The sequence below is a fragment of the Algoriphagus alkaliphilus genome, from assembly GCF_900103735.1.
Lineage (GTDB): Bacteria > Bacteroidota > Bacteroidia > Cytophagales > Cyclobacteriaceae > Algoriphagus > Algoriphagus alkaliphilus.
In genome coordinates this window covers 1-56,595 of the sequence record NZ_FMXE01000033.1, presented here as the reverse complement: position 1 = coordinate 56,595, position 56,595 = coordinate 1, and the positions used below count along the sequence as shown (strand labels likewise).

Here is a 56,595-nt window from a genome sequence, read left to right as displayed (position 1 = left end):
CTCGCAGATCGTCACATTAACCGGACTGGTCGGTGCGGCAGGTGCTGCAAGAATTGTCAGCGTTACAGGAGTTCTTGTCAAACTCTCGCACTCTGTCTCATTATTCACTGATGCTGCGTAGTAGGTGATTGTTCCTACTGTGCTCAGGCTTGGACTTTCTGTAGTCACATCTCCATCTGCTGTGGTGTACCATACAATGCTGAAGCCTTGTGGTACTGTAGCATTTGCAGTGATAGACTCTGCATCCCCCTCGCAGATCGTCACATTAACCGGACTGGTCGGTGCGGCAGGTGCTGGGTTGATAGTTACAGTCACTTCAGCCATCTCACTTTCACATTCCCCTTCTTTGAATTGGGTGATGTAAAAACTTTCATTACCAGCTGAGGAGGTTGAAACCGTCGGAGCTCCCTGAAGCGGATTCATTTCAGAATCATACCAAGTGATAGTATAATCCCCTGTTGGGGTCACTAGTAATGGCTGATCGCCAGAACCCTCGCAGAAATCAAAAGTCTGCGGATTGGGGGTAGGTGATTGTTGAGGTTGAATTATTATTACTGATGTTGTAGCAGTACATTCTCTAGCATCCGTAACTAAGACTGTATATGTGCCTGCAGACAAACCAGTTTGATCCTCTGCTTCGACGACTAATCCATTACCATCAAGGGTACTCCATAAAAAAGTATAGTCTCCATCTCCACCTAAAACAGTTATATCAATGGAACCAGTCGAGTTAATTGAACAATCATCATCCTCTGTATTTGATATAGTCAATGACAATTGATCATTAACAATAACTTCTTTGGAAAATGATTTTACCACTCCTGATTTGGTGGATGTTAACGTAACTGTGTAAGTCCCTGCTGAAGCATACGTATGGGTAGGATTCATCTGAGTTGAAGTATTTCCATTACCAAAACTCCATAAATAAGTTGCCGAAACTGCTGGGTCACCACCTGTAGTCAAATTAGTAAAAGCAACATTTCTGTTTTGGCAAAAAGTCTGGAAACTAAAATTGCTAACAAGCGGTGTGTTAACAACGAGGCCTGTTGGATTGTAATAACACTGAGAATTCTGCAGTCTTGGAGTACAATTGCCAGTTCCGGCATTTCCAGTGGTCCAAGTCATGTAAATATTTTTTATTTCTAACTTATCACCATATTCCCAGGTAAAGTCATCAATGTAATAAAACAAACCGTCCTGAGTGGGAACTTTAACTCCCCCAAATAAGCAAAGTGTTCGAGTACTCCCGTCTTTTACTCCATTGATAAACACATCAAATTGAGCATACAAATTGTATGCGTTAGAGGTGCTACCTCCAAATTTTACCCATATCTCTCCAGGAATCTCGTCTCCAATTTCTAAATTATTAGGGTTAAACGGACTTGGAAAAGGAATCCCGCCTTCATCTCGAAATTGAATTTCTGAAATAGTAACGTTGTTTTGAGGACAGCCTGGTGGATTAGCTGGATTAATTACAATTGGAACTGTCCCTACAATTTGCCCTTGGGAATAACCCGAAGAGGGGAAAAGGAAACTGCCTCCCAAAATTAAAAGAAAAACTAAAAGCAACTTGAAAAGCGCATTATTTGAATTTCCTTCAAAAAATCCACTTTGGGGCGGCAGAATATTTGTCTGACAATTGAATGGCTTGTCCATATAATTAAAGTTTAAAATTTTCGAGTTTGTAGACGTTTTGCGATAATTTGTCTTTTTACTTTTCTTAAAAATCTGATTTCCAGTACTATATTTCTTGAAATCGATTTTAACCAATTTTATTTTCTCTTTTTGAACTTCAAAAACTCCCGATTTTACATCCTTATTTAAAGAGCTGAAATTCTTGAAATCATTTTTATGCCATAAAAATACACTTTAATGTTTTTCATATCCAAATTATTTTGCAAAAAAAATTATTTGTAATGCATTTTTTTTTATTTGAAATATTTTTTGTCGTCAAAATCACACAGGATTTATCTAGCGCTTTCTTGGTTTTATTCAATTTTTTAAAGTTTAAAGTTAATTTGTATTGAGATTTTAGGACGATTCCGTGAAACCCAAAACTTTACCCAACAATTGAAAAAAATTTATTCTAAAAAATTATTTTGAACATTCGAATTATTATTAGACTTTCCCTGTGAGCGGATAATCAGATTAATCATCCCAATCCCGACCTTTAGGCTTACAATTATCTTCGAAAAAATAGCCCCTAATTCCAATGCTGAACCCAATCCCAAACCAAATTGATCGTTTGGATTTCCAAAAAACTTTTTCCGATCATCAAGAGACTGCTGTCAGATGGAGATCATCAACTTTGGAGGAAAGATCAGCTCGACTCGTAAAACTCCGAAACTGGATCAAAGAAAATCAAAACCTTATCCGCAAGGCACTATGGGAGGATTTCAGGAAACCGGAGCCTGAGGTAGATCTCAGCGAAATCTTTCCCGTCACCTCAGAAATCAATCATACCTTAAGGAATTTAAAGGACTGGATGAAGCCTAAGAGTGTGAGTACTCCACTTTCAATGATCGGGACTAGTGGAAAAATACACTTCGAACCCAAAGGAACGGCTTTGATAATTTCCCCTTGGAATTTTCCATTCAATCTGACGGTCGGTCCACTTGTTTCAGCACTTGCTGCGGGTTGTACTGCCATCATCAAACCCTCTGAACTTTCACCTGCTACCTCTTTTTTGATCCAAAAAATGGTCAAAGCAGTATTTCCAACCAATGAAGTTGAAGTATTTCTCGGGGAAGTGGAAGAGTCACAGGCCCTACTTAGGTTGCCTTTCGATCATATCTTTTTCACTGGAAGCCCTGCAGTGGGCAAAATCGTAATGAAAGCTGCGGCTGAGCACCTTAGCTCAGTCACTTTAGAATTGGGAGGAAAATCTCCTGCCATAATTGACGCTTCGGCTGACCTGAATGATGCCGCGGGGAAACTGATCTGGGGGAAATTTGTGAATTGTGGGCAAACTTGCATTGCGCCGGATTACATCCTGGTACATGAATCCCAAAAGGAGCGACTGCTCATGGAACTCAAAGTTTTTCTTCAGAAATTCTATGATCCAGCTTTTAAAGGAATCGAAAACTCAAGGGATTATGCGAGAATTATTGGACCCAAGCATTTTGAAAGGTTAAGTGATCACCTGGAAGACGCAATTTCAAAAGGTGCTACCCTGGATTTTGGAGGGAAAACAGACAAGTCTTCATTTTATTTCGAACCCACTATTCTTACTTCTATCAGTGAAGACATGAGTGTATTTCAAGGAGAAATATTCGGACCGATTTTACCTATCCTAACCTTTTCCACAATTGAAGAAGCAATTGGAATGGTCAATTCTAAACCAAAACCACTGGCCCTTTATTATTTCGGAAAGGAATCTGAGAATTCGGAGAAAGTAGTTCGTGAGACAAGTTCAGGAAATGTAGTTCTAAATGACTGCGTAATCCATTTTTTGCATAACAACTTACCCTTTGGCGGCGTGAATAACAGCGGAATAGGCAAAGCACATGGACATGAGGGTTTCCTTGCATTCAGTAATGAAAAAGGCGTTCTAACACAACGAATAGGCCTCAACAATGTCACTTTATTAAGGCCTCCATATGGTGTGAAAGCCAAACAAATCATTTCCACTTTAATCAAATGGTTTTAAGCGATGAAACATTATATTTTTAAATCCTTTTTATATTTCAGCGTTGCGGCTTTTCTGGTTTTCTCGGCATGTACGCCTGATTCTGAACCAGATTTTCTAATCGCAAAAGAACTGCTAAATGAATCTTATGGTGCTGATGTCAAACAAAATATGGACGTCTACTTACCTGCAGGCAGGACTCAAGCTGAAACCCCACTCCTTATATATATCCATGGAGGAGGCTGGATAGACGGAGACAAAAGTGAATTCCTACAGGTAAAACCCATTTTGGAAAGTCAATTTCCCGGTTATGCTTTTGCTTCATTAAACTATAGGCTCTACGATTTCGCTACCGGAAACAATGGAATAATAGAGCAAGAGAAGGATATAATCCGAGCCTTTGAGTACATCGAAAGTAAACTCGTAGAATGGAATATTTCTGATGATTTTATTATTTCCGGAGCCAGTGCCGGCGGTCATCTGGCACTTTTACATGCTTACAAGAATAACACTTCAGACCTCAAGGCTGCAGTCGTATTCTTCCCACCTACAGAGCTGTCAGAACTTTATAAATTCAATAATTTTACTGCCTTGGGTTTAACGGCACTGTTGGGAGGCACTCCAGCTACGGCGAGTAAAAACTATCAAGATACCAGCCCGATTAGCCATATTGATTCCAAAGACGTTCCTACGATTTTTTTCCATGGGGATCGGGATACAGTAGTCCCCATTAGCCAAAGTCAACTCTTGGAACAAAAGTTGAAAAGTGAAAAGGTAAGGCATCAATTCACTGTGGTTCAAGGGCAGGGCCATGGATTTACCCCTGCCACCAACGTCGCGCTACTCAAAGAAGCAAAAGAATTTATAGGAGAGTTTTAAAGAAAAAAACCCCGGCAAATGCCGGGGTTACCAATGCTTTTTCAGACTCTTTGAAGTCCCGTAGAATGTGCCATCGATTTAATGGCGTTTACTACTTTTTCCGATGGCTGCAGGCGAACCTGGTCCAATTGCTCTATCGTGCTCAGCATCTCCACGTATTCTTGCATCAGGGATTGGTCGCTATGCAAGGCTTGCATCAAGAGTTCTTGTTCTACCTCGGGCATTTCCTGATAGATGTATCGTACCAGGTCATTTGGGGTAAAAGATTTTATCATAGGCAAAGTTTAGTTGTTTCATTTTCTTCCTGAGGTGGATCAGCGCGTATCGCATTCTTCCCAAGGCTGTGTTAATACTCACTCCGGTCTGATCAGCAATCTCCTGAAAACTCATATCCAGGTAATGACGCATGACCAAAACTTCTTTTTGAGCTTCAGGAAGCTCTTCAATCAATTTTTTTACCATCTCCAAAGTCTCCTCCCTTACGCGAAGATCCTCAATCGAGGATTCCGCAAACTGGAGAGAATTGAAAATATTTGATCCATCTTCCATCAAGATGGTCGGGTATCGTTTGGCCTTTCGGAAATAATCAATGGCCAGATTATGTGCAATACGCATCAACCAAGGCTGAAACTTCCCCTCCTCACTGTACCGGTCTGAATGGATTGTCTGGACGACTTTCACAAACACATCCTGGAGCAAATCCTCCGCAACAGCCTGATCCTTGACGATCAGATATATTGTGGTAAAAACTTTACTTTGGTATCGATCTACCAAATGATCAAAGGCTGCCTCGCTGCCATTTCGATACTGAGCTATCAACTCGCTGTCCTGTGGACCTATTCGCTTACTCATTTTAAGTTGGTTTATAAACAACGTAGAAGTCTAAGCCATAGTATCTGTTAAGAGTGAGCGATATAAAAAACTGAAATTTTACTGAGGATTATATTCAAGCAGACCAATCTAAGTCGTTTTTTGAATACTTGTCAAGTGAGTACTTAAATTCAAGCGAAAGTTTGGAAAAAAATTGTTTCACAAACTTTTATTTTAAATAAAACCCGGTTTTATCAATCAAATTGCAATTGTCAATGCCAAAAAAATTACGGCAAATACTATTTGTAAACTCTTTTACCTGCTTGAAAACCCTAAAAATCCCCTTCAATCCTTATCTTCGTAATCGGATCAAGAAATAGAAATTACAATGGATTTAAGCGGAAAAATAATCAACCAACTACCGGAAGTAGGAGGAAATTCAAAAACTGGAAATGCCTGGAGAAAGCAGGAGTTTATACTCGAAACCGGTGGACAATACCCGAAAAAAGTATGTGTATCTCTATGGGGGGATAAAATTGATCAATTTGGATTGAAAGTGGGTGAGCAAGTTACGCTAGGAATCGATGTGGAAAGTAGGGAATATAATGGGCGTTGGTATACAGAAGTAAAAGCCTACAAAGTGGATCGAACTTCCGGAGGAGGCGCAGCAGCCCCTATGCCGGAGATGGACACATTTTATTCCGAAAGCGAAGAGGACAAACTTCCTTTTTAAGGAAAATAATTCTCGGCTTTTTTAAACTTGACTTTTCGATGTGGGACGATTTTGAAGAAAATGAAGAGGATGATGATGAGAGTGAATTTGATCCGAAGACACATCGGGACCAAATTTACTCCCATCCTCTAATGAAAAAAGGTAAAGAAATTGTATCCCTTACGCATGCGCTAGTCGGAAGTCTGGATGAGGCGCGAAGGGAACTTTATGGAGGCATGATGTTGGAAGATGCTATGGTGATGTGTGCCAAATTTGCCGGTGCAGAGGGAGTCAAAGACTACATCCTCAAAATGGAAAATGCCACCGTCATGAAAGTTCACGCCAGACATCTCAACTCCATGACATACCAGCTCGCTATGGAGGAAACCCATGCAGAGGAACATCTGGACTTATTGAGAGAAGCCATTGAAGAATTTAAAAACCTCTTTGTAGTATGGGTAAAGGGCTTCGATTCTACGGATAAATTTGATGACGGCTGGGGTTTGTTCCTATAGACTGGTAGTTTGACTAATTCATTTTTTTTCTTTCTTGGAGAAAAAACTATGAGAAGATTCCCTTTTCTGGGGTTTGCCTTTGCAATTTTGGCGTGTTCAAAAAGCCAACAGCTATTCAATACTTTGAGCTTACGGATTTAATTACAGATACGCTTTATCTTGAAAAGGACACTTTAACCAAGGAATTGGGTAGTACTTTCGCCTACTTTGAAACTGACTCCGGTCAGGTATTACTGACTTTTCGGGATAATAGATTGCTTTTTTTAAATACGAAAGTCTCGACATCGATACTCATTCTAAAAAAATCTTGAGAACTGTAAGGATCAAAGGACCAACTATTGAAAATCCTGATCAGAAGAAACATCGCTTATTAGTATTTGACTATGCCCTTTCGCCTGAAGCTGAATTGGAATTCAATACTGATCAAATAGGATTTTATGGATTCAATACCCCGAAAGGTTATGCCGTTCTCCTCCGCACAAAAACAACCGACGATCTAGTTGCCTTTGCAATATTAGATTTTTCCAAAATTAACCCATAAAAAAAAGCGAGACTTACTCAGTCTCGCTTTTTACCAGTTGTAATTCGATTTCTTCACCAGATTCATCTAGAAATCTGTATTCCGTCACGGGTAGAGAAGAATCTCTGATCAGTTTTATCCATTTGTAATACTTGAAAAACCACCTCATCCTCTGGCTAATCAGGCCTTGGGTGAAGTATGCGTGCAGATAGGGATGCAGCCCAATTTGAATTTTAGCCACGTTTTGGATGGTGGCAATATGCTCTAGGTCATGCTCCAACTTATCGGCGATCAGGATCGAAGCCTGAATCTTGCCGGTTCCGTTGCAAGCCGGGCAAGTTTCCTTAGTCACAATGTTGACTTCCGGTCTTACCCGCTGTCGGGTGATCTGCATGAGCCCAAATTTGCTCAGTGGCAATACAGTATGCTTGGACCTATCTAACTTCATCTCCAGCATCATCACTTCATAGATGGCTTTTTTATTGTCAGCCTTCTTCATGTCAATGAAGTCTACGACGATGATTCCACCCATATCCCGGAGGCGGAGCTGTCTGGCAATTTCTTTAGCGGCGGCCATATTGGTTTTCAACGCTGTTGATTCCTGGTCGCTTTCTTGGTTGGATTTGTTGCCGCTGTTGACGTCTATGACGTGCAGTGCTTCGGTGTGTTCAATGATGACATAGCCGCCTTGAGGCAAGCTCACCGTCTGTCCAAACAAGCTTTTGATTTGCTTTTCGATTCCAAAACTTTCAAATAGCTTGACTTTACCGTTGTAAAGCTTTACAATTTTTTCTTTTTCAGGGACAATTGACCTGATGTAGGATCTGATCTGATCGTAAGTTGACTCTTCTTCTACGGTGATTGCGTCGAATGATTCGTTGAGTAGGTCCCTGATTAATGAGGAAGCCATACTCATCTCTCCGATGATTTTGTCCCGGCTCTTGGCTTTCAGCAATTTTTTCATCCCCTCTTCCCAAGTATCGAGAAGATTTCGAAGGTCTTTATCGAGTTCCGTCACGGACTGTCCTTCGGCCACAGTACGGATGATTACTCCGAAGTTGGCGGGTTTAATTGAATTGATGAGTCTAAGAAGCCTTTTGCGCTCATCGTTGCTGCGGATTTTCTTGGATACATTGACTGTATCGGAGAAGGGTACCAGCACGAGAAAGCGACCGGGCAGAGAGAGCTCGCAAGAAAGTCGGGGGCCTTTGGTTGAAATTGGCTCTTTGACGACCTGAACCAACACTTGATTGGTCTTAGATAGAACTTTCTCGATTTTGCCGATTTTGTCTATTTCAGGTTCGTTTTCGAAGCCTTTTAGCAGATAATTGTTGTAGTTGTTGTTGCGTACCATTTTGGTAAACTTCAACATCGAGTTGACATTTGGCCCGAGGTCTTGGTAATGAAGAAAGGCGTCTTTCTCATAGCCTACATCGATAAATGCAGCATTGAGACCATTGACGATCTTCCGTACCGTTCCCAGATAAATGTCACCTACTTTGAACTGATTGTTCATCCCTTCGGAATGAAGCTCCACCAGTTGTTTATCATGCAGCAGGGCGATCCGACTTCCGTTTTGAGCTGAATCGATTAACAATTCCGTACTCAAAATTTGGTCTTATAATATGTAAATGAACGTGTTGTGTTAATTAAACAGGAAAAGAAGAAGTGGATTACTTCTTCTTATGTCTGTTTTTTCTAAGTCTCTTCTTACGCTTGTGCGTAGCGATCTTATGTCTCTTTCTTTTCTTACCGCAAGGCATAGTTTTTAGATTTTATGGTTTATACTATTAATTTACAGCCGGTCGAGGTAGGTCTGAACACTTTCCAAAATCATCGGATCTTGGGTCATTTTCTTTACTGCCTCAAACTGAGCTTTCGCTTTATTCTTTTCTTTAGACTCAAAATAGCTAACAGCCAAGTAAAATTGACCCTGAAGATTGTCGGGGTGATATTTAATCAACTCCTCAAATCGCTCAGCTGCACGCTTATATTGACCAGATTGCATGGATAGAATTCCCATGTTAAACAAGCCATCTTCATTTTGGGGATCAGCTTCGAGGATTTCCCTCATCATGGTGATACCCTGCATTGGATTGGCCGAAGATACATAAGTCATCGCCACTTTGGTTTTCAAATCCAGTCGATTTGGATCTTTTTCCAAAACCTGATTTAAATACCCCCTCGTCTTTTCAGCTAGATTTTCCACTTTAGTTTTATCCAAGGCAAAGGAAAATGCCTCATAATATGCTTTACCGGCGTCTTCTTTCAAGGCTAAATCTGAAGGATTTAGATAAGCCGCTTCACCAAGAAAATAGGCTGCGCTGTCAAACATTCCTTCATTTTGATAAATTGAAGCAAGTGCTTTTGCCGCTTCGATTTTTTCAGGTGATCCTTCTGCTGAGGCTAAAGTTGATTTTAATTGATCAGCTTGGGAGCGATTGTCAGAAGAAAGCTCATTCTCATGCATTTTAGATACCTCCATTTTGGAAGTCTCCGGGGCATTTGGATCCTCAACAGCCGTGGTACCTGCCTTATTGTCGACAACGACCTTAGGCAAAGCGTACAGTCCTATTACGGCACCTACCGCTAAAATAATGAGAATGAGCTGAGTTTTTTTCATGGTAATATCGCCTCAGACTTAGTCTTGGGGAGCCAATTCCTTGATTTTCTTACTGTTTTTGATTTTCTCGATAAACACTTTAGATGGCTTAAAAGCCGGAATATAGTGCTCATCAATAACGATAGCCGTATTTTTGGAGATATTACGGGCGATTTTCTTAGCTCTTTTCTTATTGATAAAGCTGCCAAAACCTCTTACGTAAATGTTTTCTCCATCAGCCATGGAATCCTTCACTACTTTGAAGAACGCCTCAATGGCTTGTGTTACATCGTCCTTCTGGATTCCTGTTTTGTCTGAAATCTTGGTGATTACTTCTGCTTTTGTCACAGTGTTTTTAATTTAGAAATTACGAAATAAGCTTAACAACCTATTAACCAAGTGTTTTTGGGACTGCAAATGTACGAGAACCAACTCAATTAAAAAACATATTCAAAAAAATTACCTTGGTTTATACTTGAAATATTTTCCACAAATGAATCATAAAACTACTGAAAATCAAGCCTTTTCTTTCCAAATAATTTCTTGGTATAGAGCAAATCCAAGGGAACTTCCATGGAGAGGGATGGATAATCCTTACAAAATCTGGCTATCAGAAATCATTCTTCAGCAGACTCGTGTTGCCCAGGGCATACCTTATTATTATGCTTTTTCGGAAGCTTATCCTACCGTTAAAGACCTTGCAATGGCTCCTGAATCGGAAGTACTCAGACTTTGGCAGGGATTAGGCTATTATAGCCGAGCCAGAAACCTCCATAATTGTGCTAAATATATCTGTGATAAACTTGACGGGAGATTTCCGGACAACTACAAGGATCTACTCTTATTAAAGGGTGTTGGGAGCTACACCGCGGCTGCAATCGCCAGTTTTGCTTATAATGAAGCCAAGGCGGTGGTCGATGGGAATGTGTTTAGAGTATTAGCGAGGTATTATGGAATCGAAACTGACATTGCTACGGGTAAGGCAAAAAAACAATTTGAGGCGCTTGCGGACGAATTGATTCCACAACAAAATCCTGGAGAATTCAATCAGGCAATGATGGATTTTGGTGCAAGGCTTTGTGTCCCTAAAAATCCTGACTGTGCAAATTGCCCGTTAATTTCAACTTGCTTTGCTTTTCAAAAGGGCTTAGTGAAAGATTTACCGGTAAAAATCAATAAGACAAAAGTAAAAGAGCGGAGTCTTCATTATTTCGTGATTCGGTGCGGAAAAAATTGGGTTTGGAAAAAACGGGCTTCCGGAGACATCTGGGAAGGACTGCATGATTTTCCTTTGGAAGAAAAAACCAGCACTGAGTTCGCCAAACTTGCATTCCCCACTTCGGAAATTCCGGAATCCATCCCAAAGAAATACCGACATATTTTGTCACACCAAAAACTTAATGCTAGTTTTTCTAAACTTGAAATTCCTGTCAACAAATACCCCGAATTGTCTGATTGGTGCGAAAATGAAGGATATTTCTTGGTTTCCGAAAATGAAATTGAGGCCTTGGCTAAACCCAAATTGATTGTAAACTTTTTGAACGATCAAGGGATTTGAGTAACTTCAATTCTTTTAATTTTTCAACCTAAACAAATAAAATTATGGCAGGAGTAAACAAAGTGATTCTAGTGGGTAACCTTGGGGCAGATCCCGAGGTAAAATATCTCGAAGGTGACAAAGCGGTGGCTAAACTTCGGTTGGCTACGACTGAATCTTACAAAGACCGAAACGGCAACCGAGTAGATCAGACGGAATGGCATGATCTTGAAATGTGGGATGGTCAGGCCAAAATAGCTGAACAATACCTTAAAAAAGGCTCGCAGCTCTACGTCGAGGGAAAAATCAAAACAGATTCTTGGCAGGATGAACAAGGACAAAACAGGTATAGGACAAAAATCCGGGTTTTGAGTTTCACAATGCTGGGAGGAAAACCTGAGGGAATGGGCGGAGGCCAAGCCCCTACTGCCGCCCCTGCTGCAAATCCAAAACCTGCCGCTACTAGTGGAGGGGACTCAAATTCGAACCCAGATTTAGTGCTGGACGATGCTGATGATGATTTGCCATTTTAAATGATACTTAATTCCCCTGAAGTTGATTTTCAGGGGAATTGCTTAATTTTGCCACGAACATCTTTTCGCCTACATGGACGACCCCTATCCGAGTTACTACCTGATTGCACAGATTATCGAGCCTTCATTTAGTTATTTCTTTATCAATGGATTGATTTTGGTTCTTCTATTGATAGGGTCAGCCCTCGCCTCTGGTTCGGAAGTGGCATTTTTCTCCCTGACCAATGATGAAATCGCCTCACTCCAAGATTCGGAAAATAAAAGGGGGAGACGGGTTGCCAACCTTTTGGCAAATCCCAAAAAATTATTAAGTACCATTCTGATACTTAATAATCTAATTAACATTGGCATTGTCACCCTGACCACTTTTGTTTCGTGGTCACTTTTTGGGATGAACGCTACCGGCATTATTGTGATTTTGATCCAGACTGTAGGGATTACTTTTGCCATCGTATTCTTTGGTGAAATCGTACCAAAAGTTTACGCAAATCAGTCAAGAATCCCTTTTGCACTCACTTTAGCACCAATCCTTAGTCTTTTCTCTTCGATTCTTCAGCCCCTTTCCTGGTTTTTGATGGCTTTTAGCAACCTGGTTGAAAAACGCGTGGAGTTAAAGGGCTTCTCTCTATCTGTTGATGAACTCCACCAGGCCCTTGAATTGACCACCGAGGATACGCCCAATGAAGAAAAAGACATTCTCAGAGGAATTGTAAATTTTGGAACACTCTCGGTAAAACAAGTGATGCGAAGCCGCCTGGACATCACCGCTATTGATGTTGAAATGGATTTCCATGAGTTGATGGACAAAATCAACAAGAGTGGCTATTCCAGAATTCCGGTTTTTGAGGAGACCATTGACAATATATTGGGTGTATTATATATCAAAGACCTTCTCCCCTTTATCGAAAAAGATGAGGATTTTGCATGGAAGGACTTGATTCGCAAAAGCTTCTTTGTGCCGGAGACCAAAAAAGTGGATGTGCTTCTCAAAGATTTCCAAAAGATGCGTGTTCACATGGCCATAGTGGTGGACGAATATGGCGGCACTTCAGGCCTGGTTACTTTGGAAGATTTGATCGAAGAAATCATCGGAGAGATCAATGATGAATTCGACGATACCAATGATATATTCTTTCAGGAACTTGACAATGACACCTTTATTTTTGAAGGAAAGGTATCATTGAATGACTTTTGTAAGAAGTTGGATTTAGATTCTCAAATATTTGAAGAAGTAAAAGGTGAAAGCGAATCTCTCGGGGGATTACTTCTTGAATTAAACTCAAAGCTCCCTAAGAATGGGACTAAAATCAAATTTGAGGATTTTGAATTTACAGTGCTGGCAGTGGACGCTCGCAAAATCAAAAAAGTCAAAGTACATCTCAGCAATGGCGAAAAGGACAGTTCGGCTCCTTTTACTGACTAACCATGAATTTTTATAATATTTGGATTTACTTTTATTATTCAGAATATTATACTGTATTTAAAAATTTCATATCGAAAGCTCACTATCAGCTAATTTTTTCTGGAATAAAAATTTAAAAAAAAATCAATTTTTTTTAAAAAACCGATTCCTTAACTTTTTACATCTAAATGTCTTAAAGTGGCTTGATTTTTTACAACAAAAGCTGCAATGGTCATTTGTAACTGTCAATAATCGAAACTTTTTGGGTCAAAATCGGTTTTGCTAAAAATCTAATAAAGCCGGATATTATCAATAATACTTCATAATTAAGCCATTTTTATTGCCTAAATTTTAACAAAAGAATTTTTTTTTGTACTTTTTGGAAATTTTGAACCTATTAAATTAACAAAGAATGCAAGAAGGTTTGTATCGATCGGAGTTTGAGCATGACTCCTGCGGTATTGGTGCGGTAGTCGACTTGAGTAATATACCGTCTCATGAGACAATCAGCGATGCCTTATATATGCTAAGTAATATGGAGCACCGTGGCGGAAGGGGATCAGACCCGAAAACCGGCGACGGTGCCGGTATTTCTATACAAGTCCCGCATCAATTTCTCAATGACGTCACAGCACGAACGGAAATTAATCTCCCTGAGCCTGGATTTTATGGCGTAGGTATGACCTTTTTTCCCAAGAATAAGCAGCTTTATCATCGCTCCAAAGAATTACTCAATCAACTGATTGAAGAAATGGACTTCAATCTGATTGGGTATCGACAGGTACCTGTTGATGAAACGATTCCGGGATCCGGGGCTTTGGAAGTCATGCCAAATATTGAGCAGCTTTTTGTAAGCCACAAACAAGGCCTGACTGGTCTTGAACTTGAGCGAAAACTCTATGTATTACGGAACTTTGCAACCTCTGAGATAAACACGAAGATCCCCGGTGTAAATCATGCCTTTTATTTTGCAAGTCTCAGCAGTCTGACCCTTGTATATAAAGGTCAATTGAGAACAGATCAAGTTTTGCCTTTCTACAAAGATCTTCAAAACCCAAGAATAGAATCGGCTTTTGCCATTGTTCACTCTAGATTCTCGACCAATACCTTTCCAAATTGGAGACTCGCTCAGCCCTTCAGATTTCTGTCCCATAACGGTGAGATAAATACAATCCGGGGAAACCTGAATAAAATGAAGTCCAAAGAAGCCTTGATGAAGTCCAAGTTCTTCACAGATGAAGAGCTCGCCAAGCTGATGCCTATCACAAATAAGCTCAACTCGGACTCTGCCAATTTGGATGCCATGGTAGAATTGCTGACGCTCAGTGGCCGATCATTGCCGCATGCCATGATGATGCTTGTGCCCGAAGCTTGGCAAGACAATGAGGTGATGGACCGGGATAGAAAGGCATTTTATAAATTTCACGCCTCACTGGTAGAGCCTTGGGATGGGCCTGCGGCTTTGCTTTTCACAGACGGAAAGTCAGTAGGGGCTACTTTGGACCGAAACGGTCTACGTCCACTTCGCTACTTCATCACAAGAGACAATCGGCTGGTGCTTTCTTCAGAGGCTGGTGCTTTGCCTATTCGCGAAGCTACAATTACTGAAAAGGGAAGAATAAGCCCGGGAAGAATGCTTTGGGCTGATCTTGAAAAAGGGCGTGTACTATTCGATGAGGAAGTAAAAGGAGAAATCTGCCGTCGTCAACCCTACGAAAAGTGGGTAAACGAACAGCGAACCAAACTTCGGTTTGTTCCAGATCCTGAGGAATTATCACATCCTTACTCCACGGAAAATATCAAAAAGCGTCAAACTGTCTTTGGTTACACTTCTGAAGAGCAAAAAGTGATACTTGGCCCCATGGGCGACACTGGATATGAAGCCATTGGTTCGATGGGAGCAGATACGCCTTTAGCAGTCTTATCAAAGCAAAGTCAACATATTTCCAACTACTTTAAGCAGCTTTTCGCGCAAGTCAGCAATCCTCCTATCGATCCTATTCGGGAGCGATTGGTTATGTCATTGTTCACCCGAATCGGAGAGGGGCACAACATCTTGGATGAAAGTCCAATCCATACCAAGCAGATTCACATTTCACAGCCGGTTTTGCTCAATGAGGATCTGGAAAAAATCACCCGAATGGAGCACTTGGGCTATCGCACAAAAAAACTCTACGGACACTTCATCGCTGATCACAAGCCCGGAAGACTTCTTGAAGCATTAGATAAACTCTGTCGGGAGGCAGAAGAAGCTATTCATGCTGGTAAAAATGTCCTGATTCTTTCTGACAGAAACAGTTCGGAAGAATTAGCTCCGATTCCTTCACTGCTTGCAATTGGAGCAGTTCACCAACATTTGGTGATAAAGAAAATCCGAACACGTGCGGGAATTGTCCTTGAGTCAGCTGATATCCGAGAAGTTCATCACTTTGCCACTGCCATTGGATATGGTGTTTCAGCGATCAACCCCTATCTCGCTTTGGAGTCCTTATTGGATATGTTCGAAAAAGGCCAATTGAAGAAGGTAAAAGATCAAAGCACGTTGTTCGCGAATTACCAGGATGCAATTGGAAAGGGACTTTTGAAAGTTCTTTCAAAAATGGGTATCTCCACGCTTCAATCGTACCAAGGATCTCAAATTTTTGAGGCATTGGGCCTAGGTCCAGAGGTCATAGATCGTTGTTTCAAGGGCACAATTTCCCGAATCAGCGGTATTTCATTCGATGATCTGGCTGAAGAAGTGTTAATCCGTCATCATGCAGCACACGAAACTCACAGTCCGATTTTGGAGACTGGTGGAGTCTATCAATGGAAAAGAAGAGGGGAAAAACATATGTTCAACCCGGAAACTATCCATTTACTTCAAAAATCTACCCGACTTGGAGATTTCGAACTCTATAAAAAGTTCGCCACCAAAATCAACGAGCAGACAAAGGATGCTTTAACGCTCAGGGGCTTATTTGAATTCAAGAAAAGGATCAGTGTGTCCATCGAGGAGGTAGAACCCGCAGAAAACATCATGAGGCGTTTTGCTACTGGTGCGATGTCATTTGGCTCTATTTCCCATGAAGCGCATGCCACTTTGGCTATCGCCATGAACCGAATCGGAGCGAAGAGTAACTCCGGCGAAGGGGGAGAAGATGAAATACGATACAATATAAAGCCGAATGGGGATTGGGAACGCTCTGCTATTAAGCAGGTGGCTTCAGGACGCTTCGGAGTCACCAGTCACTACCTGACTAATGCAGCCGAACTTCAAATCAAAATGGCTCAAGGTGCCAAGCCTGGAGAAGGTGGACAACTTCCTGGTCATAAAGTGGATGAATGGATCGGAAGAGTAAGACATTCCACGCCTGGAGTAGGCTTGATTTCACCTCCTCCACACCACGATATTTATTCTATTGAAGACTTAGCACAGCTGATTTTCGATTTGAAAAATGCAAATCGAAAGGCTCGAATCAATGTGAAATTGGTGTCTCAGGCTGGAGTGGGGACAGTAGCAGCAGGTGTTGCAAAAGCGGCTGCTGATGTGATTCTCATTTCAGGTGCCGATGGCGGTACGGGAGCATCTCCTTTAAGCTCAATCCGACATGCTGGATTGCCTTGGGAACTTGGACTGTCTGAAGCACATCAAACTTTAGTAAAAAACAACCTCAGAAGCCGTGTTGTCCTTCAGACGGACGGACAGCTTCGCACAGGACGTGACTTGGCAATAGCCACACTGCTGGGCGCTGAAGAATGGGGAATTGCCACCGGTGCACTGGTCGTCGAAGGCTGTATCATGATGCGAAAATGTCATCTTAACACTTGTCCAGTGGGCATAGCTACTCAAGATCCTGAACTGCGGAAGCTCTTCACCGGAGATCCCGACCATGTGGTTAACTATTTCAAATTCCTAATCCAGGATTTGAGAGAGATCATGGCTTCACTTGGATTCCGTACAGTGGATGAAATGGTAGGACAAAGTCAGGTACTTCAGTCTACAGGACATTTGAATCACTGGAAGTGGGATAAAGTCGATCTTTCTCCAATTTTCCATAAAGTGGAGGTACCGGATCACGTGGGTATCCACAAGCAGATCGATCAGGAATTTGAACTAAAAAAGGTTCTTGACCGCCAATTGATCAAAACCGCAACTGCAGCTTTGGAACAGGCGATTCCTGTCACCGGCAATTTTCAAATCAAGAACATCGACAGATCGGTAGGAGCGATGCTTTCCAACGAGATTTCCAAAATCTACGGAGGTGCAGGATTACCCGAAGATACTGTTCACTTCAAATTCACTGGGTCTGCGGGCCAAACTTTCGGTGGATTCCTTGCAAAGGGTGTGAACTTCGAATTGGAAGGTGAGGCTAACGACTACTTTGGAAAAGGGCTTTCGGGCGGCAAACTGATCGTCTACCCAAGTAGAAATGCACGCTTTGCCCCTGAAGAAAACATTATCATCGGAAATGTGGCCTTCTATGGTGCCACCTCCGGAGAGGCTTATATTAATGGAAAAGGCGGCGAACGCTTTTGTGTAAGAAACTCAGGTGTAAAAACTGTAATTGAAGGGATCGGAGATCACGGCTGTGAATACATGACCGGAGGATTAATGATTAATCTCGGTGAAATCGGCCGAAATTTCGCGGCCGGTATGAGTGGTGGCATTGCCTATATACTCAAGGACTACATCACTGAAATAAACAGTGAAATGGTGGACATTGACATCCTTGAAGAAGAAGACTTTGCCACAATCAAAGCCTATATCAAGCGCCACGTCAAACTGACCAACAGCGGACTGGGTCAGCGATTCTTGGAAAACTGGGGCAAAACAAAAGAGCAGTTCATCAAGGTAATTCCGAGAGATTATAAGGCGGTTTTACAAAAAAGATCACAAGAACAAGTTAAATCACTGGTGTAAGATGGGAGCGAAAGAAGGATTTATCCAATTTAAAAGAGAAACACCTGTCAGTCGGGATCCAAAAGAGCGAATCGGCGACTATAAGGAAATATATGAGCCGTTTTCCGGCGAAAAACTGAATCAGCAAGCTGCACGATGCATGGACTGCGGTGTACCGTTTTGCCATAACGGATGTCCGCTTGGTAATGTAATTCCGGAGTTCAATGATGCCGTTTACAACCAGGAATGGGGACAAGCGATCAGCATTTTACACAGCACAAACAACTTCCCGGAGTTTACAGGTAGAATTTGCCCTGCTCCCTGCGAGGCCAGCTGCGTGTTGGGAATCAATAAAGATCCGGTTGCCATCGAGTTGATAGAGAAAAATATCGCCGAAAAGGCCTATAAACTTGGTTTAATCAAGGCAAATCCTCCAGAAAAACGAAGCGGTAAAAAAGTGGCTGTAATCGGATCGGGTCCTGCAGGACTGGCGGCCTCTGATCAGCTAAACCAAGCAGGCCATGAGGTGACATTGTTTGAAAAAGACGCAAAGGTAGGTGGCTTGCTTCGGTACGGAATTCCTGATTTCAAACTCGAAAAGTGGGTAATTGACCGTAGGGTAGCACTTATGCAGGAGGAAGGAGTGATTTTCACTACCAATACAGAAATCGGAAATACCAATCAGGCAGAAGAAATTCTGAAGGCTTTCGATGCGGTAGTTCTTTCCACAGGTGCAGCACATCCAAGGTCTTTAAATATTAAAGGAGAAAACTACAAAGGCGTTCATTTTGCAATGGAATTTCTTGGCAAACAAAATCAGGTAATCGGTGGTGAAATCACAGAAAATCCGATTTCTGCCAAAGGCAAACATGTTATTGTCATAGGAGGAGGCGATACGGGAAGCGATTGCATAGGTACTTCCAACCGACATGGCGCAGCCTCCATTACCCAACTCGAGCTTTTACCCAAGCCTCCCAAGCAACGAAATAATCTCAACCCATGGCCAGAATGGCCGATGACCTTAAAAACTTCCAGTTCGCATGAAGAAGGGGCTGAACGAATCTTCTCCATCCTGACCAAAGAATTCACTGGAAATGAAGCTGGGGAAGTCACCGGACTGACTTTGGTCGATATCGAATGGGTAGAAAAAGGAGGACGAATGACTTTCGAAGAGATTCCCGGAAGCGAACGAACTGTACCTTGTGACCTTGCCTTTATCGCTATAGGTTATATGGGGCCAGCTCAAAATGGACTTTTGGAGGCTTTTGGTGCAGAAACTTTGGAAAACAGTCTGCCAAAATCAAAAAATTATCAAAGTACAAATCCTAAAGTTTTCCTTGCCGGGGACATGAGACGCGGCCAATCCTTGGTTGTCTGGGCGATATCTGAAGGAAGGGAAACGGCTGTAAAAGTGGACGAATACCTTATGGGTACATCGTCACTTCCGCAGAAAGATGTGTCTTTTTTCCAAGTTGAAGAGCAAATCGCAGGATAATGTCAAGGATATCCCCTATGGGTTTGCCCTGACACATCAATAGTACCCTGTTTAGTTGAACCACCTGCGATATAGAAAGCCACCTTTTGGGTGGCTTTCTTCATTTGGTTTAGTTTCCTCTTTTGTGCCTTGGCATATCCCTACGCTGATGTACTTCTCCTCCGGGTTTTCGGCCTTTCCGCTGATCAAGTTTCATTTCTTCCCACTTAGTCCGTTGCTCTTCCGTAAGCACTTCTTTGATTTTCTCCTGATGTACCTTCATTTCTTGTGATTTGACTTTTCTTTCAGCCATGTCCTGCTCCATTTCTATCTGCCGCTTTTTAGCTTGTTCTAAATTCAATTCAAGAATTTGCGCTTTCTGCTGATCCGAAAGTTTAAGTTCGGTTGCCATTTTTTCAGTGACTTTTTTGGCCCGTTCCTCAGGATTGATCTCAGCTCTTTTTTGTTGTTGAGCAGCTACTTGCAAACTGGTAAATACCAATAAGGCCGCACCAATGATCCAATTTTTCATCGTTTTTGTAGTTTAGTTTCGAAGATTAGACCCATCAAACTTTAATCCGTTTAATCCCCTCTTCACTCGGGACGTTAGGGAATCTTAATTAGGAGCTTTTTTCTTCAATCAACTCCTTCCGCTCAGAAGCTCTGACATACTTAGGTTTGATCAAAAGCCGCAAACTGGGATCAAAGCTGAGATAATTCCAGCTCCAGTCCAGAAAAATGAATACCTTATTCTTCACACCAAGAATGGCCATTAAGTGAACAAAAAGCCATGTCATCCAAGCCAATAGCCCCTGAAACTTAAGAAAAGGTAAATCTACCACTGCTAATTTTCTCCCTACCGTTGCCATCGAACCTAAGTCTTTGTACTTGAAAGAAATTGGAGTTTGGCTATTTACGATACGAACCAGGTTCTTGGATAGATTTTTGGCTTGTTGGATGGCGACTTGGGCAACTTGAGGATGACCTTTTGGAAAATTACCCTGGGGCAATAAACATTGGTCACCCAACACATAAACCCCTTCAGATCCAATCAGCTGATTAAATTCATTCACCAGCATTCTTCCATTTCCTGCATATTGCTCCGGCTCAAACCCTTCAATCCAATTTGGCTTAATCCCAGCCGCCCATAGCAAGGTTTGGGTTTCAATCGATTCTCTTCCCTCCAATAAAACCTTTTTTCCATCATAATCCTGAACTTTGGTACTGAGGAAAACCTCGACTCCAAGCTGTTGAAGGTACTTTAACACATGATCTTGCGATTCCGATGACATAGAAGAAAGGAGCTTAGGTCCGGCCTCGATCAACACCACTTTCATGTTTTTGAAGCTGAGCTCAGGATAGTCTTTGGGAAAAACGTTGTTTCTCAGTTCGGCCATAGCTCCGGCCAGCTCAACTCCTGTGGGCCCTCCGCCCACGATCACCATATTCATCAGGGATTTTCTGTTTTCGACCTCTGCGATGGAAATTGCCCGCTCATAGTTGGATATGATTTTATTTCGGATGTAAAGTGCTTCGGAAACTGTTTTCATCGGAGATGAGTAATACTCAATATTTTTTGCTCCGAAATAATTGGTGTCTGCACCCATTGCCAACACCAAAAAGTCAAAGTCAATATACCCAATATCGGTATAGAGCCTCTTGGCTTTTGAATCCACTTTCTCTGCCTCAGCCATTCTGAAACTCACGTTGGGTGTACCATGGAAAATTTTTCGAAGCGGAAAAGAAATCGCACTCGGTCCAAGTCCGGCAGTGGCCACCTGATAAAACAGCGGCTGAAATTGGTGATAGTTATTTTTATCCAACAGAATGACCTGAAATGCTGCATTTCGAAGATCTCGGGCGAGTTTCAATCCCGCAAACCCTGCACCTACAACGATAACTTTGGGGTGATTTAGTTTGGGGAGATTCGGGATTGGCTGATAAGTAGAAAAGTCCATAAGAATAACGGGTTTCCTCTTTAACGGGGCCAATAGGAAATAAAGTTGAAGATTTTGGAATAAATAACCATTTTGATAAAAGGACTCGAGGTTCGGCTAAGTAAAAAGATTTGCTATTTTTGCCCACCTATACTTAAGCAAATCCATGGGAAGAGCATTTGAATTCCGAAAAGAGCGAAAATTTAAGCGTTGGGACAAAATGTCTAAGGTCTTTACCCGGCTGGGAAAAGAAATAGTGATGGCTGTCAAGGCCGCCGGACCTGATCCAAACAGTAATGCAAAACTCCGAACGGTCATTCAGAACGCCAAAGGAGCCCAAATGCCTAAGGACCGGATAGAAGCCGCAATCAAACGTGCTTCAAATAAGGATGAAAAAGACTATGAAGAAGTCGTCTATGAAGGGTATGGTCCTTTTGGGATTGCCTTCATCGTGGAGACTTCCACGGATAATACCAACCGTACGGTAGCTAATGTCCGTTCCTATTTTTCGAAAGCAGGCGGGGCTATGGGAACCTCAGGCTCTGTGAGCTTCATGTTTGACCGAAAGGCTGTTTTTCGTTTCGCCAAAGGGGATCATGATTTGGATGAACTTGAATTGGAGTTGATTGACTTTGGACTGACTGAGATTGCTGAAAATGAAGGTGAATTCTTTGCTTACACCGAATTTGAGGACTTTGGCTCGATGCAAAAAGCATTGGAAGACCAGGGTATCGAAGTGATTTCTGCGGATTTTCAACGTTTTCCAACTACCTTGACTGAACTCACAGAAGAGCAGGAAGAAATCATTCACAAACTCATCGATCGTCTGGAAGAGGACGATGATATTAACCAAGTATTTACTAACATGGCCTAGGTTCTGCCTGGCCTTTTTGTATGAATTTCAAAAGAAGACAAAATTTCCAGCCCTCCGACAAACTTCTGGTTTTGGTTGGAAGCAAAAATCCTGTAAAAATTTCATGTACGGAAGATGCCTTTACCCGGGCCTTCAACAAAAGCTTCTTGGTAGAAGGCATTAATGCTGCTTCCGGCGTAAGTGATCAACCTATGGGAGATCAGGAAACACTCCAAGGAGCGATAAATAGAGCAAAAAACTCCAGAGACGTATTCCCTGAGGCCCATTATTGGGTTGGAATTGAAGGAGGGTTGGACGAGGACGAAGCGGGTATGTTTGCTTTTGCCTGGATTTTTATTCTGGATACAACCGGTAAAACAAGCCAATCCAAAACGGGTACTTTTTACTTACCCACAGCAGTCTCAAAACTTGTAAAGGAAGGCATGGAACTTGGAATGGCTGATGATACTGTTTTCAACCAGGAAAACTCCAAACAACAAGGCGGCTCCGTCGGGATATTGACTCATGGAATTGTAGACAGAAACGAGTATTATAGACAAGCAATAATTTTGGCTCTAATTCCATTTTTGAATGAAAATCTTTTCTAAAAGAAAGGAATTCATTGAAAAATTCAATAAACCAAAATCTTTTTCAAAATTTTTTAGGTGAAATTGGATTTGCCAAATATTATTTCTTCTTTTATTAAAATATGGATTTGATCCCTAAAAATTAGCACCTCATCTTCTCTTATAGTAAAAGTTGCATTAAGCACCCTCAGCCTTAATTCGTGTATAAAACCTCTCTAGGGAGGTTTTATTTTTTCAGGTTATTCAGAAAATTACTCAGGGCTACTTTCCAATCTGAGTCAGCATCCCAAACAGGTCCGAGATATAATTCATCTCTCACGATCAATTTGATGTAATATTTAACCACTGTTTTGGATCCCTCTTCTCCAAGTATTGGCTCTAATCCCATACTTTTCATCAGATCAGCCTGCCTACCCTCCACTTTTACCAAAAGAAACTGTATACGGTCTCTAACCAATTGATCATTTGTCTTGGCCTCGGTCAGCCACTCGATTTGGTGCGGATATAAATTTTCAAAAATTCCCTGAATCTGAGTTTTTTGGGCTGTCTGCTCGGCTAAAATTACTTCTTGGGATTTGCCCAGCAAATCATACCTGAAATAGCTCAGCGCGCCAGTCTCAGCAGAAGAACCTTCAAGGGGAATTCCCAGTTTGAACACCTCCAAATTCAGGGGATTTCTCGCAAAGAATTTTCTTTCAGATTGGGCCGTCTCCTGATTGCTAATTTGAGGAAATTCCGCAACATCGATTACGAGCAAGTTTTTTGATCGGGTGGACTTCCCTGATTCTGCCAGTTGAGATCCGGCTTCATTCCAATTCTTACCTACGACTCCAAATAAGGCTGTTGAATTAACTATTTTCCCGTCGCCACTAAATGCTCCAACATGAATGCTCAGACTTTCCTTTTTTCTAGTGACCAAAATGACGTTTTTCACCTGTCGTTGCAAAAAGGCCTTTGCAAAATCAGCTTGTCTTGCCTCTGAAAGGATTACCTGCTCCAATTCGAAATAGGCTATGGGATCAGCTCCAGCCTCAATTAAATGAATATGTACACTGTCTGCCAGCTCCTGCCAACTCAAGGCAGGCCTTGAGCCAGGATCGGTAGAAACCAATACTACAGATTTCCCATCAAAAAAACTGGTTGGGAGTCCTCCTTGAGCAACAACACGGATAAAAGCACTAAAAAAAAGGAGTGCGGTGCAGATATATTTCATCTATTTCAAGTGTGGTGACGGTAAGCCTAGTATTTTTACGAATATACATAACGATTTATGGATCAGCAGATACAATTCCAATTCAAAAATATCCTCTTTTTTATCCTTTTTTATTTTTCTTCAAATATTTCAAATGGTCAAAGTGTTGATGCAAATAAGCTTATAAAACACATTGAGTACCTTTCTTCAGATGAACTTGCCGGGAGAAAACCACTCAGTGAGGGGAGTCTTGCTGCCAGGAAATACATTCTGGATGAAGTTACCGCATATCAAAATGTGCAGGCATTATATCCGGATTTTATTCAGCGTTTTTCATTCACTGGACGTGATCTAAAGAAGTATGAAGAAGCTGCAAATCTCGTGGCTTTTATTCCGGGCAGCAATTCCAGAAAGGTCATCGTGATTACGGCCCACTATGACCATGTGGGAACCGGTCGGCCTAATGCTGACGGAGATTCGATATTCAACGGGGCAGATGACAATGCTTCAGGAACCGCCGCCATGATGACTCTGGCGGAATATTTTTCCAAAAACCGACCTTTACACAGTATGATGTTTGTGGCATTGGATGCGGAAGAATTGGGTCTTAAAGGAGCGAAGGCCTTGGTAGACGACTTCCCCTTTCCCCTGGAACAAATAGTACTAAACGTCAACCTGGACATGCTTTCCAGAAGTGATAAAAATGAACTTTACGCTTCAGGCACCTACCACAACCCCCAATTCAAACCAATTCTTGAAAAAGCAGCTGCGGGATCCAATCCCAAGTTAGTCCTCGGACATGACACTCCGGGGTCAGGGAGAGAGGACTGGACAAAATCCTCTGACCATGGGGCTTTTTTCGACAAGAAGATTCCACATCTGTATTTTGGAGTAGAAGATCACAAAGATTACCATAAGCCATCCGATGAATTCAAAAATATCCATCAGGAATTTTACATCAAGGCCGTGAATCTTGTATTAAAATGTATTCTTGCCCTTGACAAGGAATAATTTACTGAAAATGAGATGTAACTTGAAATCAATTCCTAATTGACCTGATTATAAATATCACATGTTTTGGCAAAAAATGATCTGATAACAAAACTTTTAATATGGAGGCTCCGACACCTCAGCAATCAGGCTTTTATCCTCATTCTAAGCGGTTTGATCGGTGTTTTTTCGGGATTGGCAGCTGTCATTCTTATCAGTTCGGTTCATGCAATCCAAAAATTTCTAACAGAGGACTTTTATACCGAATATGCCAACTTCATGTATATCATTTATCCGCTTATCGGGATTTCGGCGGCATATCTGATCGGTCGGTTTATTTTGAAAGACATCGGAGGTCATGGTATCCCGGATGTCCTGTTTAATATTTCGAAAAATTCCAGCATCATCCCGAAAGTCAAAATTTATAGCCGTGTAATCACTTCTGCCCTGACGGTTGGATTCGGTGGATCAGTAGGATTAGAGGCCCCCATGGTGGTAACTGGCTCGGCAATTGGCTCCAACTTGGGCATATTAATGCACCTCAATCCAAAGAAACGTACGCTTTTGATCGGTTGTGGAGCAGCAGGGGCGATTTCGGCAATTTTTGGAGCGCCGATCGGAGCTGTAATTTTTGCAATAGAAGTAATCTTGCTTGAAATCAGTACGGCAAGCTTTATTCCGCTCCTGATCGCCTCCGTAATGGGGTCAATTACCTCCATGATCCTGATTGGGGATGAGTCTTTGTTCAACTTCGATTTGAAAGAGACTTTTATTGCCGCGCACATGCCCTATTATCTTTTGTTGGGTATCATTTGCGGGATGGTTTCGCTCTATTTCAGTAAAATGGTAAGGGCAACGGAAAGACTTATGAACGACATAGGAGATCAGTGGATGCGAACCATGTATGGGGGCGCTTTTTTGGGATTTGTCGTTTTCCTTTTTCCTCCGATTTACGGAGAAGGGTATGATATGCTGAATACCCTTATCGATGGAAATTCAAGTCAAATACTTGATAAAAGCCCATTCTTTTCTTCTATCGAAAACCCGGTTATGATCATGGTATTCCTCTTTTTGATTGTATTGGTAAAACCCATCGCATCAGCAGTGACGATCGGATCCGGAGGCAGTGGTGGGATCTTTGCGCCTTCCTTATATGTAGGAGGAATCGTAGGATTTCTATTTGCCTACTCTAAAAATATGCTTGGTTTCCATATCCCGCTACCGATGGCACATTTTACATTGGTGGCAATGTGTGGATTGATGGCAGGAGTTCAGCACTCACCGCTGTCTGCTATATTCTTGATAGCCGAAATCACCGGTGGCTATGACCTTTTTGTGCCTTTAATGTTTGTATCCGCGATAGCCTATACCACCACTACTTATTTTCAAAAAGACAGCCTTTATAAACTCCAACTCAAAGACCAAGGGAAGCTTCTTCCTGAGTCAAAAGATCAGGAGCTATTGGACACCATTGATATTTCCCATGTCATTGAGCGGGACTTGCTTCCGATTCATCCCAATGCACAGCTAAAAAACCTGATTGACCTAGTGAAAATCTCCAAACGAAATATTTTCCCCGTGGTGGATGAGAATCAAATACTTCGGGGGATCATCACGCTCGATGACTTCCGAGACATTATGTTTGACATTGAAAAACAGGAAAGTGTATTAGTCAGACAATTGATGCACAGTCCTCCGGAAATTCTATTGGTTACTGAAAATATGCAATCCGCCATGGAAAAATTTGAAAGGTCAGGTGCTTGGAATCTTCCGGTGGTAGAGGAGGGAAGGTATCTCGGGTTCGTTTCAAAGTCAAGAATATTCAACACCTACCGGAAAAGATTAATCCGTCAAAAGCAAGATTAACCACGATTTAGAAGAAAATTTGGCTTTTGGAATTATCCACTGACTTGAAGATTTTTTCTCCTGTTTTTCTTGCAGTTACCTATTATTATCCACAAATTCCACTTTCTGACTTGATGTCCAACATGCTGATATTCAAGATTTTGTGATTTTTTTATTTGGATCTGTGGATAAATAAATGAAAATGTGGATAAATTTTTCTTGCGTTTTTTAATCCCCAATTTCAGCCTCTAAAGGGCATTTTTGATTAGAAATAGTAAAAAAAATGAAACAAAATTCCCAGTAGAACTTTTCAGAATTTTAAAACAAAATTTGGAATCTTGTTGCCTTATTTTTTCGATCATAAATCCAATTGAGCAACACCATTCCTTACAGAAAGGTAAAGGACGAAATTATTATATTTTAACCTTTAAAACACAAGTTTCAAACTCCGAAACCAACAGGCTCAAGATTGTTCATTTGTCTCATAATCCAAGACTGCCTACCTCTTATATAAGCGGTTGGTTTAGATGGTTTCCACCTTCGGGGATTTGGCAATACCGCGGCTATCATTGCAGCTTCGCTCCTATTGAGTTTGGCTGCGGGTTTTTTGTAAAAAGTTTGAGAAGCTGCTTCAATCCCGTAAATCCCATCTCCCATTTCGATCACATTCAGATAAACCTCTATGACCCGCTCTTTGGACCAAAGAAATTCAACCAATACCGTAAAGTATGCTTCGAGACCCTTTCTGACGTAACTCCTACTTGGCCAAAGGAAAACATTCTTAACCGTCTGTTGAGTGATTGTACTGGCGCCTTTGATCCGTTTTCCCTTTTTATTGTTTTCCCAAGCTTTCTCCATTGCTTCAATATCAAAGCCCCTGTGGTTGAGAAATTTTTGATCTTCTGCAGCTATTACCGCTTGGGGTGCATTTTTAGAGATTTTTGAAATAGAAACCCAGTCTTTGTATAGACGCACGTCCTTATCAGGATCAAAAGCCTGCTCAAAAACGCGGATGACCATCAGCGGAGTAATAGGGACCGGCACAAAGCGATAAATAATCACTAAACCAATCGAAATTCCGAAAAACCAGAGGGCTGATTTCCATATCCATCTCCAAATCAAGCGAACTGTCTTCATAAGGTTTTATACCGTTGCTTTTGCCTGCACAAATTGGTAGAAAAAAACTGCATTTTCATCAGCCGTGACTCGATCCAGATCATTTTCCATTTGAGCTATGTCTTCCTGTGTGACCATACCAGCTTCCAGCAAACCATCAGCTCCACTTTTCATTAAAATTTTCCAAAAGTCAATGAACCGCTTCAGTTCCGCCGGATTGCTTTGATCCAAGTGAAATCCATTGTGCAAGAGCGAAATCTTGCTGAATCCTGCCTGAAACAGCAAATTTCCCAATTGGCTCCCGACATCGGGATTGCCTCCGAACCTAAGTTGCTGTTCGTTGTACTTTTGATAATAGTAATCCATTGCGGGTGACTTTGGATAACAGTAGAAGGTGGAGTTAAAGACCTCTGTAATGTGAATCTTTGAACCCGGAAGCAAGTGAGTCCGCAGCTGCTGAAGTGCCGCAATAGGACTGGTTATATGCTCCAACGCCCAGCAGATGAAAGCAGAATCAAACTTATCGTGGAGAAGCAGCCGTTCTGCATCTTGATTCACAAAAGTAATTCGGGACTCGAAGTCCTTCAGATTCTCTTTCGCCTTATCCAGTTGAGCGGATGAAAAATCCACCGATGTGATCTGCAAGTGGGGAAAAAGCCCCAACAATACCCGCGTCTGAGCTCCCACACCACTACCAATCTCGAGGAGTTTTTTACACCCCGAGAAATCAACCGTGGGATAAATCAAGGGGGCCAAAAAACCTGCCTGATCTTTGAGGCGTTGCTGTTCTTGGGAATTGAATCCATGAAGGTATTTGACCATTTGTGTTTTTAATTTTGGGATTTAAGAGATGGATTTGAAAGTATTTCAATCATTAAAACACTTAATAAAACAATCCACAGAGAAATATCAGGCTTATTTCTGATTTGGAAATCCTTATCCGTGGAAAAATATTCTCTTTCTCTTTTGGCTTAGTTAGAACCCCTTTTATAAACCAAAAAATTTAGGGTTAATTGAATCAAGACCTTGATTAGCATTTTGGATATCAAAAATAATCTCTGCTATTTTGATTTTTTCCAAATCCAATTTCCATGAACCCTACAGTTATCGGCAGTTTTGAAGCGTTTGAAAAGCACAATGGTCAAGAGCTAGGGGCTTCTGAATATTTCAAAATCACTCAATCGCAAATCAACCTTTTTGCTGATGCAACGCACGATCACCAATGGATCCATACCAATCCTGAGCGTGCTAAAGCGGAAGGAGCATTTGGAAATACAATTGCTCACGGTTATCTGACGCTCAGCATTGTGCCTCACCTATGGGAGCAGATCGTCCGGGTGGAAAATCTCAAAATGATGATCAATTACGGCATCGAAAACCTGCGATTTGCCCAGGCGGTAACTGTGGAAAGTGAAGTAAGACTTGTCGCCAAACTGAAAAATGTCGCAAATCTACGCGGCACGGTAAAAGCAGAAGTGGAGGTCAAATTGGAAATCAAGAACCAAAAAAAACCGGCTTTCATCGGTGTTTTGATTTTCCTGTACCATTTCCATTGAGGTTAATCCTCAATTTAATCAATCCCGCTAAAGAATTAAACTTATCGGATTCTTAGTAGGTTGGATGTCTGGTTAACTATTGCCTTTTAAAGACAAAGCTTTGGCCACCTTGCTTCAGTGTCACCTGATTTTTCTCGGGGTCAAAAAGGAAGACCGCATTTACAGGCTTAAACTCGAAGGTGTGTTCCTTCGTAGCTTCCAATGCTGTAGCCGGCTGACCTGTAGGTTTAGCTACAAGTTTATTCCCCTCTCTTACGAAAGTCAATTTCAGCGGAATCTGATCTGAGGCATAATCACCCACATACCGCTCCAAATCCTCCGTAGTCAGTGAAACTTGCTGAAAGCTGGGTAGGACTATGTCTTTTCCAAAATACGAATCCAGTAATGCAATCAGGATGTCATTGTTATTGTAATTCAATCCATTGGAGAGAACTGTCACTGTTACTTTTTCCTCCGGAAAGTATCCGAGGAAAGACCTGAATCCATCGATTCCTCCAGTGTGGCCATAGCTTCTTTTTTCAGAATAAGGAAAAGAAAACATCCCTCTTCCAAAATTTTCTTTGATCTCCATCATAAGTTTTAGGCTTTCCTGAGAAATCAACTTGCCCTCAAAAAGTGCATAAATAAAGGAGTTTAAATCATTGACGTCTGAAGTGATCGCCCCTGCACCCAAAGGAATACTTGGGTCTGTTTCGACATCTCTCATCCATTTTCCATCGAAATTGTAGGAATATCCCTCCCCTTTGGAAGGATCAATCCCTGTAAATACATAAGTACTCTTTAAATTCAAGGGATTTGAAATTTGCGTTTTTAAAAGCTGCGAAAAGGGCATTTCATTGATTTTTTCCAGAATAAAAGTCAGCAACACAAAATTAGAATTGCTGTAGTCACTCTTAGCATCAGGCTCAAAATCACTTCCTCCTGCCACTATGATCTCCACTAATTCAGCTTCCGAAAGTGGCTTGGTATGATAGCTTAGGTAATCAGCATTGTTGGTGAAATTGTGAATTCCAGTTCGATGCTGGAGCAGCATACTCATCGTGATCTTTTCGGCATGGGGGATTTGGGGATAAAAATCAGCCAGCTTTTGATCTAAGCTGAGGATCCCATCCTCCACGGCTTGCAAAACCAAAACAGCAGTAAACATTTTGGAAATAGAACCGATTCGATAATGTGTTTCGGTATTTGCTTTTAATCCTTTATCCCAATCCGCATATCCTATGGCTCTTTGGAATACAGGCTTTCCTTCAGATGCTAAAAGCACTGTCCCCATAAACTTGTCATGAATCTCCAGCGAATCAAGAAACTGATTCAGACTTGTAAAATTTTGTGCCTGTGAAAAGGAAGTATGGAAGGCAAGTCCAAAGAAAAGGATTGTCGAAATAAAAGCTGACTTCATGATTATTGAAATTTAGAAATGTAAAAAACCCCTCCAAAATGGAGAGGTTTCTATATTAATCCAATCTATTGCGCTCTTCGGTACTTCCCGTATTGGATCGTACTCGGAAGCTTTCTCCCTTGGCGAAGTTGTATCTCAGCGTAAATCTCATGCCCTGATTACTTCGATATTGACGAAAATTAGTGTCAATCTCCGCAAACTGAATATTCGCTCTGATGACTTGTGTTCTAAACAAGTCCGTTCCATTGACAGAGAGAGAAAGTTTGTCTTTCATCACAGACTTAGTGACACCGGCATCTACCCATCCAAAACCTCCTATGCTTCCTTGGCCCCAAATCTGGGGTCCAAGATACATCCCCATTACTTCAACCTTGAATCCTTTAGGCAGGGTGAAGTTTTGTTGCGATCTCACCATAAAAGAAACCTGCTCCACATCCAGAAAATCGCCCCCAATCGGAGTTTTAAATTGATTGTAATTCACCTGGAGCATGTTTGAGGTTGTCCACCATTTTTTTATTTCAACAGGCACTATTGCACGGAAATTGGCATTTCGGGTCTGGTCAAAATTATCGGTAAAGGTAGTAGTGGTCCGTTCTGCCTGATCTTGTTCAAAGACCTGCATAAATGCATCTTCGGTAACACTATATCCAAACGTAAACTGATAGGATCCTTTCACCACATGATTCATCTCAAAATTGGTGGAGTACTGTGGTGTTAAATGCGGGTTACCCCGCTCCGAAGTCAGTGGATCGATGTAGTAGACAAATGGATTTAGTAATCTGTAATTTGGTCGTGTGATTCGTCTGTTTGCATTGTAGACGATCTGATAGTTATCACTTACCTTATGCTGAACAAAGACGCTTGGAAACAGATTAAAATAACTTTGTTTGTTCACCTGATTCAGGGTCACCGAGTTTCCAACGATATCGGAATATTCACCTCTTAATCCTGCCTGATAGCTTAATTTCGTGTTAAACGAGCCTTTCAAAGCAGCATAAGCGGCCAGGACATTTTCGTTATAGACGAAGCGGTTAGAGTTTGGATCTTGCTCAAAGGGGCCTTCGCTTTCTGCTCTACTCAAATCAAGATTATTATCGGACTCAACCCAGCTTCCTTTTACTCCCGTTTCAACTGTTTTCCCACCCTTCAATGCCTTGGTAAAATCTACTTTAGCAGTAAAAATGGTATAATACATGTCGTTTAATGTCTGGATTTTATTGGAATTTGCAGAACCTGTCGGATCATTTTCTGGCCAAAAGCTATTATCCAAAAGCGAGGAGCTTTCGCTGTCCATGATGGTAAAATCGACATCTGCTGAAATTTTGCTCCCTAAAGTATCAAGCTTTGCATCATAGTGGAGATTGGTAAACAAACGGTTTCTTTCTCCTTTTGCATCATTGAAAGACTCGATATAGCTGTTAAAATCCTGTCCAGGGTTGGATATGACTGTACCCGATGAACTTGTATTGACATCCGAGGAATTAGATGCCTGTACGTTCAGCCCAAGATTTTGATTTTTATTGATTTCGTAGTTGGCACTTCCGTTAAATGATGGCGTCTTGTATCGGGAAGCTATTCTTGAATCCTGATTGAAATTGGATTGGCCTTCGGCTAGTCTGAAGTTTCTGATGATGTCTATATCATTGTAGACTGCATATTCATTGTAGTTGAGTGTTCCGTTTGTAGACCATTTCCCTTTTTTCACATTCAGTGTCATTCCTGCATTGGGCGCAAACTGACCGTTGTATTGTCCTCCTACTTGAATATTCCCGAAGACACCATCCACATTGTTCTTTTTCAATTGGATGTTGATCACACCCGCTGCACCCTCTGCGTCAAACCTGGAGGTAGGATTATTGATCACTTCGATACTTTTTATATTATCTGCAGGCATCGATCGGAGAAAATTGGCGAGGTCTGTCGCGCTCATGTAAGTTGGGCGATCGTTGATCATCACCGTGACCCCAGTCCGTCCATTCAGGTTGATCGTTCCATCCTGATCCACGTAGATTCCCGGAGATCTGCCGATGACATCCAGGGCATTTGAACCCTCAGCCATGATCGTCCCTTCTACATTGATTATGGTTTTGTCCGGCTGGATGATAATTTCCGGCCTCGAGGCTTTGACAGTCACCTCATCCAAACCCATCATTTCATCGGAGATGGATATGGAACCGAAGTCTTTATTGATCCCCGGAGAAAGATCAAAAGCCTCTGAACTAAAGGAAACATACCCAATCGAAGAAATTACAAGTTTCACTTTAGCGGATTTGGTAGACTCGATCAGGAAGTTCCCATTTTCATCGGAAACAGCCCCATCTACCAATGCGCCGTCCAATTGTACGAGAGCAACATTGGCGTAAGGGACCGCTTCTCCCTTTTGGTTGGCAATTTTTCCGGTAATTTTTGCCACTTCTTTTGGAGTGGCTGCCAGATTACTTATTCCCAGAAAATAAATAAGCATGGATAGAAAAAGGAAGTTGGTAGTTTTCATTTGAATAATAGATTGGCTTAGTCAATTCGATATGCCAACTCTATAGGGAAATGAAGTGCCAAAGCTACTAATAAGCTTAAACAAGCCATTAAGGCACTTTTATACTATACTCTGTACTATACATGTCTCAAATCCGTACAGGATATTATTCGGTTTAGGACATAAAAAATCCCCGAACAAGTCCGGGGATCTGTATTTCCAGGCAGCTTTACCTTAGTTGGCAGCGGCAAAACGCTTGCTTACTTCATCCCAATTGACTAGGTTCCAAAACGCAGCTACATAATCAAGTCTCCTGTTTTGGTAATGCAGATAGTAGGCGTGTTCCCATACATCAAGCCCCAAGATTGGTGTCCCAGGGCAATCAGATACGTCCATCAATGGATTATCCTGATTTGGAGAAGAGCAAACGCAAAGCTCTTTTTTTGTATCTACACATAGCCAAGCCCATCCTGACCCAAATCGAGTGGCGGCAGCCTTGTTGAATGTTTCTTTGAAGGCATCAAATGATCCAAATTTGGCATCAATTGCAGCAGCAAGTCCACCGGAAGGTGATCCTCCTCCGTTTGGGGAAATTACTTGCCAAAAAAGACTGTGATTCCAATGTCCTCCTCCATTATTTCTGACAGCTGCATTTGAGCCGGCAACTTTCATCAGTTCCTCAAGAGATTTACCTTCCAAGTCAGTGCCAGCAATGGCATTGTTTAGATTGGTTACATAGGCGTTGTGGTGCTTTCCGTGGTGGATCTCCATGGTTTTTGCATCGATGTGTGGCTCTAGCGCATTAAAAGCATAAGGTAGAGCGGGAAGTGTAAAAGCCATATTATTTTTAGGTTTTGAGTTAAAGAATTTTGATTAAATAAGTCTTTAGACTGTTGCTTGTCAACCCCCCTAAACAAAAAAAGGTTCTTTAACCCCAAAAAAAGGCTTACTCTCTCAATTTTCTGAAAAATTCCAAAACCAGTTTTTCGGCTTCCTCCTTCAGAACTCCTGAGAAAACCTGAGTTTTAGGATGAAGCATGGAAGGATTACTCTGTCTAAAACCCCGCTTTGGGTCTGATGCACCAAAATACACCTCCCCAATCTGCGACCAATACAAGGCACCGGCGCACATCGGGCAAGGCTCTAAAGTCACATAGAGTCTGCAATCAATCAGGTATTTGGCTCCTAGAGAATTTGCAGCAGCTGTTATGGCCAGCATCTCTGCATGCGCAGTAACATCATTGAGCCTTTCAGTCTGATTATAAGCTCTTCCTATGATTCTGTTTTTTGAAACGACTACAGCTCCCACAGGTATTTCTCCTTCATCAAAGGCGATTTTGGCTTGTTTCAAAGCCTCATTCATGAAATACTCGTGGGTGTAAAGTTCCAAATTTTCAGTTACTGAAAGAATGCCCAAATCTCCTCCCGTACGCCTTTGTTGATGATAATGGCCAAGATCAAAGAGACTACAAGTCCGATCAGGGCTTTAAAAATATCTTTTCTTCCCAATCGGAAAGCTCTTACCAGCCAGACATTTCGCTTTTTAGCCTTACCATGTTTCCCCAAAGCAATGGCCAATTCCCTTCCTGCCAACAAGCCAATAAACACCCAAGTGGTACTCATAGGAACATTGTTGTACAATTTGAAGTAAAACAAGATCACGGCATAAACCAAGTCCACGATGGTTGCTGCACGGACATCCGTGACATTTGATTTTTCATTGACAATCTCCTGGATTTTGTCTCCTTTCATGTAGAAGAGAAATCCAAGTCCGAGAAACACAAAACCTGTATACACGGAGAATTCAACAGCATCGAGCTGCCGTGGCAGGAACACTGCGATATTTGCGGCATCCTGCATGATCCATACAGACCAGAGTACTCCGGATGTAATCCACTGTAAATAAATCCAATAGGATGCAGCCTGACCCTTAAGGTAATTTTTTACAAACCGCTCCAGGAGGAACCAAACCACCATTGCCAGACCAAAGGCCAAAAGATACCCGACGAAGCTTTTGAACATGACATCTACAATGGTGCCTGCTTTATAGGTAAAGACATTCAGCAAGAGGAAGGTAGTGGACACCGGCATGCGGAGTCGGGTCATTACCAAAAGAACGATCGGCGCAGCGAGCTGTAAAAACACAAAACTTTCCGGTGCCTTTTCCAGACCAGGCACATTGAGACGCTGATAGGTCACATCCCCAGCATAAAAAACCCAGCTATAACTCACCGTCCCGACCCAAATCAGGCCCATAAATAGCCACAACAAATACCAAGGCTTCTTGCTGTTGGAGGCGATGAACGTTCCGATGGTCTGAATACTGTCATTTGCAATCGCAGAATAGGCGGCTAAAGCAAAGCCAAACCACATGGCAGCATAAGTGTAGGGAGTAATCAACCCTGCTATGGATACCAGTATACAAACAGTTATCAGAAAAGGGCGCTCACTTTTGGTAAAATCAAAAAGGGAATAGGTTTTCCTAGAAAGCTTTTCCTGATTGATGTTTTGATCTATTGCTGTTTTCTTGGCCATGTTGAGGCATGTGGGAGATTGGGCACAAAATTAAATAAGTTATCTGCATCCAATGTTAATAAATTGTTAACTAGGTGAAAATCCTTCACTTTCAGGACGAACCAGACTTGCAAATCATGAAAAAACTTCAACTTTGACCTGAATTTCTAAGTTAAATTTGAATTTCTTCAGAGATCAATGAAATAAAAAAATTGATCTGATTTGAATTCTCCGCCTCAAGTAGGCATATTCTGTTAAAATAAATGGAAGAACTGTTAGAAGAGAAAACAACCAAGAGCAAGATCAGAAACTATCTGATTGTATTCCTCTCCCTATTGCTTTTCATTTTTGCCATTGACTTGCTCACGGTGGCGATGGGGAAGTTGAATAACGATGTCGCTACAGAAATTATTCAGGCCACCCGAAATCCATTTATCAGCTTATTTGTCGGACTGTTGGTGACTGCTTTGATTCAAAGCAGCTCTACGGTGACGGCAAGTATTGTGGCAATTGTGGCCTCCGGTAATATGACCTTGCAGCAGGCCGTCCCGATGGTTCTTGGGGCAAATATTGGAACCACGCTGACTTCGACACTTGTTTCTTTCACTTTTATCACCAGAAAGAAAGAATTTAAGCGGGCACTTTCTTCAGGAATTTCTCATGACGTGTTTAATATTTTCAACGTGATAATTCTGTTCCCCCTGGAATTATACTTCAATTTTTTGTCCAATACGGCAGAAAAATTGGCAAAACTCTTTGTGTCTGATAAAGAGTTCACCGGTGCTTTTGAATATAATCGAACCTTCACACGGGGAACCACTGAGTGGATCGTTGAACACATCAACATCCCATTTGTGTCCACTTTATTGGCAATTTTCCTGGTGTTTTTTTCTATTAAAGTCATGTCTACGTCTGTATACAAAACTTTTGTTTTGGATACTTTTGAAGACATCAGCAAAATTATTTTTAAAAACACAGCAGTATCTTTTATCTACGGAATATTTTTTACGGCCGCAGTACAATCCAGTACAGTGACGACTTGTCTGGTTGTCCCTTTAGTTGCCAATCGTAAGGTAAGCTTGGCCAAATCCTTCCCTTTTATCATCGGAGCCAACATTGGAACAACCATCACCGCAGTAATTGCAGCAATGTATAAAACCGAGGCTGCCATCGCCTTGGCCTTCGTTCATGTGCTGTTCAATTTGATCGGAGCTTTGATCTTTTTACCTTTCCCAGAAGTCAGAAATATTCCGGTAAAACTGGCTGAGTGGATGGGAAAAACCTCCGTGACGCATCGAATTTTCGGATTTGCCTACATCCTGCTGACCTTCTTCATTATTCCTTTCCTGCTGATTTATTTCAGTAGGGATTAGGCTTGAGAGGCGATCCGATAGGCTTCCATAATTGCTTTTGCAGAGCTTGTGCCTATCCGGTCTGCCCCGGCTTTGATCAGCTCAAGGGCAAACTCCAATGTTTTAATCCCTCCACTCGCCTTGATTCCAATTGCGGAGGAAAGGGTCTCCCGCATAAGCTTGATATCCTCCACTTTGGCTCCTGATGGGGCATATCCTGTAGAGGTTTTGACAAAATCAACTCCGGCATCCTGGCAGATCATGCAAGCTTCCCGAAGCTGTTCAGGATCCAAATAGGCAGTCTCAATGATCACCTTCAGGATTCGCTCTTCGGCATGACAAATTTTGGCTATCTGTGCGATTTCAATTTTGGGCCAGTTCATCCCCGAGTGAAAGGCGGTCTGTGACCACACCAAATCCAATTCGTCAGCACCCTGTCTGATTGCCTCGTTCGTTTCGGCTACTTTAGTGGCAGTGTCTTCAAATCCAAAGGGAAACCCGATCACTGTCACCACTTGAATATCCTGATCCCGGAGTTCCCGCTTTACCTTTTTTACCCAAAAGGAGGGAACACAGACTCCAATAAACTGCTCCTCAACGGCATCTTGGATTAATTGGTCCACCTCATGGCCCGTCATGGTCGGCCGCAGCAGTGTGGATTCCAAAAAACGATTCAAATTGTTCATGCTTATTTCATTCAATGTTATCCACAAAATCCCGGAGGTACATAAACTCCAAAGTTAAATCTCCATCCCGTGCAACTGTGGCCCGCTCCAAAATAGGGGAATTTTCTTCGAGCAAAGCCGGGACTACCCATTGTTCGAGCTGCTTGCCAAACTCAAGCGAGGATTCCCTCGGAAGTTCGCATGGTAGATTATCAATCGCCATGACCGAAATACTGGTTTGACTTCCGAATGCCGGAATTTCGGTTCCGCTTGCCCGATCCACGTCATAGATAGGTTCCAAGATAGTCGAAGCCCGAAGTGTGGTCGGTATCGAACCCCCAATGTCACAGGTCACATCTGCTATCACCGAAAGGGCAAAATCCGGAGAATTGATGTCTTCCAATTTGAATAACCTCGGCGCATCAGGGTCCCAATATGCTGCAGCAATCAACATTTCGCCTGCTTCTGCAAACTTTAAAAAATGGCTTTCATACAACTCAGGTGATGAATAAAACTCCTCTCGATCAAATCCCCCATCAGCTTTTCTTCTGTTGTAATCCGACGAACTCAAGACTGTGAATACAGGCTCTTCGAAGTATAAATGCAAAAACTCATGCGTTTCGACTTCCGGTATATTCAATACCTCAAGTATTTCTTTCACTCCTTTACCTACCCGACCGGAACCAGTAACTACAATTTTGATAGGGGGGAGCTGTACCTTTTTCAATTCAAGCTTCAATTCGGAAAGATCCAAACATTCCGAAGCCCGCTTGATATCGTATAGGGCGGTTTTCTTTCCATAAGCCCAGAAGGCATTGTATGCCCCGACAATTCCAGCCCAGCGCCCAAAAGCCACTACCCGGTTTCCTTGATCGTCCTTGAGCACTTCATAATCAATGAGCCGGATATTTTTTTCCAAAATCTCCCGAAGAAGATTTTTGTTGTAGCGCTGTTTCTTGATGGTGTGGGAAAAAAAGAAATACGTTTTATCAGGATTCAACTTTTCAATCGGAACTTCCTTAACGCCAAAGAACACATCTGCATCGGAGATATCATCAGCTACTTCAATTCCCGAAGTCCTGTATTCATCATCAGAATAACAGCGAAAAGAACTGGATTCAACGATAAAAGTAAAATGATCTCCAAAGCGCTCATTTAGCCTTTTTAGTTGTTCTGGAGGAAAAGGTGTTCTTTTGTCCGGTGGGTTTTTCCCTTCACGGATTATTCCGATTTTCATCTGTTTATAATTTGTTTTTCAGTGGCCACGCAGCCTATTACGAACCTGAACGTATGTAACAGACAGGTTCGATTTCATAAAAATTCTTATCTATCGGGTTTAATTTTCGCAAATGTCAAATCTACTCATGGTCCTTAGCTGGGGACTGTTTTACTTTCTTCACACTGCCCTTGCAGCTTCCAAGTTAAAAAGAATTTTGAAGGCGAAATGGCCCGAGGGCTACAAATGGTACAGATTGTTCTATTCTATTTTATCTACCCTTCTTTTTCTTGCAATTCTTGTACAGGCAATTTTTTTGCCTGTAGAACTGGTCTATCCCGCAACGCAGTTTGGACAATATGCCGGATACATGATCGCTACAGCCGGTGTGATCATTCTGATGCGATCACTCAAGCAAGTATCAATGAAATCATTTCCGGGAATTCTCCCCGAGAAGATTTCGAAATCAAAACCGGAATTAATCACCTCAGGGATGTATTCACAGGTCAGACATCCGCTTTATTTTGGACTTCTACTGGTATTTGCGGGGTATTTTTTGGTTTCTGGGACAATGGGTGCTTTAATCCACTTGGGCTGTCTGATCTTGTATTTACCCCTCGGAATTTATTTTGAGGAAAAAAATCTGATTTCTCATTACGGAGAACGCTATCGGGAGTATCAAAAAGAAGTGCCCCCCTTTTTTCCTAAAATCCATAAAAAAAGGGGCTGAGCCCCTTCATTTTAATCTATTCCCAGAAAATCAATTTTAAAAATTAAAACTGAATTTGCCGGAATTCGGTTTTGCTCTTTATCTCGATATCCCCAAGGAGAAGGTATTATAAAGACTGCTTTAGAACCAGGTCTCAGCTTTCGGAATGCGATATCCCAACCCTGAATTACAGTTCCGGTGTTGAATACAAATTGAAATGGAGCATAGATCACTTTATCATTAAAAATATCTGCTTCCCGCGCCACATTTTCAATGCTTGTTTCAAATATCTTCTTGTCAAAAAGATACCCTGTATAATCGGTATAGATGACCGTGTTGGTAGTAGGCCTTGTTCCCACTCCCTCCTTTTGCAGAATGATCACCACCCCACTTGGGTCATGAATCCGATACAAGCTGTCGATACGTGCTGTATCTAGGTATCCAGCAATTTTGACGTTGTCAATTTTTAGATTTGCTTCAACATCGTAGGCAGGAACTGTATTGAATGGATTGTTCGGCTCGCATGCCATCATGGAAAACATGCCCAGCATAACCAAAATGGGAATCAGTCTTTTAATCATGGTTTAGTTTTGTGGTGCCTTTTTTACTCTTGTCAAGTCCAATTCGAATATCAGGGGAGAATTTGCCGGAACAGGACCGCTTGGCTGAGAGCCATATCCGAGCTTTGAGGGGAAAATTACAGTAGCTTTCTCACCCTCTTTCATCAGCGATATTGCAAATTCAAAGCCTACAATTGCAAAGTTGAACCCCGGGCGGAATTTTAGAGGCTGGTAAGTTCGGTTAGTTGCAAAAATACCATTATCTCTAGCAACCTGTTCGATGGAGGTGTCAAAGACCTGCTTGTTGAGCAATTTACCGGTGTAATTCACAAAGACTGTATCTCCTCTTACGACACTTGCTCCAGATTCATTGGCAACCTCCCAGAACATATAAAAACCTTCCGCTTCCTCTTTGTACTCCTTTACAGATGTGAAGGGGTTTTCTGAAATGTATTTTTCAATTGCCAATTTGTCTTTTTCAAGAATCACTTCTTGAGTCTGATCAGGGTCAATACAAGATACAACAGAAATGGCACCCAAAAGCAAAGCTGCAAAAGCGATCAGTCGGTAGTTCATATGTTCTGGTTTAGTTTAATTTTTTCTTCTTCTTTAGAAATATTATTTCTGCACGTCGGTCACTTCTACGTCGAAAATAAGGATGGAGTTGGCAGGGATCATTGCTCCGGCACCGGCTTCACCGTATGCCAAAGGCGAAGGAATCAAGAATTTCGCCTTGGATCCTTTTTTCAACAACATCAGTCCCTCATCCCATCCTGGGATCACCTGACCCATTCCCACATTCACTGAAAGTGGCTCGTATGGCCTGCCTTCGCTGAAAATATTATTTGCTTTGGCGATTTCTGACCAAGAAGTATCAAACAATGTCCCGTTCAACAGGTATCCTGCATAGTTAACATACATGGTAGTCCCCGGAGTAGTAACTTCACCTGTTCCTTCTTTTTCAATGACATAATACAGGCCATTTTCGGTCTTTTGCACCTTAAGTCCCTTTTCTGAAGCATAGGCCTCGATAGTTTTACCTTCTTCTACCAAAAGTGTTTTGGCTCTTTCCACACTTTTCGTCTGCTCGGCCATCATGACTTCCTGATAAAATGCCTGCATTGCAGAGTCCGTTTTGATATCAAATGCCCCCAATTTGACTTTAACCACATCACCTTCTTTCAAAAATGGAGGTTGATTGCCACTGAAGATAATTTTGGCAGTGGATTCAAAATAAATGGAGTCACCTTTTCTCAAAGCCAGGAATATTTCATCCATTCCATTCTGAGGAGTCAAGGTATCATTTGCCATTAAGTAACCTGGAAAAGGTTGGTCAATAGTACTGTAAATCACCGAGTCACTGGCTGTGGTGATTTCCAAGTTGTAAAGGAGAAAATCTCCGTTGGGAGCTTTTTCAGATCCTTGCTTGATGTATTTATACTCGATTGCGTCTTTTTCAGTGACTTTTGTTTTCTGACAGGAAGACATAGTGCTCGCTCCAAACATCAGAACGAGGATTGCCAACTGGCTTTTTCTATTTTTCATAAAGGTTAGGGGAATTTTCTGTGTTTTATTTCTGTGCCTGTTTTATCCGGCAGTTAATGTTTCGGAATGAAACAATTCATCTTGGCATTTTTCAACGAGTGATTCAAATAGATCAACGGTTTCCTTCAGGCTCAAATCAGACTTTCCTCCGGCGGCATTCTTATGTCCGCCTCCGTTGAAATAGGACGCAGCAAATTTATTTACTGCTACATCACTGCTGGATCTAAACGATATTTTTATCCCATCTTCCCGCTCTGAAAATAAGGCAGCAACCTTGATCCCATCCAAAGATAAGGCATAATTGACCAATCCTTCTGTGTCCCCGGTTTGGCTTTGATATTTTTTAAGATCTTTTTTACTGATCACAAAGTAAGCAGTATGTAAATCCTCGCGAACGACCAATCTCCGTGTTATGGCAAAACCGATAAATTTGAGTCGGTTGACCGAGTTGGAATCATAGATCCAATTGGAAATTTGAGCGCAATCAGCTCCTTTTTCAATAAGCTCCGCCACGACGAGATGAACATTTTTGGTGGTATTGGGATGGCGAAATCCTCCTGTATCTGTCATTATTCCGGCATAAAGACAATCCGAGATGTCTTTATCGATTAAATCTTTGTCGCCCAATTCCACAATCAATTCATACACCAACTCGCATGTCGCAGCGGCTTTGGTACTCCAATATCTGAAATCCGCAAAATCCTCCGGGTCTTGGTGATGGTCGATATTGACAACAAAAGCATTGGATTTTCTGATCATCTCCCCCAATTCATTGACTCTTCCCAGGACTGAAAAGTCAAGGCAAAAGATCATATTGGCTTCTTCCAAACGAAGTGAGGCCAATGGCTTGTACTCCGGGTTGCTAAAGTCCAGGACCGTTTCATTGCCTTTCATCCAGCAAAGAAAAGAAGGATAATCTGTCGGGGTTACCACTGTCACTTCGTGCCCTTTCTTGATAAGGTAATTCGCCAAACCCAAAGATGAACCCAGGGCATCTGCATCCGGCTTCACATGGGTGGTGATGAATATTTTCTTGGGTGAGGAAAGTTCTTTTTTAAACGAATCTAAAGCTTCCATTAATATCATTTCAGCAGCACTTCTGGCTCTAGTGGCCTGCAAATGTCTGCAATTTTTCCAGAAATCCCAAAGACCTCATTGGGCTGAAAATTAGAGGGATAAAACAGAATAAAATTACATAGGCAGAAAAATGAAGGGAAAAGCCCTACTTTTGCGACCGAATTAAACCAAGATAAAAACATCCCATGGCAAATAACAGAACTTTCACAATGATTAAGCCGGACGCATTCGAGGCTGGAAACTCAGGAGCTATTCTGAAAATGATCGAAGAGGCAGGTTTCAAAATTGTGGCAATGAAAGCTACCCAATTAACGCCTGTATTGGCAGGCAAATTTTACGAGGTGCATAAGGAAAGACCCTTCTACGCAGATCTGTGCAAGTATATGTCCTCCGGGCCGATCATTGCGGCCATTTTGGAAAAGGACAATGCAGTGGAAGATTTTCGTGCGTTGATCGGAGCTACCAATCCTGCCAATGCAGCAGAAGGAACGATCAGAAAGATCTTTGCAAAATCAATTGAAGCCAATGCGGTGCACGGTTCAGACTCTGACGAGAACGCCGCTATCGAAGGAAACTTCTACTTTTCGCAGACTGAGCGGGTACTTTAAAAAATCCAAGATTCAGCAAAAGCTAAAAAGCGCTCAAATGAGCGCTTTTTTTATGCCTAAGTCATGAATTTTTTGTCTTTTGCCAAAAAGGAACGACGGCTTACCAGCTTCCACCTGCTCCGCCGCCGCCGAAAGATCCACCGCCAAAGCCACCAAATCCACCGCCTCCACCGAAGCCGCCTCCACCAAATGATCCCCTGCCTGAAGAGAAATCACCAAATTTTCCTCCACCGCCGCCTTTGAGCATATTGGCCAGCATGATAGTCGTCCAGAGGTCTATTCCGCCTCCTCTTCCACCCATGTGATTGTCGTTGTCCTTTCGGTTTTTGATCAGCGGAAGAATCACAAATATGACAATGAAAAGTAGCAAGAGAAAAACTGCTCCTCCATGATTCCCCTCTGATTCTACATCTTCGGCTTTGTACTCTCCTGATGCCAATTTGAAAATCATGTCTGTCGCCTGATCCAACCCTTGATAATAGGCTTCCATTTTGAAATTGGGCGTGATCAGATTAGTCACAATCCGCTTGGCAAGTGCATCGGGTATGGCCCCTTCCATCCCCCGGCCGGTGGCAATGAAAACCTTTCGGTCATTCATTGCCGCCAAGATCAAAATACCGTTATCCTTGGAGCTGCCTATCCCCCAGTTTTCACCCAGGCGTTGCGCATAGTCTGCAATTTCATAATCCCCCGTCGAGTGCATCAGCACGATGGCGATTTGGGTAGAGGTGGTATCTGTGTATCCAACCAACTTCTGCTCCAGTCGTGCCAACTCATCGGAGGAGAGTGTCCCGGTAAAGTCGTTGACCAAACGCGGTGGATTGGGTAATGGAGGGAAATCCTGAGCCCTGATTTGTCCGAAGAAGAGGACAAAAAACAGCAGGAATAGCGCCTTTTTAGTCAAAAGATAGTTCATCCGAGAGTTCGTTTTTGTCGCCGGCTTGATCGTATGGGAAATGTGTGCCCAACTGTTCTCCGGCTTGATGAATGCCTGCGATGAGGCCTTGGGTAAACTTTCCCTGACGGAAATTGACTGCCATCAATTCCTTGGTGCTTTCCCAAAAATCTTTGGGTACCACTGAATTGATCCCTGCATCTCCCAGTATCGCAAATTTGTGATCTACCACTGCCAAGTAAAACAAGACCCCGTTACGGTCTTTGGTTTGATACATCTTGAGTGTCTCAAATACTTCCGCAGCCCGATCCAGCACATTGCCTTTGCAGTGATTTTCGATATGCACTTGAATTTCTCCGGAGGTTCGGGTCTCAGCATCCTTTATCGAAGCTGTGATCTGAGCTTTTTCCTCCGGAGAAAATAATTTTTCAGCCATGATTAAAATTGAACAGTTGGTGCATTTTCAGCGCCTTCAGAAGCTTTGAATGTTCCCTTGGTCTCAAAACCATACCATCCGGCAAAAATATTGTTCGGGAAAGTTCTGATGTTAGCATTATAAGCGACGACCGATTCATTAAAATTTCTGCGGGCTACTGCGATTCTGTTTTCTGTACCCTCCAGCTGAGCCTGTAGTTCCAGGAAGTTTTGATTGGCTTTCAGGTCAGGATAGCGCTCCACAGTAACGAGCAACCGGCTCAATGCCCCTGAAAGTTGATCCTGAGCTTGCTGAAATTGCGCGAGATTTTCCGGAGTAAGGTTAGTCGGATCAATAGTCATGGAAGTGGCCTTTGAGCGCGCTTCAATCACCCCTGTGAGCGTCTCCTGTTCAAAATCCGCATATCCCTTTACCGTGTTCACTAAATTGGGAATCAAGTCGGCCCGACGCTGGTATTGGGTTTCCACTTCAGCCCATTGTCCATTGACTTGTTCTTCCGCTTGGACAAATTGATTGTAACTTCCAACAGCCTTAGTATATAGGTATATACCCAAGACGGCAATAATTGCAACAGGGATAAGAAATTTTTTCATAGTTTCCAGGATGTGTTTTTTAAAGGTTTTTACACGGATTCCAAATCTTGTTGTTTAAAACCCGAGTCAAAGTTATCCAAATAATCCCTCCATGTGGAATATTTAAATTTGCTTTTTGAGAAAAATACTCACTTTGTAATCATCAAATTCGGTTAAATCATCACCTTGATAGCGCCTCATTTCCAATTGGATTTCCTTTCCTTCCTCTGATCTAAGCAGTTTGAAAAGCTCCGAAAGTTCCCAAAGAAAGGTAGGAATCTTATTGACGGAGAGGAGTTCATCATAGGGCAAAATCCCCGTTTTGTAGGCTGGGGAACCTAATCGAACATCACTCACGTAGTAGCGGTTTTCATCATTCGGGATTTTTCTCAAAATCAAACCGCTCATATCATATTCAAATGGTGAATAGAAATTTTCTCCTTTTCGGATCAAAGCTCTTTTTCGCTGATAATCCAAAATCATTCTAGTCCTGCCCAACACCTCAGAACCTAGACTACCTTGTCTTCCCGTAGCCACAATGATGTCACTGAATTTGTTTTTATCAGGATAAGAGGTGAGCACCTCCTTCATTTTCAGCCCATTCAGATTGAGCGAGTTCACCCGTCCGATGTATCCGTAAAGTACGCCGCCGAGCGATTGACCCAGTTGGGATTCAATGAACAGCGGGGGCATTTTAATTTCATCTGACGTCTCCTGATTGAGTAATAGGCCATGATTGGCACCCGTATCAATCAACAGTTTAGCATTGATTTTCGGGCCGCTTTTTTGATTGATTTTGGCCTCGATATATGCCTTACTATCCTCAATAGCCATATCAAATTTTCGATAAAAGGGAGGTTTCCACTTGATCGAATTTTCTCTATAGAACTCCAAAAATCCTTCATCATAATTAATCTTGACCGGATTAAATTTGAAAAATTCATACCCAATAATCCCATAAACCGGCACTCCAATCACTGATTCCAATTCGAAAAAATCTTGTTCGAGTACCAATAAACTCTGCATTCTTCCCAAAATAGGTCCAAGATCCAAGGTGTTGATCGGTGAGACTTGCGCCATAATTACCGTAGATCCATCCGCGCCTGCAATACTAAGCCGCCGGGTGTAATCCAAACCTAATGCATCACCCAAAGTTTTGCTGAACAATATGTTTGAGCGTACTCCAGTGTCGACAAGAAAATTGATCGACTCGCGGCCATTAATCGAGACCGGCAGTATAATCAGGCTATTGGAATTATAAAATGGAATTCTGACTTTTCGTGCTTCCTCTTTCATGAAAAATCCAGGCACCTGAGCCCCCGTAAAGGCTATAAAATTGAAAGATAAAAGGACAAGGAGGAAAATTTTTCTTGAAATCATTTGGGCTGGGGTGATCTCCGACAGAAGATAAAGAGATTTCTTTTAAGGTTATACTCCATAAACTCAAATTGCCTACCCAAAAGTTGGAATAAGATTGAAAATTCTTTTCACTAATTTAGACTGAAATCAAATTACCCAGAAACCGCAGGGTGATTTGCCAAAAAAACAGGAATGCCTCATCTTTAATTTTCAATCATCAATTTAAAAATGGCGGATACAGTTCTAATTGATAAAGCGAAAAAGATTTTCGAAAACTTCCTGATTAAACAGGGCAACAGAAAAACCCCGGAGCGATTTTCAGTCATTGATGAACTGTACATTTTACCCGAAGACGAACACATTGACGTGGAAGGCCTTTTCTTGAAAATGAGAAACAAAGGTTATACAATCAGTCGTGCCACTATTTACAATACCTTGGATCTTCTGGTCGAAAGCGGATTGGCGGTCAAGCATCAGTTCAAAGATAAAGTGGCACTCTACGAGCAGGCACTGACTTACAAGCACCACGACCATCATGTCTGCAATCAATGCCAAAAAATCCGTGAATTTTCCGATCCGAAAATCAATGAAATCAAGGATTCCACAGGCCGGGATTTCAAATCCCAAATCACCAGCCATTCTTTGGTTCTCTATGGCGATTGTAAAATTGAAAACTGCGAAAATCTCAGTGCGCTCCAGGCCTTTTGAAAATCTTTTTGTAAATCGGCTTCCGAAAAGCAAACTGAAGCCATAAGGCTGGATAAAGTGCGTAGGTCAATAAACGAAAAGGTGCTTCATACTCAATCTCATCGCGAATAACCGAACCGATCCCCGATGAAATTATCCGATGCTTGTGTTTCCATTTTTTAAGGAAGAAAGGTAATTCTACGCCTTTGTCTACAAAGAAAAACTCCAGCGGGGTGGCACTTTCTTCTGTGATTTCACTGGTCCACTTTTGTTTAAAAAAAATAAAATTAAGTTCCAGAGTAACCAGATCACCCTTTCGTGACCCATCAAATCGCAACAGCTTTACCGGCGGAAATGGCGGACTGAGCTTTTTGAAAAGCGACTCATTGAATCCGGCTTTCACATCAAGATAGCCTTGCTCGACAGGAGATTCTATTTGTATTTGCATCAGAAGCTAAGGATAAACAGGAAAAATAAAATCAACCAAATCGCATCCATAAAATGCCAGTAAACGGTAAATAACCGAATTCTCATTTTTTCAAACGGGTTAGTCACCAAGATCAATTTTCGGATCCCATCTTCTTGGGTCTTGCGAAGCTGTACCAATAAGATTAGTGCAAAGATCATTGCCCCCAACAAGTGGAAGATGTGAATCCCGGAAAGTAAATATAAAAAACTGCCACTGGGAAGCCCCGTAAAGTTTATACCCATGTCAGTTAATTCCTTCCACCCTGCAAACTGAAGGATAGTGAAAGTCACTCCCAGAAGAAAGGTGTTCCGCAATGAGCCTTCCAATTTGGGAAGGTTTTCTTCCTGGTAATGCAGTCTCATTTTGGTGGCGGTATAGCCCGAAAGGATCAACATGAAGGTCGAAATCAGAAACGCTACAGGGATCTTGTGATTCAAGCCTTCTAACTGATTAATTCCGGAGGAGATGAAAGCTACGACTAAGAATAAAAAAATCAGCCCGCTGCCAAACATCCCCAAATAAAGCAAAGACTCATAGGGATGGAGATTTTCCACCCGTTGAAGCCAGGTTTGGGGTTCTTTTGTTCGATTCATCTGATAAAAAACATTTTAAAGGGTGCTTGGTTCAGAAAATTATCAAATACTCGACCGCTAACCTTAAAAAGGTCAAAATACCCTAAATTTGGCACTTCCAATATTCCTCTAACATTTCCAGCCTTGGATCGTCAGTCCTTTATCAGCATTTACCAGTCAGACCCTATTTTTCAGACGCTTGCCCATCAGCTAGCGTCTACCGAAACGATTAAGCTCCAACTTCGGGGACTATCAGGAAGCTTGGACATGGTTCTTTTGGCTTCTTATTTTGAAAAAAGCGGTGGTTTTCACCTCATCATCGCTCAAGATAAAGAGGAGGCGGCCTATCTGAATTCAGATTTGCAAAACCTCCTTCACACGGAGATCCACATGATTTTCCCCGGCAGTTTTAAACGCCCCTATCAATACGATGAAGTAGACAATGCCAATGTCCTGATGCGGGCCGAAATCCTGAACCATATTTTGGAGACAAAAGGAGAATCTCGCATAATTATCACTTATCCAGAGGCACTCTACGAAAAAGTGATCAATAAGCGGTCACTCGTAGAAAACACCTTCTCGGTCAGAGTCGGTGAATCGGTCGATATGGAGTTTGTGTCAGAACTTTTGGCCAGCTATGATTTTGAGCGAACCGACTTCGTCTATGAACCCGGTCAATTCGCGATACGGGGTGGAATACTGGACGTGTTTTCTTTCAGCAACGAGCATCCCTATCGCCTCGAACTTTTCGGCAAAGAAGTGGAAAGTATCCGAACCTTTGATCCGGAAACCCAACTTTCAATTGCAAGTGTGGAGTTGATTTCCCTGATCCCAAATGTACAGACGAAGCTGCTTCAGGAGGTAAGGCAATCATTTCTGAGCTTTCTGCCTGAAAACGCGACTATTTGGATCAAGGATTATCAGCTGACAGTGGACGTGATGGATGAATCCTTTCACAAAGCTGAACAGGCATTTACCCAAATTGTATCCAAATCTCACACCGAAAATTTATTGCTGAAGCCTACGGATTTGTTTGATCGGGGAGCGGACTTTTCAGCCATCATCAGCAGATTTTCAAGTGTTGAATTTGGCAGGCAATTTTATTTGAAAACAGAAAATAAAATAAACTGGGGAAGTCAGCCTCAGCCCTCTTTCAATAAGAATTTCGACCTGCTCGTCGCCAATCTTTCAGACAACGAAAAACAGGGGTTCACCAATTTAATTACGGCTGAGAACGAAAAGCAAATCGACCGGCTACTTGGAATTTTTCATGAATTGGATCCTACTCTTCATGTTCAAAGCATGCTTTTGGGGCTAAGGGAGGGATTTGTAGACAAGCAGGGAAAAATCGTTTGCTACACCGATCACCAGTTATTTGAACGTTTTCACAGATATAAATCAAGGGCAAAAGCCAGTAAATCCAAAGCCCTCACCATCAAAGAGCTGAAAGCCCTCCACCCCGGCGATTACATTGTTCACGTTGATTATGGCGTTGGACGCTTTGCGGGTTTGGAAAAGGTCGATGTCAACGGCAAGAAGCAAGAAGCTGTCCGCCTGATCTTTCGGGATGATGACCTTTTGTACGTCAACATCCACTCCCTCCACAAAATCTCAAAGTATTCCGGTCAGGAGGGGCAAGTACCTTCCATGTCGAAATTGGGTTCTCCCGAGTGGGAAAACAAAAAATCCCGCGCCAAAAAGCAGGTAAAAGACATTGCAAAGGATTTGATCGCACTCTATGCCAAGCGAAGGTCTGCACAGGGGTTTGCTTTCTCGAGAGATTCTGTTTTACAGGTAGAATTGGAATCTTCCTTCATCTATGAAGATACGCCTGACCAGGCTTTGGCCACTTCAGATGTCAAATCTGATATGGAAAAAACATATCCAATGGACCGATTGGTATGTGGAGACGTAGGATTCGGAAAAACTGAAGTCGCCATCCGTGCGGCCTTTAAAGCAGTCAATGACCGCAAGCAAGTGGCCATATTGGTCCCAACCACCATTTTGGCAATGCAGCATTTTCACACCTTCATCGAAAGATTGGAAAATCTTCCTGTCAAGGTGGAATACATCAACCGTTTTCGCTCTGCTAAAGAAATCAAAGAAATCATTGCTCAGGTGAAAACCGGCGAGATCGACATTCTGGTTGGCACACATAAAATCGTCAATAAAGACATCGTTTTTAGAGATCTCGGTCTGTTGATCATAGATGAGGAGCAGAAGTTTGGTGTCAAAGTCAAAGACCAACTCAAAAATTTGCGAGTCAATGTGGATGTCCTAACCCTGACCGCTACACCGATTCCGCGAACACTGCACTTTTCGCTGATGGGCGCACGGGATCTTTCTGTGATCGCCACTCCCCCTCCCAATCGCCAACCTGTCACGACCGAAGTTCAGACCTTCCAAGAGCCTGTGATCCGTGATGCAGTTGCTTATGAGCTGAGAAGAGGAGGGCAGGTTTTCTTTGTGCACAATCGTGTCGGGGAGATTGAAAGCATTGCCAACCTGATCATGAAGCTGGTGCCGGATGCCCGCGTTATCAGTGCTCATGGTCAAATGGATGGCAAAAAGCTTGAAAAAGTAATGGTAGATTTCATCAATCATGAATATGACGTATTGGTCTCTACCAATATCATCGAGTCAGGACTGGATATTCCGAACGCCAATACAATCATCATCAACCGGGCTCACATGTTTGGATTGAGCGACTTGCATCAGATGCGTGGCCGGGTAGGGCGAAGCAATAAAAAAGCATTCTGCTACCTATTGACCAGTCCGATGTCAGGTTTGACTGCGGAGGCCAGAAAAAGGCTTCAAACCTTAGAGGAGTTTTCGGATTTAGGTGACGGATTCAAAGTAGCGATGAAAGATCTGGACATTCGGGGGGCGGGAAATTTACTGGGTGCCGAGCAAAGCGGATTTATCACCGATCTGGGATTTGAGATGTATCATAAAATCCTCGATGAAGCTGTACAGGAATTGAAGGAAAATGAATTTGCCGCACTTTTTGAGACAGATTTGAGCGGAAGAGTGAGGGTATTGGTTCAGGATTGTACCATAGAAACCGACTTGGAACTGTTAATTCCTGAATCATACGTGACCAATATCAGTGAACGTTTGGGGCTTTATTCCAAACTCGATGCAATCAAAAATGAAGAAGATCTCACAAAATTTTCGCTAATGCTTCAGGATCGTTTTGGTCCATTCCCACAGGCAGTCAGTGACTTAATGGAGACAGTTCGTTTACGTTGGGTAGCAGAAAAGCTTGGAATTGAGAAGCTTGTCTTGAAAGGAAGGCAAATGAAGTGTTACCTTTTGCCTTCGAATCGGGATGACTTCTATTCTTCCGCTGTTTTTGGCAAGATTATGAAGTTTGCACAGGTACAGACTAAGCAGTGTAAAATAAAAGAACACAAAAACCGTTTGATTCTTACCATTGAAGGAGTCCCGACCATTCAAAAGGCCCAAAAGGTTCTTTTGGAAATGAGTTTTTAAGAAATTTATCAAAATTTAACTGGCATAAATATTGCATTTTCGATTATGAATTTTGTTGAATTTGCCTCAAATGATTCAATTGGGGCCATTTTGAATAAACCTGAAAATTGAAAAGCGTTGGAAGTAGGTTCCAATGCATCTATATTAGCATTCTGAAATAGACCAAAACATCAATATATGCGTCTGAATAACAAATCATGGGGAATGTGGACAACAGCTTTTTTGCTGGTTTCCGCTACTGTATTATCCTCCTGCAACAAAACTCCAGGGTATGGCCGAAGAACCGCCGACAAACCTGGTAAGAAAAGTGCTACTACCGGAGCGGCATTTTCTTTTGAGGAAAATGATTCTACAAACTTTTTTGTTTCCAAAAGAGCAGAGCAAATTCCCGGTCCAAACTTGAAGTTTGTTCAGGGCGGCCGGACTGTATTGGGTTCACAGGAAGAGGACATAATGGCTTTTAGAGATAACTTGGAGAGAACTGTATCGATTGCCAATTTTTACATGGATGAAACCGAAATCACCAATAATGATTACCGGGAATTTTTGTTTGACATGAAGAAAAAAGTGAGTGCTGATTCGCTTTTGAAACTCGAACCTTCTGAAGCAGTCTGGGCGAGCGCGATGTCCTTCAATGACTTGTATCAATCATACTATTTTAGATTCCCTGGCTTCAATTTCTACCCTGTGGCAGGAGTATCTTGGAAACAAGCAAGCGTATATTCAAAATGGAGAACTGATTTCGTTCAGGATTTAGTCCGAAAGGAAAGAGGAATTGACTCATCCTTCACTAAGGTTCAATTAATCGAACGAGGAGTAGCTATGGCAGATTTTAGACTTCCAAACGAAGCTGAGTGGGAATATGCCGCCAAAGCGATGATCGGAACTCAATATTTGGATGAAAATCAGGAATATGGCCGAATCTATCCTTGGGATGGTCGTGGTGTCCGTAATCCCTACAACGTTAAGCGAAAAGGTAAGCAGGGAGACTTCCTTGCTAACTTTAAGCGGGGACGAGGTGACTATGCTGGTATCTCAGGTAATCAAAGAAACGATGGAGATATTCTTCCAACCAACGTGTACGATATGGCACCAAATGATTTTGGACTCTACCACATGGCAGGTAATATGAACGAATGGGTTTATGACATCTACAGGCCAATGACTTTTCAAGATTCAGATGATCTTAACCCTATGAGAAAAGATGGGGTGCATGACGAAGAGGAAAATTACGAGACTTCTTTATTCACGGACCAAATCAGGGTATATAAAGGTGGCTCTTGGAAGGACGTGGCCTATTGGTTGGCACCCGGTACACGTAGATTTATGCACCAAGATTCTGCCACCAATCACATCGGATTCCGTTGTGCAATGATCTCCATCGGTGAAAAAGGAAAATAAAAATTAAATTTAATAAAAGAGAGCCTGGCCCAAAATGCCGGGCTTTTTTGTTTTAAAGGCATAATTAGTCAAAACATCAGGAAACTCCACTTTCCCTCCAATTTTTACCATTGGCGTATTTCAATCCTTGACTTCTAAAATTCAAGAGTATTTTCATGCAGAATTAACCCAAATCAATATGTACAGACTCTTAACTAAATCAATTTTGGCGCTCACTTTATTCGGAGCGTATCTTGGGTCCAATTTTGCACAGACTACTTATCAGACTCCACCCAAAGCTATAGCCGATTTGGTCAATGCACCAAGTACCCCTTCGGTTGTTTTTAGCAAAAATGGAAATTGGATGATGTTAATTGAACGGGCTGGGAATCCTTCCATCGAAGATCTGTCACAGCCTGAGCTTCGGATCGCCGGTCTGCGCATAAATCCAGCAACTTCCGGACCAAGTAGAACTGGAAGCGTGGAAAATCTGAAAATTAAAATGACCAAGGGAGGAGAAGAAGTCCAAATCAAAGGACTCCCAACAAATTCAAAAATGAACGGTTTTTCGCTTTCCAGAGATGATAATTATGTGGCTTTTACGCAAACTGAAGCTAATGGAATCAGTCTTTGGGTGATAGATATAGCCACCTTCGAAGCTCGTAAACTCACTGAGAACATTTTAAATGAAATCGTGGGAGGAAGCTTTGCCTGGACTCCGGACAATCAAATTTTAATTAAAGCCGTCAATCCCGTACGGGGAGAAATTCCAAAAGCTCCCCTGGCTCCGGCCGGACCAATAATTCAGGAGACTTCAGGCAATGCAGCTCCAAGCAGAACCTATCAGGATTTGCTTACTAACCCACATGACGAAGCACTGTTTGCCTATTTCATGAGCTCCCAGCTAATGATGGTTAATTTGGATGGTACTAAAAAGCCAATCGGCCCGGTAGGTATGATCAAGTCAATGGATCTATCTCCTGACGGATCCCATCTAATCGTCGAAACTGTCAAAAAACCTTTTTCATATCTGGTACCTGCAAACCGCTTTCCTTATGATGTGGAAATTTGGACCAAAGCAGGACAAAAAGTAAAAACTTTGGCACAAATTCCATTGGATGAAAATCGTCCCACAGGTTTTGATGCCACTGTAGCAGGCCCCCGCAATATCAATTGGAGAGCAGATCAACCTGCCACATTATATTGGGTGGAAGCTCAAGATGGTGGGGATCCCAAAGTTGAAATTGCAGAGCGAGAAATTATTTACACACTAAAAGCCCCATTTACGGGAGTTAAACAAAAGCTGGCGAGTACTCCCTACCGATTTGGCGGCATCGCCTGGTCGGACGATAACTTTGCTATCCTTTCGGAAAGCTGGTCTAAAACAAGAATGGATCGGAAATCCGTGATTAATCCATCCAATGCAGGGCAATCTCCAAAAGTAATTATTGATCGTTCATCGGATGATATTTACAATGATCCGGGAAATCCTGTCTACACCGTGAACAAATTTGGTCAGCGTGTCCTTCTTCGTAAAGGTGATCTGGTCTATATGACAAGCGAGGGTGGTTCACCGGATGGTAGCATGCCATATCTTTCTGCTTTTGACACCAAGAATAAAACAGAGAACATCCTCTGGAGATCACAGGCTCCGTACTACGAGCGGGTAGTCAAAGTACTGGATGAAGATGCATCAGAGTTTATTACACTAAAAGAAAGTACAGATCTTCAGCCTAATTATTGGCTGATCAATACCAAAAAAAGAATCGCCCCGCTTCAGGTGACCAACTTTGCTCATCCCTACGAATCCATCAAAGGAATAAAGAAGCAATTGGTTACTTACAAGAGAAAAGACGGACTGAGCCTTTCGGCTGTAGTCTACACGCCTGCGGGATACGATGCCACAAAAGACGGAACACTTCCCGTCTTAATGTGGGCCTATCCCCGTGAGTATAAATCAGCCGAAATCGCCGCGCAAGTCAGAGGCTCCAAATATGCCTTTACCAGATTAAGCTGGGGTTCGCCGATCTACTGGGTGACGCGTGGCTATGCGATCATGGATCAGACCGAAATGCCGATTGTGGGCGAAGGTGAGGAAGAACCCAACGATTATTTCATCGAACAGTTAGTGGCCAATGCCGAAGCTGCCATAGATCAGATCGTTGGAATGGGCATCGGGGATCGAATGAGAATCGGAGTTGGTGGACACTCCTATGGCGCATTTATGACGGCAAACCTGCTTTCTCATACCAACTTGTTTGCCGCAGGAATTGCACGAAGTGGCGCGTATAACAGAACTTTGACTCCCTTTGGATTTCAATATGAGCAGCGAACGTATTGGGAAGCTCCGGAAGTGTATTTCAATATGTCCCCATTCTCCTATGCCCATAAAGTGGAAACGCCAATCTTGTTGATTCACGGCGAAGCGGACAACAACTCCGGAACGTTTCCAATTCAATCCGAGCGGTACTATAATGCCTTGAAAGGCCATGGGGTTACCGCTCGTTTGGTATTCCTCCCACACGAAAGTCATGGCTATGCGGCCAAAGAATCCATCCTTCATACGCTTTGGGAAATGGATACCTGGTTAGAGAAGTTTGTGAAGAATAAAAATCAATTGGATTCGAAGAAGTGATTGTAAAAATTAAAGCCCTGTTTGATTTCAATTTTCAGACAGGGCTTTGTTATAAAGTAGATTCCAAAATTGCAATATCTGGAGCTGCTACATTTGATTGGACAGTAAGTTAAGCCCCTTAACTTAGAATCAATGAAAGAAGGAACAAGAAGAAGTTTTGACAAGGAATTCAAGAAAATGGTTGTCGAGCTTCACAAGAATGGTAAAACATCCAATGAGATCGGTAGAGAGCTGGGAATACCCGGAGATATGGTTCGCCGCTGGAGCAGAGAGTTTGAATCCCATGGTGATCAAAGCTTTGCAGGAAAGGGTAAAGCTATCCTAAGTCCCGAACAGCGAGAAATAGCGGAGTTGAAGAAAGCCTTGAAAGAGGCTCAGATCGAGCGGGACATCCTAAAAAAGGCCGT

At 42.2% G+C, this 56,595-nt stretch carries 51 protein-coding genes; 23 read left to right on the top strand and 28 right to left on the bottom strand.

What is annotated here, in order from left to right:
- A partial coding sequence (locus BLQ81_RS23035; protein WP_317042035.1) for an Ig-like domain-containing protein occupies window positions 1-1,770 on the bottom strand: 1,770 nt, incomplete at its 3' end.
- A gap of 442 nt (window positions 1,771-2,212) precedes the next feature.
- On the opposite strand from BLQ81_RS23035, the gene BLQ81_RS18145 reads away from it, so the two are divergent.
- Window positions 2,213-3,649, top strand: coding sequence for an aldehyde dehydrogenase family protein (locus BLQ81_RS18145; RefSeq protein WP_092733216.1), 1,437 nt, complete (start codon window positions 2,213-2,215; stop codon window positions 3,647-3,649).
- A 3-nt stretch (window positions 3,650-3,652) separates the two neighbouring features.
- Window positions 3,653-4,507 carry an alpha/beta hydrolase gene (locus tag BLQ81_RS18140; protein WP_092733213.1) on the top strand — a complete coding sequence of 285 codons (855 nt, stop codon included), beginning with the start codon at window positions 3,653-3,655 and terminating at the stop codon, window positions 4,505-4,507.
- Window positions 4,508-4,548: 41 nt separating this feature from the next.
- Here the strand turns inward: BLQ81_RS18140 and BLQ81_RS18135 are convergent, their stop codons facing one another.
- Both BLQ81_RS18135 and BLQ81_RS18130 read right to left on the bottom strand, forming a co-directional pair.
- Window positions 4,549-4,782, bottom strand: coding sequence for a hypothetical protein (locus BLQ81_RS18135; protein ID WP_092733210.1), 234 nt, complete (start codon window positions 4,780-4,782; stop codon window positions 4,549-4,551).
- Window positions 4,757-5,359, bottom strand: a complete 603-nt coding sequence (locus BLQ81_RS18130) for an RNA polymerase sigma factor (RefSeq protein ID WP_092733207.1) — start codon at window positions 5,357-5,359, stop codon at window positions 4,757-4,759. Before BLQ81_RS18130 ends, BLQ81_RS18135 begins: the two co-directional genes overlap by 26 nt.
- 346 nt (window positions 5,360-5,705) lie before the next feature.
- Between BLQ81_RS18130 and BLQ81_RS18125 the strand changes: the two genes are divergently transcribed.
- The 3 genes from BLQ81_RS18125 to BLQ81_RS18110 all read left to right on the top strand — a co-directional run bounded on the left by BLQ81_RS18125 (window position 5,706) and on the right by BLQ81_RS18110 (window position 7,085).
- The gene (locus tag BLQ81_RS18125; protein WP_092733204.1) at window positions 5,706-6,050 is read left to right on the top strand and encodes a DUF3127 domain-containing protein; all 345 of its coding nucleotides are present in this window, start codon (window positions 5,706-5,708) and stop codon (window positions 6,048-6,050) included.
- 38 nt (window positions 6,051-6,088) lie between these two features.
- Window positions 6,089-6,544, top strand: coding sequence for a hypothetical protein (locus BLQ81_RS18120; RefSeq protein ID WP_092733201.1), 456 nt, complete (start codon window positions 6,089-6,091; stop codon window positions 6,542-6,544).
- Window positions 6,545-6,851: 307 nt separating this feature from the next.
- Window positions 6,852-7,085, top strand: a complete 234-nt coding sequence (locus tag BLQ81_RS18110; protein ID WP_092733194.1) for a hypothetical protein — start codon at window positions 6,852-6,854, stop codon at window positions 7,083-7,085.
- 13 nt (window positions 7,086-7,098) lie between these two features.
- Here the strand turns inward: BLQ81_RS18110 and BLQ81_RS18105 are convergent, their stop codons facing one another.
- The 3 genes from BLQ81_RS18105 to BLQ81_RS18095 form a co-directional block, all read right to left on the bottom strand.
- Window positions 7,099-8,673: an Rne/Rng family ribonuclease gene (locus BLQ81_RS18105; RefSeq protein ID WP_092733191.1), complete on the bottom strand. Its 1,575-nt coding sequence runs from the start codon at window positions 8,671-8,673 to the stop codon at window positions 7,099-7,101.
- A gap of 186 nt (window positions 8,674-8,859) precedes the next feature.
- A complete protein-coding gene (locus BLQ81_RS18100; protein ID WP_092733188.1) occupies window positions 8,860-9,687 on the bottom strand; it encodes a tetratricopeptide repeat protein in 828 nt (275 codons plus the stop codon).
- An 18-nt stretch (window positions 9,688-9,705) separates the two neighbouring features.
- Window positions 9,706-10,014, bottom strand: a complete 309-nt coding sequence (locus BLQ81_RS18095) for an HU family DNA-binding protein (RefSeq protein ID WP_092733185.1) — start codon at window positions 10,012-10,014, stop codon at window positions 9,706-9,708.
- A 145-nt stretch (window positions 10,015-10,159) separates the two neighbouring features.
- On the opposite strand from BLQ81_RS18095, the gene mutY reads away from it, so the two are divergent.
- From mutY to BLQ81_RS18070, 5 genes are all read left to right on the top strand, one after another.
- Window positions 10,160-11,224 carry an A/G-specific adenine glycosylase gene (gene mutY, locus BLQ81_RS18090; protein ID WP_092733182.1) on the top strand — a complete coding sequence of 355 codons (1,065 nt, stop codon included), beginning with the start codon at window positions 10,160-10,162 and terminating at the stop codon, window positions 11,222-11,224.
- Between the two features lie 44 nt (window positions 11,225-11,268).
- Window positions 11,269-11,736, top strand: a complete 468-nt coding sequence (locus tag BLQ81_RS18085; protein WP_092733179.1) for a single-stranded DNA-binding protein — start codon at window positions 11,269-11,271, stop codon at window positions 11,734-11,736.
- 73 nt (window positions 11,737-11,809) lie between these two features.
- Window positions 11,810-13,159 (top strand): gliding motility-associated protein GldE, encoded by a 1,350-nt coding sequence (gene gldE / locus BLQ81_RS18080; RefSeq protein ID WP_092733175.1) that lies wholly within the window; start codon window positions 11,810-11,812, stop codon window positions 13,157-13,159.
- A gap of 391 nt (window positions 13,160-13,550) precedes the next feature.
- The gene (gene gltB, locus BLQ81_RS18075; protein ID WP_092733172.1) at window positions 13,551-18,041 is read left to right on the top strand and encodes a glutamate synthase large subunit; all 4,491 of its coding nucleotides are present in this window, start codon (window positions 13,551-13,553) and stop codon (window positions 18,039-18,041) included.
- Window position 18,042: 1 nt separating this feature from the next.
- Window positions 18,043-19,515 carry a glutamate synthase subunit beta gene (locus tag BLQ81_RS18070; RefSeq protein ID WP_092733169.1) on the top strand — a complete coding sequence of 491 codons (1,473 nt, stop codon included), beginning with the start codon at window positions 18,043-18,045 and terminating at the stop codon, window positions 19,513-19,515.
- 109 nt (window positions 19,516-19,624) lie between these two features.
- On the opposite strand, the gene BLQ81_RS18065 is transcribed toward BLQ81_RS18070, so the two are convergent.
- Together BLQ81_RS18065 and BLQ81_RS18060 are read right to left on the bottom strand one after the other, a co-directional pair.
- Window positions 19,625-20,026, bottom strand: coding sequence for a DUF4890 domain-containing protein (locus tag BLQ81_RS18065; protein ID WP_092733165.1), 402 nt, complete (start codon window positions 20,024-20,026; stop codon window positions 19,625-19,627).
- Between the two features lie 88 nt (window positions 20,027-20,114).
- Window positions 20,115-21,452, bottom strand: a complete 1,338-nt coding sequence (locus BLQ81_RS18060; RefSeq protein WP_092733162.1) for an NAD(P)/FAD-dependent oxidoreductase — start codon at window positions 21,450-21,452, stop codon at window positions 20,115-20,117.
- Between the two features lie 145 nt (window positions 21,453-21,597).
- On the opposite strand from BLQ81_RS18060, the gene BLQ81_RS18055 reads away from it, so the two are divergent.
- Together BLQ81_RS18055 and yjjX are read left to right on the top strand one after the other, a co-directional pair.
- Window positions 21,598-22,305, top strand: a complete 708-nt coding sequence (locus BLQ81_RS18055) for a YebC/PmpR family DNA-binding transcriptional regulator (protein WP_092733159.1) — start codon at window positions 21,598-21,600, stop codon at window positions 22,303-22,305.
- A 20-nt stretch (window positions 22,306-22,325) separates the two neighbouring features.
- Complete coding sequence (yjjX, locus tag BLQ81_RS18050; RefSeq protein ID WP_092733156.1) at window positions 22,326-22,892, top strand: inosine/xanthosine triphosphatase; 567 nt, start codon at window positions 22,326-22,328, stop codon at window positions 22,890-22,892.
- Window positions 22,893-23,097: 205 nt separating this feature from the next.
- Here yjjX and BLQ81_RS18045 read toward each other — a convergent pair whose 3' ends face one another.
- Complete coding sequence (locus BLQ81_RS18045) at window positions 23,098-24,084, bottom strand: NTPase (protein ID WP_092733153.1); 987 nt, start codon at window positions 24,082-24,084, stop codon at window positions 23,098-23,100.
- Between the two features lie 57 nt (window positions 24,085-24,141).
- Between BLQ81_RS18045 and BLQ81_RS18040 the strand changes: the two genes are divergently transcribed.
- On the top strand, window positions 24,142-25,074 hold the full coding sequence (locus BLQ81_RS18040) for a M28 family peptidase (RefSeq protein ID WP_092733150.1): 933 nt from the start codon (window positions 24,142-24,144) through the stop codon (window positions 25,072-25,074).
- 66 nt (window positions 25,075-25,140) lie between these two features.
- Window positions 25,141-26,919 carry a chloride channel protein gene (locus BLQ81_RS18035; RefSeq protein ID WP_092733147.1) on the top strand — a complete coding sequence of 593 codons (1,779 nt, stop codon included), beginning with the start codon at window positions 25,141-25,143 and terminating at the stop codon, window positions 26,917-26,919.
- Between the two features lie 420 nt (window positions 26,920-27,339).
- Here the strand turns inward: BLQ81_RS18035 and mtgA are convergent, their stop codons facing one another.
- Complete coding sequence (mtgA, locus tag BLQ81_RS18030) at window positions 27,340-28,035, bottom strand: monofunctional biosynthetic peptidoglycan transglycosylase (RefSeq protein WP_092733144.1); 696 nt, start codon at window positions 28,033-28,035, stop codon at window positions 27,340-27,342.
- A 6-nt stretch (window positions 28,036-28,041) separates the two neighbouring features.
- The gene (locus tag BLQ81_RS18025) at window positions 28,042-28,836 is read right to left on the bottom strand and encodes a class I SAM-dependent methyltransferase (RefSeq protein WP_092733141.1); all 795 of its coding nucleotides are present in this window, start codon (window positions 28,834-28,836) and stop codon (window positions 28,042-28,044) included.
- A 269-nt stretch (window positions 28,837-29,105) separates the two neighbouring features.
- On the opposite strand from BLQ81_RS18025, the gene BLQ81_RS18020 reads away from it, so the two are divergent.
- Window positions 29,106-29,570, top strand: coding sequence for a MaoC family dehydratase (locus BLQ81_RS18020; protein ID WP_092733138.1), 465 nt, complete (start codon window positions 29,106-29,108; stop codon window positions 29,568-29,570).
- A gap of 76 nt (window positions 29,571-29,646) precedes the next feature.
- Here the strand turns inward: BLQ81_RS18020 and BLQ81_RS18015 are convergent, their stop codons facing one another.
- The 5 genes from BLQ81_RS18015 to BLQ81_RS17995 all read right to left on the bottom strand — a co-directional run bounded on the left by BLQ81_RS18015 (window position 29,647) and on the right by BLQ81_RS17995 (window position 35,977).
- The gene (locus tag BLQ81_RS18015) at window positions 29,647-30,969 is read right to left on the bottom strand and encodes a serine hydrolase domain-containing protein (RefSeq protein WP_092733135.1); all 1,323 of its coding nucleotides are present in this window, start codon (window positions 30,967-30,969) and stop codon (window positions 29,647-29,649) included.
- 55 nt (window positions 30,970-31,024) lie between these two features.
- Window positions 31,025-33,463, bottom strand: coding sequence for an outer membrane beta-barrel protein (locus BLQ81_RS18010; protein WP_092733132.1), 2,439 nt, complete (start codon window positions 33,461-33,463; stop codon window positions 31,025-31,027).
- Between the two features lie 213 nt (window positions 33,464-33,676).
- Window positions 33,677-34,282: a superoxide dismutase gene (locus tag BLQ81_RS18005; protein WP_092733130.1), complete on the bottom strand. Its 606-nt coding sequence runs from the start codon at window positions 34,280-34,282 to the stop codon at window positions 33,677-33,679.
- 106 nt (window positions 34,283-34,388) lie between these two features.
- A complete protein-coding gene (locus tag BLQ81_RS18000; RefSeq protein ID WP_092733228.1) occupies window positions 34,389-34,832 on the bottom strand; it encodes a nucleoside deaminase in 444 nt (147 codons plus the stop codon).
- Between the two features lie 8 nt (window positions 34,833-34,840).
- The gene (locus tag BLQ81_RS17995; RefSeq protein ID WP_092733127.1) at window positions 34,841-35,977 is read right to left on the bottom strand and encodes a hypothetical protein; all 1,137 of its coding nucleotides are present in this window, start codon (window positions 35,975-35,977) and stop codon (window positions 34,841-34,843) included.
- Window positions 35,978-36,219: 242 nt separating this feature from the next.
- Here BLQ81_RS17995 and BLQ81_RS17990 point away from each other — a divergent pair, with 242 nt between their 5' ends.
- Entirely contained in the window at window positions 36,220-37,329 is a 1,110-nt protein-coding gene (locus BLQ81_RS17990) for a Na/Pi symporter (RefSeq protein WP_092733124.1), read from the top strand.
- Here BLQ81_RS17990 and deoC read toward each other — a convergent pair.
- Both deoC and BLQ81_RS17980 read right to left on the bottom strand, forming a co-directional pair.
- The gene (gene deoC / locus BLQ81_RS17985; RefSeq protein WP_092733121.1) at window positions 37,326-37,994 is read right to left on the bottom strand and encodes a deoxyribose-phosphate aldolase; all 669 of its coding nucleotides are present in this window, start codon (window positions 37,992-37,994) and stop codon (window positions 37,326-37,328) included. The two genes, BLQ81_RS17990 and deoC, sit on opposite strands and share 4 nt — an antisense overlap.
- Before the next feature lie 7 nt (window positions 37,995-38,001).
- Complete coding sequence (locus BLQ81_RS17980; protein WP_092733118.1) at window positions 38,002-39,210, bottom strand: NAD(P)-dependent oxidoreductase; 1,209 nt, start codon at window positions 39,208-39,210, stop codon at window positions 38,002-38,004.
- 112 nt (window positions 39,211-39,322) lie between these two features.
- Here BLQ81_RS17980 and BLQ81_RS17975 point away from each other — a divergent pair, with 112 nt between their 5' ends.
- Complete coding sequence (locus tag BLQ81_RS17975) at window positions 39,323-39,919, top strand: methyltransferase family protein (protein WP_092733115.1); 597 nt, start codon at window positions 39,323-39,325, stop codon at window positions 39,917-39,919.
- Window positions 39,920-39,930: 11 nt separating this feature from the next.
- Here BLQ81_RS17975 and BLQ81_RS17970 read toward each other — a convergent pair whose 3' ends face one another.
- Genes BLQ81_RS17970 through BLQ81_RS17955 form a run of 4 tightly spaced genes read right to left on the bottom strand, consistent with a single transcriptional unit; the run spans window position 39,931 to window position 43,080 of the window.
- Window positions 39,931-40,479, bottom strand: coding sequence for an FKBP-type peptidyl-prolyl cis-trans isomerase (locus BLQ81_RS17970; protein ID WP_245693300.1), 549 nt, complete (start codon window positions 40,477-40,479; stop codon window positions 39,931-39,933).
- A 3-nt stretch (window positions 40,480-40,482) separates the two neighbouring features.
- The gene (locus tag BLQ81_RS17965; protein WP_092733112.1) at window positions 40,483-41,034 is read right to left on the bottom strand and encodes an FKBP-type peptidyl-prolyl cis-trans isomerase; all 552 of its coding nucleotides are present in this window, start codon (window positions 41,032-41,034) and stop codon (window positions 40,483-40,485) included.
- 42 nt (window positions 41,035-41,076) lie between these two features.
- On the bottom strand, window positions 41,077-42,003 hold the full coding sequence (locus BLQ81_RS17960; protein WP_092733108.1) for an FKBP-type peptidyl-prolyl cis-trans isomerase: 927 nt from the start codon (window positions 42,001-42,003) through the stop codon (window positions 41,077-41,079).
- Between the two features lie 42 nt (window positions 42,004-42,045).
- Window positions 42,046-43,080, bottom strand: coding sequence for a DHH family phosphoesterase (locus BLQ81_RS17955; protein ID WP_092733222.1), 1,035 nt, complete (start codon window positions 43,078-43,080; stop codon window positions 42,046-42,048).
- A 185-nt stretch (window positions 43,081-43,265) separates the two neighbouring features.
- Here BLQ81_RS17955 and BLQ81_RS17950 point away from each other — a divergent pair, with 185 nt between their 5' ends.
- The gene (locus BLQ81_RS17950; RefSeq protein ID WP_092733105.1) at window positions 43,266-43,688 is read left to right on the top strand and encodes a nucleoside-diphosphate kinase; all 423 of its coding nucleotides are present in this window, start codon (window positions 43,266-43,268) and stop codon (window positions 43,686-43,688) included.
- Window positions 43,689-43,788: 100 nt separating this feature from the next.
- Here the strand turns inward: BLQ81_RS17950 and BLQ81_RS17945 are convergent, their stop codons facing one another.
- The 4 genes from BLQ81_RS17945 to BLQ81_RS17930 all read right to left on the bottom strand — a co-directional run bounded on the left by BLQ81_RS17945 (window position 43,789) and on the right by BLQ81_RS17930 (window position 46,971).
- Window positions 43,789-44,604 (bottom strand): TPM domain-containing protein, encoded by an 816-nt coding sequence (locus BLQ81_RS17945; protein ID WP_092733102.1) that lies wholly within the window; start codon window positions 44,602-44,604, stop codon window positions 43,789-43,791.
- Window positions 44,585-45,019, bottom strand: a complete 435-nt coding sequence (locus tag BLQ81_RS17940; protein ID WP_092733099.1) for a TPM domain-containing protein — start codon at window positions 45,017-45,019, stop codon at window positions 44,585-44,587. Before BLQ81_RS17940 ends, BLQ81_RS17945 begins: the two co-directional genes overlap by 20 nt.
- A gap of 2 nt (window positions 45,020-45,021) precedes the next feature.
- Entirely contained in the window at window positions 45,022-45,612 is a 591-nt protein-coding gene (locus BLQ81_RS17935) for a LemA family protein (protein WP_092733095.1), read from the bottom strand.
- A gap of 102 nt (window positions 45,613-45,714) precedes the next feature.
- On the bottom strand, window positions 45,715-46,971 hold the full coding sequence (locus tag BLQ81_RS17930; protein WP_092733093.1) for an aspartyl protease family protein: 1,257 nt from the start codon (window positions 46,969-46,971) through the stop codon (window positions 45,715-45,717).
- Window positions 46,972-47,178: 207 nt separating this feature from the next.
- On the opposite strand from BLQ81_RS17930, the gene BLQ81_RS17925 reads away from it, so the two are divergent.
- The gene (locus BLQ81_RS17925; RefSeq protein ID WP_092733091.1) at window positions 47,179-47,658 is read left to right on the top strand and encodes a Fur family transcriptional regulator; all 480 of its coding nucleotides are present in this window, start codon (window positions 47,179-47,181) and stop codon (window positions 47,656-47,658) included.
- Here BLQ81_RS17925 and BLQ81_RS17920 read toward each other — a convergent pair.
- Both BLQ81_RS17920 and BLQ81_RS17915 read right to left on the bottom strand, forming a co-directional pair.
- Window positions 47,636-48,085, bottom strand: coding sequence for an SRPBCC family protein (locus tag BLQ81_RS17920; protein ID WP_092733088.1), 450 nt, complete (start codon window positions 48,083-48,085; stop codon window positions 47,636-47,638). The two genes, BLQ81_RS17925 and BLQ81_RS17920, sit on opposite strands and share 23 nt — an antisense overlap.
- The gene (locus BLQ81_RS17915; RefSeq protein WP_092733085.1) at window positions 48,085-48,699 is read right to left on the bottom strand and encodes a cytochrome c oxidase subunit 3; all 615 of its coding nucleotides are present in this window, start codon (window positions 48,697-48,699) and stop codon (window positions 48,085-48,087) included. The genes BLQ81_RS17920 and BLQ81_RS17915 overlap by 1 nt, the downstream gene beginning before the upstream one ends.
- Before the next feature lie 123 nt (window positions 48,700-48,822).
- Here BLQ81_RS17915 and mfd point away from each other — a divergent pair, with 123 nt between their 5' ends.
- The 4 genes from mfd to BLQ81_RS17895 all read left to right on the top strand — a co-directional run.
- On the top strand, window positions 48,823-52,173 hold the full coding sequence (gene mfd / locus BLQ81_RS17910) for a transcription-repair coupling factor (protein ID WP_092733082.1): 3,351 nt from the start codon (window positions 48,823-48,825) through the stop codon (window positions 52,171-52,173).
- A gap of 177 nt (window positions 52,174-52,350) precedes the next feature.
- Window positions 52,351-53,574: a gliding motility lipoprotein GldJ gene (gldJ, locus tag BLQ81_RS17905; protein ID WP_092733079.1), complete on the top strand. Its 1,224-nt coding sequence runs from the start codon at window positions 52,351-52,353 to the stop codon at window positions 53,572-53,574.
- Window positions 53,575-53,752: 178 nt separating this feature from the next.
- Window positions 53,753-56,188, top strand: coding sequence for a S9 family peptidase (locus tag BLQ81_RS17900; protein WP_092733219.1), 2,436 nt, complete (start codon window positions 53,753-53,755; stop codon window positions 56,186-56,188).
- Between the two features lie 132 nt (window positions 56,189-56,320).
- A partial coding sequence (locus BLQ81_RS17895) for a transposase (protein ID WP_139183666.1) occupies window positions 56,321-56,595 on the top strand: 275 nt, incomplete at its 3' end.

Excerpts from the sequence above, each read along its gene's own strand:
- BLQ81_RS18145 (WP_092733216.1), top strand. The coding sequence starts at position 2,213 with ATGCTGAACCCAATCCCAAACCAAATTGATCGTTTGGATTTCCAAAAA.
- BLQ81_RS18140 (WP_092733213.1), top strand. The coding sequence starts at position 3,653 with ATGAAACATTATATTTTTAAATCCTTTTTATATTTCAGCGTTGCGGCT.
- BLQ81_RS18135 (WP_092733210.1), bottom strand. The coding sequence starts at position 4,782 with ATGATAAAATCTTTTACCCCAAATGACCTGGTACGATACATCTATCAG.
- BLQ81_RS18130 (WP_092733207.1), bottom strand. The coding sequence starts at position 5,359 with ATGAGTAAGCGAATAGGTCCACAGGACAGCGAGTTGATAGCTCAGTAT.
- BLQ81_RS18125 (WP_092733204.1), top strand. The coding sequence starts at position 5,706 with ATGGATTTAAGCGGAAAAATAATCAACCAACTACCGGAAGTAGGAGGA.
- BLQ81_RS18120 (WP_092733201.1), top strand. The coding sequence starts at position 6,089 with ATGTGGGACGATTTTGAAGAAAATGAAGAGGATGATGATGAGAGTGAA.
- BLQ81_RS18100 (WP_092733188.1), bottom strand. The coding sequence starts at position 9,687 with ATGAAAAAAACTCAGCTCATTCTCATTATTTTAGCGGTAGGTGCCGTA.
- mutY (WP_092733182.1), top strand. The coding sequence starts at position 10,160 with ATGAATCATAAAACTACTGAAAATCAAGCCTTTTCTTTCCAAATAATT.
- BLQ81_RS18085 (WP_092733179.1), top strand. The coding sequence starts at position 11,269 with ATGGCAGGAGTAAACAAAGTGATTCTAGTGGGTAACCTTGGGGCAGAT.
- gldE (WP_092733175.1), top strand. The coding sequence starts at position 11,810 with ATGGACGACCCCTATCCGAGTTACTACCTGATTGCACAGATTATCGAG.
- gltB (WP_092733172.1), top strand. The coding sequence starts at position 13,551 with ATGCAAGAAGGTTTGTATCGATCGGAGTTTGAGCATGACTCCTGCGGT.
- BLQ81_RS18070 (WP_092733169.1), top strand. The coding sequence starts at position 18,043 with ATGGGAGCGAAAGAAGGATTTATCCAATTTAAAAGAGAAACACCTGTC.
- BLQ81_RS18065 (WP_092733165.1), bottom strand. The coding sequence starts at position 20,026 with ATGAAAAATTGGATCATTGGTGCGGCCTTATTGGTATTTACCAGTTTG.
- BLQ81_RS18060 (WP_092733162.1), bottom strand. The coding sequence starts at position 21,452 with ATGGACTTTTCTACTTATCAGCCAATCCCGAATCTCCCCAAACTAAAT.
- BLQ81_RS18055 (WP_092733159.1), top strand. The coding sequence starts at position 21,598 with ATGGGAAGAGCATTTGAATTCCGAAAAGAGCGAAAATTTAAGCGTTGG.
- yjjX (WP_092733156.1), top strand. The coding sequence starts at position 22,326 with ATGAATTTCAAAAGAAGACAAAATTTCCAGCCCTCCGACAAACTTCTG.
- BLQ81_RS18045 (WP_092733153.1), bottom strand. The coding sequence starts at position 24,084 with ATGAAATATATCTGCACCGCACTCCTTTTTTTTAGTGCTTTTATCCGT.
- BLQ81_RS18040 (WP_092733150.1), top strand. The coding sequence starts at position 24,142 with ATGGATCAGCAGATACAATTCCAATTCAAAAATATCCTCTTTTTTATC.
- mtgA (WP_092733144.1), bottom strand. The coding sequence starts at position 28,035 with ATGAAGACAGTTCGCTTGATTTGGAGATGGATATGGAAATCAGCCCTC.
- BLQ81_RS18025 (WP_092733141.1), bottom strand. The coding sequence starts at position 28,836 with ATGGTCAAATACCTTCATGGATTCAATTCCCAAGAACAGCAACGCCTC.
- BLQ81_RS18020 (WP_092733138.1), top strand. The coding sequence starts at position 29,106 with ATGAACCCTACAGTTATCGGCAGTTTTGAAGCGTTTGAAAAGCACAAT.
- BLQ81_RS18015 (WP_092733135.1), bottom strand. The coding sequence starts at position 30,969 with ATGAAGTCAGCTTTTATTTCGACAATCCTTTTCTTTGGACTTGCCTTC.
- BLQ81_RS18010 (WP_092733132.1), bottom strand. The coding sequence starts at position 33,463 with ATGAAAACTACCAACTTCCTTTTTCTATCCATGCTTATTTATTTTCTG.
- BLQ81_RS18005 (WP_092733130.1), bottom strand. The coding sequence starts at position 34,282 with ATGGCTTTTACACTTCCCGCTCTACCTTATGCTTTTAATGCGCTAGAG.
- BLQ81_RS17995 (WP_092733127.1), bottom strand. The coding sequence starts at position 35,977 with ATGGCCAAGAAAACAGCAATAGATCAAAACATCAATCAGGAAAAGCTT.
- BLQ81_RS17990 (WP_092733124.1), top strand. The coding sequence starts at position 36,220 with ATGGAAGAACTGTTAGAAGAGAAAACAACCAAGAGCAAGATCAGAAAC.
- deoC (WP_092733121.1), bottom strand. The coding sequence starts at position 37,994 with ATGAACAATTTGAATCGTTTTTTGGAATCCACACTGCTGCGGCCGACC.
- BLQ81_RS17980 (WP_092733118.1), bottom strand. The coding sequence starts at position 39,210 with ATGAAAATCGGAATAATCCGTGAAGGGAAAAACCCACCGGACAAAAGA.
- BLQ81_RS17975 (WP_092733115.1), top strand. The coding sequence starts at position 39,323 with ATGTCAAATCTACTCATGGTCCTTAGCTGGGGACTGTTTTACTTTCTT.
- BLQ81_RS17970 (WP_245693300.1), bottom strand. The coding sequence starts at position 40,479 with ATGATTAAAAGACTGATTCCCATTTTGGTTATGCTGGGCATGTTTTCC.
- BLQ81_RS17965 (WP_092733112.1), bottom strand. The coding sequence starts at position 41,034 with ATGAACTACCGACTGATCGCTTTTGCAGCTTTGCTTTTGGGTGCCATT.
- BLQ81_RS17960 (WP_092733108.1), bottom strand. The coding sequence starts at position 42,003 with ATGAAAAATAGAAAAAGCCAGTTGGCAATCCTCGTTCTGATGTTTGGA.
- BLQ81_RS17955 (WP_092733222.1), bottom strand. The coding sequence starts at position 43,080 with ATGGAAGCTTTAGATTCGTTTAAAAAAGAACTTTCCTCACCCAAGAAA.
- BLQ81_RS17950 (WP_092733105.1), top strand. The coding sequence starts at position 43,266 with ATGGCAAATAACAGAACTTTCACAATGATTAAGCCGGACGCATTCGAG.
- BLQ81_RS17945 (WP_092733102.1), bottom strand. The coding sequence starts at position 44,604 with ATGAACTATCTTTTGACTAAAAAGGCGCTATTCCTGCTGTTTTTTGTC.
- BLQ81_RS17940 (WP_092733099.1), bottom strand. The coding sequence starts at position 45,019 with ATGGCTGAAAAATTATTTTCTCCGGAGGAAAAAGCTCAGATCACAGCT.
- BLQ81_RS17935 (WP_092733095.1), bottom strand. The coding sequence starts at position 45,612 with ATGAAAAAATTTCTTATCCCTGTTGCAATTATTGCCGTCTTGGGTATA.
- BLQ81_RS17930 (WP_092733093.1), bottom strand. The coding sequence starts at position 46,971 with ATGATTTCAAGAAAAATTTTCCTCCTTGTCCTTTTATCTTTCAATTTT.
- BLQ81_RS17925 (WP_092733091.1), top strand. The coding sequence starts at position 47,179 with ATGGCGGATACAGTTCTAATTGATAAAGCGAAAAAGATTTTCGAAAAC.
- BLQ81_RS17920 (WP_092733088.1), bottom strand. The coding sequence starts at position 48,085 with ATGCAAATACAAATAGAATCTCCTGTCGAGCAAGGCTATCTTGATGTG.
- BLQ81_RS17915 (WP_092733085.1), bottom strand. The coding sequence starts at position 48,699 with ATGAATCGAACAAAAGAACCCCAAACCTGGCTTCAACGGGTGGAAAAT.
- gldJ (WP_092733079.1), top strand. The coding sequence starts at position 52,351 with ATGCGTCTGAATAACAAATCATGGGGAATGTGGACAACAGCTTTTTTG.
- BLQ81_RS17900 (WP_092733219.1), top strand. The coding sequence starts at position 53,753 with ATGTACAGACTCTTAACTAAATCAATTTTGGCGCTCACTTTATTCGGA.